The following is a 50,832-nucleotide window of genomic DNA, read 5'->3' on the forward strand; positions in this document are numbered from 1 at the left end:
TTGTGATTTTTTCGATGGATTTAAAAGTGGCTTCAGTTCTAAAACTGAAAAAGTAGAAAATCAGGACAAATAATAAAATTTTTATAGATGTTTTGAGGCCAAAAGATGACTTATTCAATGTCATCTTTTGGCCTTTTTTCTAGTGAAATTTAAAGTAAACTTCTATGTATTAGTTTACTTTCAAAATGTTATCCCATAAAAAAAGAACCTTACTTGTAAGGTAAGATTCTTTTTTATCTATTAACTTTTTTTATTTTACTTACAAAAAGACTAATAATACCGATAGCTATCAATGAATAACCAATTGGTAGTAAATAAAACGGTTCTACAAGAGTGCCATCTGCTGCGATTTTAGATCCGATCGTATTAAAGCTAACTAAACATCCGATTCCTAAGATAAATGGTATGAAAGATAAAATATATTTTTTCATTTTAGACCTCCGTCTTTAAGTTTATTCACCATATAATAAGTGCTGTATAGTCAGTATTATAATCCCTTTGTATTAATTAGTACTATTCAATTACATGACAAAAAGCTTACAAATTCGTAAGGTATGGACAGGGAATTCTAAGCGTACGAAATGTTGATGCTATCCAATTATGTGTATTTGTTTTTTCATTAGGTGGTTGTGATTTTTCGGAAGGATTTGAAAGTAGAAAATCAGGAGAAAAAATAAAGTCCTTTTAGCTTTTTTCTATTGAAATTAAAAGTGAATTTCTATGTAAAAGATGTGTCGTTTTATTAAAAAGTCTAAATTAAATCAATTAAATGCGATAAAATTTAGTCAAAAATAATGAAATTCTAAGAACAATAAGGTACACTAGTCAATGGTTTTGGTTTAAAATCGATTGATGTTGATATATACGGGGGAAAGATTAATGAACAACAATGCAATAAATGAGCCAGTTGAAGAAGTAGATAAAAAAAGAGTAAGATCAAGCAAACGTTTTCCAAATTGGAAGCTTATCGCAGCGGGTGGTGGTATAATTACACTTCTCATTGGGGGAATGAGTTATTATCAGGCAACCCACTTCAATTCAAATGTTACGATTAATGGCACAAAAGTCGATGGTATGACTGCTAATCAGGCAATACAGAAATTAAAAACATCTGGACTAGAAAACAAAGTCTATGTCGGGCAACAACAAATTTTAGATGAAGAAGATACGAAAACGGAACTTACGGAAAAAGATTTGCCTCAAGTTAAGAAACTATTAAAAAGCCAGTGGACATTTTTCCCTTCCTCAAAGGAAACAAATTATTCACTGCTACCAGAAAAGGCGGATCAATATCGTAGCGAAACGTTGAAAAAACTTGTAGAAGAAAAGCTCGTCTCTATGAATAAAAAGTTAAAAGCGCCTCAAGATGCTATGGCGAAGCTCGAGCAAGGAAAATTGGTTGTCTCGAAAAGTGTTGATGGGAAACAGTATGACGTTGCTAGTATATTGAAAGATTACGAAAAACAGAAGTATAAAAGCGAAATTCATCTGAAGTCTACATACATACAGCCTATTAAAGAAGACAATCCGATTATCAAAAAAGAAGAGAAAGCACTACAGGATCTTCTTCAACAGTCCGTTGATTATAAGGTACAGAATGAAGTGTATCCATTAAAAGCGAAAGATTTAATTCAAAATGCCTCTATGTCAAAGGATATGAAAGTTACAATCGATGCGAGTGGCATTAAGGATAAGATTGCTGAAATTAATAATGCTAAATCAACATTAAATAAAGATTTCGCATTTAAAACTCATTCTGGTTCGGTCATTTCAGTAAAAGGACAGGGCTATGGCTGGGCACTAGATGTTGAAAAAGAAACAAAGCAAGTTGGGCAAGCCTTTGAAAAAGGCGAAAAATCGCTTTCTGCTTCTAATATTCACGGAAATGGCTGGAATAAGGAAGGCATCGGTTATGAGACAACATCGAATAATGGCATCGGAGACACGTATGCGGAAGTTTCAATTGCAGAGCAACAAATTTGGATTTACAAGGACGGAAATTTAGCAGTGACAACAAATGTAGTTACTGGGAAACATAGCACGGGTGAAGATACATCACCAGGTGTGTGGTACATCCTTTATAAACGAACACCATACACACTCAAAGGTAGTGCAGTAGGTAAAGCTGATTATGCTGTTAAAGTAGATTATTGGGCTCCGTTCACAAATGGTGGCCAAGGATTCCACGATGCCGGCTGGCGAACAAACTGGGCAAATAATGCCTATTTAACCGGCGGATCTGGAGGGTGTGTTAACCTTCCTCCTAGTGTTGCAAAAACTGTGTATGATAATTTAAGTACGTATGAACCAGTTATTGTGTACTAGTAAATAGCAACCTCGTGTGAAGCGATATATGTATCAAGAACTTAAATTTATAAAAGAAGCAGTGAAATAATTATACATAGTGAAAAAGGATCTGATAGGAATATCAGATCCTTTTTTCATTCGTAACATAGAATACTTGCTTACCGTATCTGCTTAACTAGGATTTAGAAACTGTTTCGTTTTCAGATACTACAATCTTATCTCGTCATCTTCTTTATTTTGGGAGAATAGAAATTTCTTAAGTTACATGTTTTATGCAACTAACAAATGATGATGTTCACTACTACTTTCATTTCTGTTATAACAAATTCTACAATAGATAGTAGAACGTATATTTGGTATAATCGAAACATACTACTTGAAACGATGTACATAATTTATGAAATTCATGTAATGAGATAAGGAATTCATGATAATAACTAAATAAAAAAGTTCCAGTACATATAGAATTCAGTTTATGTTATACAAATCCATTGTTAGAAAGGAAAAGATGTAATGAATCAAATTTCATTTGAAGATTTATTTGAAGAAGAAAAAGAAAAGGTGGAGGTAGCTGAGATACCAGTACCTTTATCGCCATTGCAAAAAGATATTTTGGAGTTAATTAATTCTGAAGAAATAAGTGCACTTGAGCTATGCGAACAATTAATACGATCCGGTAAAATACCAGATGAAAGATTTACAACGGATAAGCCAAAAGCATATGGACAAGTATGCTTAATATTAGAAGGTTTTGTTAAGGAAGGGAAGCTTACTTTTATCAAAAATGATGAGAAAAGAGATAGGGTATATAAAATGAAAGAAGAAGTATAAGTTGTACAGAGGGAACCTTTGAACTTTTGATCCCGTTAGTTCATTAATGTCCACAAAAAAGGTGTCAATCTTTCCTAGATTGACACCTTTCTACTTTTAACATCTTACATATTTACGTTTGAAGCCAAGTCTTCCTCTATCAAGTTCTTTCTGAATACTTTCAGAAGCATTTAGCAAACTGCTTTTTTTATTATCACGTTTTACTTCAACTATACCAACTTCTTTTGCAGTCTCGACAGCTTTTTCGTGTAGTGGTACATACGAAATTGCAACAGTGTTTAAAAAATTATTCATAGCAGATTTTGTTCGTTCTGGAGAATCATGAATTGTATTTTTCACAATTTCAAGCATATCGGAAATTTTGCTTTCGGAAAATTCATTGTCTTTGCGATTCCCTAAAAGCCAGCAGTAGCAACTCCAGCCAGCTGACATCCTAAGCTCGTCACCGCTCGCAATCCATTTATCAGCAACATCTTGTGCAATGTCTGATTCTGATAAAGTTACTGCCACCACATAATCGGATAGCATATAAAAATACGCCCCGTCTATCCAGCGATCAAAATCAGATTCGTTCATAGCCTTTGGATCTGCAATAATACCTGCAAAGTACATAGCATCGTAGTTACCTGTGGAATAAAGTTCCTCAGCTAAATCTTGATTTAATTTTATTTTCTTAGCAATCGGTTTCATAGCACCTGTAGCAACTCCAAAAACTGGCTCGTGCGCACCGTTAGATATGTATATTTTTTTCGTTCTTTCCTTACCGAGGGCTTCAAGCTCTTGCATAACTGTTTTAAAATCCATAGTTGTGCACTTCCTTCCTTAATATAAAAACCATTTTAATTGTAATGATCTAGTGTGCATTTTTACCGAGTCTTCCATACTTCTCAAATTTCATACTAATCGTATGTGAGCGGGATGTCTACTTTCTATCATTCCTTGGCAATTTAGTTAGTCATTTTGAAAGTCTAACTATCTATAATTGTGAGGATGCGGGGAGAAAAAATACAGATGCATGGCTTTCTACATAGATTTTTGAAGTGAGGGAATTCAATGTAGCGAGATTTTAAGAGGATTAATAAATCCAGTAAATATATTTTTGTATATTGTAAGAAGAGTGTAGGAGACATATGTAATTAAAAACTAAGATCTAACTTTTTATTTTAAAACCACTATATAAGCCCCTTCCAAGCCCCTTATAAGCACCTACCAAGTAATAAATCATTAAACAAAAACAAAACAAAAACAACTACAAGAACAAAAAAGCGCGAAAAAATAAAACCGTCGTTGTAGTAGTTAAAAATTTTGGAATTCAAATGCCAAAACCATTCCCTTATTCCTATTTTTATATTGAAGGATTGAATTTTGCTTTTTTAAGAATAAAAGGAGGAGGGGGAACAGATGGCGGTATACCGTAATGTGCGGGTGAACTTTTGGCAAGATGAATTCATATTAGATTTAACGCCAGAGGAGCGTTATTTTTATATATATTTGTTAACTGGTACGAAAACGAAGCAATGTGGAATTTACATATTACCGAAGCGTTTGGCAGAGCTTGAAACAGGTTACAGTATGGAAACTGTTGAGAAGTTGTTGAACCGCTTTGTTGAATACGGAAAGATTTTATATGATATGGAAACGAAAGAGTTATATATTACAAATTGGCTACGCTATAATCCTATCTTAAATACGAATATAGAAAAGTGTGTGTTACGTGAATTAAAGGCTGTGAAAAGTAAAGCATTCATACATATGTTTTTACGTAAATGTCTTGAAGAAGGATGGAAGATTCCGTTGTTACTGCAGCATTTTGGTATGCCAACAGAAGAGGTGAATAGTAGTTCAGAAACAGTTATTGAAGAGGAGGAAGATGTAGAAAAGGTAGAAGAGACTACTTCCTATAGCGAAGTTTACAAGTTTTATGAACAACATATTAGTAGTTTATCCCCATATATCGTGAAGGGATTAAAGGGATGGATGAAAAGAGTTTCAGGAAGTGCAGTACTAGAGGCACTTAAAGTTGCGTTTGAACATAATAAGCGAACGTTCGCTTATGTGAAGGGAATTTTGAGGAATTGGTGTAAGGAAGGACGAGTAAACTTCAGTAAAGGAAAGGAAATAGTGCGTAAGAGAGCGGTGTTCGGTTTGTATGATCCATAGCATGAGAAAGTAAGGGTTTTTCAACTTTTCTAAAAGGTTCTTTCACAATAGAAGCGAATAGTTTCAGGAAGGAGGGGTTATATGTGGAGGTCGTCATAAAGAAAAAACGAAGTAAAGGAAAAAGAATTTTTATTTGGTCTAGTAGTATCGTTCTTTTGTTGGTTATCTGCACTGCAATTTTTTTGAACATATATACGCTGAGATCTATGCCAAAGATAGATGGAACGATAAAGATAGAGGATTTACAACATGCTGTTACGGTGAAGCGAGATAGTAAAGGTGTACCGCATATTAAAGCGGAAAATGCACATGATTTATATTTTTCGCAAGGATATGTACAAGCGCAAGATCGTTTGTTTCAAATGGATTTAAGTAGAAGACAAGCTTCTGGGACATTAAGTGAAGTAGTTGGAGAAGCAGCTGTTGATAGAGATAAGTTGTTTCGAACGCTCGGTTTACGTCGCGCAGCAGAAGCGTCTGTTAGTCAATATGATGGGGAAGCGAAATACGCTTTGCAGTCATTTGCTGATGGGGTGAACGCTTTTATACGTGAGGCGAAAGCGGAAAAGAGACTGCCAGTTGAGTTTACTCTATTAGGTTATGAACCTGCTGAATGGTCAATGGTGGATTCTTTAACGATTGGAAAGTATATGGCGTTTGATTTAGGAGGACATTGGCACGGACAGGCGTTTCGTTATTGGGCGCTGAAAAATCTTCCGAAAGAGCAAGCGAATGAACTATTTCCAACATATCCGAAAGATGCACCTAGATTACTAGCTGAACTGCAAAATACAAATGTGAATATAGTGCAAAGCTTTTCAAAAACAATCATTCCACCTGAGTTTAACGGGAGTAATAACTGGGTTGTGAGCGGTGAGAAGAGTGCTTCTGGTAAGCCGATTTTAGCAGATGATCCTCATTTATCTCTTGCGACACCTTCTATATGGTATCAAACGAGACTTGACATGAAAGATTTACATGTGAGTGGCGTTATTTTCGCTGGAGTGCCAGGTATTATATTAGGACACAATGACAAAATAGCATGGGGCGTTACGAATACAGGTCCTGATGTGCAAGATTTATATATTGAAAAGAGAAATCCTACTAATGAAAATGAATTTTTGTATAACGATAAATGGGAAAAGGCTACTGTTGTTGATGAATCTATTAAAGTAAAAGGCGGGAAAACAATTCCTTATAACGTTACGGTTACGAGGCATGGTCCAGTCATTTCAGAGTTTGCGGATAAGGGGAAGGAGAAAACGAAAACAGTATTTGCTTTAAAGTGGACTGCTTTGGAGTCGTCAGCTGAGTTAAAGGCTGTATTAAATATGAATAAAGCAAAAGACTGGAATGAATTTGAAACTGCACTCCAAGATTTTCATACACCAACTCAAAACTTTGTATTTGCATCAAATGATGGCACAATTGCGTATAAAGCAAATGGAAATATACCAGTGCGTAAAAAAGGAGATGGTAGTTTGCCAGTTCCAGGGTGGACAGATGAATATGAATGGGAAGGGTATATACCATTTGATCAGCTTCCAAAAGTAATCAATCCGAAAGAAGGGTTTATTTCAACTGCGAACAATAAAATTGTTGATGATGATTATCCGTACCATATTAGTAATACGTGGGCGCAGCCATATAGGCAAATGCGTATTCAAGAGTTTTTGCAAGAGAAGGATAAGTATACGGTGAAAGATTTAGAAGATTTACAGATGGATCAAAAAAATTTATACGGGAAAGAGTTTGCGCCTATATTTTTAAAGGAGTTAAATAAAACAGCTTTAAATGAAGTAGAGAAAGAAGGCGTAAAACAATTAACAAAGTGGAACTTTTACGACAGTAAAGACGAAGCGGCGCCATTAATTTTTCATTTGTTAATGAAGGAGATTTCAAATACGTTATTTTCAAAAGAAATACCGAAAGATGTAATGGAGCTGTTTGAAGGGAAACAACAAGTTGTCGATGAATTAATTCGTAAGCAAGTAAATGGTGAAAATAGTGCTTGGTTTACGAAGTACGGAGGCTTCACAGAAGTTGTGCATACATCGTACGAGAATGTCATGAAGAAATTACAGAAGGAATATGGACCCGATGTTGCGGAGTGGAAGTGGGGCGATTACCATCAACTTGCTTTTACACATCCAATTTCGAGATCATCTAGTATGTTAGCATTACTCGCATTTAATCGTGAGAAACCAGTTCCAATTGGCGGAAGTCAAGTTACTGTTCAAGCAGCGAATTACGATGATAACGGTATTGTAAATCACGGGGCCTCGTGGCGATTTGTCATTGATACGAAAGATATGTCAAACGGTTATCATATCGTAGGACCAGGACAGTCAGGACATTTTAGAAGTGATTGGTATCATGATCAAATAGAGGATTGGGTAAATGGCACGTATCATACGACTACACTTAATACGGCGGGGATAGAAGGGAAAGTGTTAACTTTACAGCCGAAATAATGTTAGAAGGGACTCTTACTATATGTAAGGGTCTCTTTTTATTTACTTTACTATTTTTAGAGAATTTGTATGAATTAGTAATGAATGAAGGTGAACAACATTTTTATGGATGAAAACTCCATTGTTTTTTCTGGAATATATGTGAAACGTTGTATAGAATAAGCAAGAATGCCAAAAAATATAGGGGGAAAGTTGTGAAGAAAAATAAGAGTTTAATAATTTTTTTAGGGGTGTTTATCATGTTGTTTTCTTTTTGTTTCCAAGGAAAGGTACAGGCAGATGTAAATACTGTTCAATCTGGAAAAATAAAAGCAGGAAACGTAACGGTATGGGAAGTTGGAAATGTGGCGAAAGTGTTAGCGGATGTAGAGCGCTTAAATTTAAATACCGTAAATGTACCGATTCAAGTGGATATTCCGAATGTCACTTCTACTAATATGGTAATTAATCAGGCACAAAAGAAACAGGCTATTATTTTAATTCAAGAATTATTAAAGCGTAATATTCAAGTTATAGTGGAGCCGTTCCCATTTATTCAACGAGGAAATGTAGGAGAGACAGAATGGAATCCAAGTAATATTAATGATTTCTTCTGGAATTGGAAAACGGTTGTTCTACAAGATATTTTTAATTCCATTACTAGTAAATACAATGTGTATGGATTAAAGATTGCTTCTAACTTCGTTAATATGGAATATGCAGAAGGATACTGGAGCGATACGATTGACTTTGTTCGTAAGCAGTATAAAGGAAATGTTTTGTATCAAATGAATTGGTGGTTAACGGCAAGCTTTGATCCTTCTTATGAGGCGAAGTTTGTAGAGAAAATAAATCGTCCATATTTGAAAAAGGTGGATATTGTTAGTATCGATAGTTGGTTTGAAGTTTCAGGAAATAGAAATCCATCGTACGAAGAGGTGAAGCACAGTTTATTTGCCACGACAGTTTATAATCGTGGGCAAAATATTGTTCAGCAATTGGAACAATTACATAAAGCAACCGGAAAGCCAGTTTACTTTGGTGGATTCAACGTTCCAGCGCGTGAACTTGGACTGCAAAATCCGTGGAATCCAGACGTTTCAAATGTGTTTTCAAAAGATGTGCAATTAAATGGATGGCGTGCTTACCGAGATGTATTAGAACCAAAGCCGTATTTTAAAGGTTTTTCCATTTGGTTTATTGGCTCTAATGATAGTATGCATGCGTATCAAATACATAGTAAAGAGGCAGAGGCAGTTATTAACGGTTGGTACCGAAAATAAATTTTTGAAAATAGGCAAGTTTTTAAGTATAGTACATATATTTTTAGTGAAAGGCCTTTCACCATCTTATCACCTAGGGGGCAATCATAATGAAATTTTTGTCTTACCTTACAGTAATTTTGGTGATTCTTGGCGGTTTGAATTGGTTGTTTGTGGCGTTAGATTATAATGTAGTTGAGAAATGGTTTGGTTCTATGCCGGCGCTTGTGGACACCATTTATTGGCTCTTTGGTCTTGCTGCTATTTATCAAATTTTTGATCGGTTTTTTACGAGTAAGTAGCTATTATAATTTATTACTAGAGTGTTAAGTACGATTATGTACTTAACACTTTTTTACATGTTTATAAAAAAATGGTTGCGTTTGCGAGCGGTTCCATTGCGTCTTACGCCTTAATAATAGAAAAGAAATTGACCATGTAGCGTATTGTGAGTTATAATTCAGAAAGTTTAAAAATTAATAATAATGAGAAATAGGGAGGTTACCTGGGTGATGGAGAGAGTATACAATTTTTCAGCAGGACCATCAATACTCCCTTTGCCAGTTTTAGAGAAAGTGCAAAAGGAGCTTGTAAATTATAACGGGACAGGCATGTCTATTATGGAAATGAGTCATCGATCTTCTTATTTCCAAAGTATTATTGATGAAGCGAGCAGCTTACTTCGTGAATTAATGAACATTCCTGATGAGTATGAAGTATTATTTTTACAAGGCGGTGCTTCATTACAATTTTCTATGATACCGTTAAATTTAATGAATACGTACAAAAAAGCTGGGTACGTACTAACTGGCTCATGGTCTAAAAAGGCGCTGCAAGAAGCCGAAAAAGTAGGGGAAGTACAAGTGATTGCTTCTTCTGAGCAAGAGAAGTTTACTACGATTCCTAAATTAGATGGTTTACTAAATGATGTAAAACTAGATTATGTACATATTACAACAAACAACACGATTGAGGGGACGAAATATGTGGACATTCCACATTTAGAAAGAGTGCCGCTTGTTGCGGATATGTCCTCAAATATTTTATCAGAACAATATGATGTTTCGCAGTTTGGTCTCATATATGCGGGAGCGCAAAAGAATTTAGGACCAGCGGGCTTAACGATTGCTATTATAAAAAAAGATTTAATTGGCGATGCAGATCGCTCTTGTCCGACAATGTTAAACTATGAAACTTACAGTAAAAATAACTCCTTATATAATACACCGCCATCCTTTAGTATTTACGTTACGAAACTTGTACTAGAGTGGTTAAAAGAGCAAGGCGGAGTATCTGCGATTGAAGAACAAAATAGAATGAAATCGTCACTTCTCTATCATTTTTTAGATGAATCTAAATTGTTTACTTCACCAGTTGATCCTACGTATCGATCACTTATGAACATTCCGTTTACAACACCGTCAGAAGAGCTTAACAATCAGTTTTTACAAAAAGCGAAGGAACGCGGTTTCGTTACGCTAAAAGGACATCGCTCAGTCGGCGGAATGCGCGCTAGTATTTACAATGCGATGCCAGCACACGGCGTACAGCAATTAGTAAATTATATGAAAGAATTTGAGCTTGAGAATAGATAGGGAGATGGGAATATGTTTCGTGTTCAAACGTTAAATCAAATTGCGGAAAAAGGTTTGCAAGTTCTTGGCGGAGAACGTTATGAAGTAGGGGATAGCATTGACCACCCAGACGGTATTTTACTTCGCAGCTATTCTTTACATCAAGAAGAGTTTTCAAAAGATTTAAAGGCGATTGCAAGAGCTGGTGCTGGTGTAAATAATATTCCTGTAGATCGATGTACAGAAAAGGGAATTGTAGTATTTAACACGCCAGGGGCAAATGCAAATGCAGTAAAAGAACTTATTATCGCGAGCCTTATTATGTCTTCCCGTAACATTATTAATGGAGTAAGCTGGACGAAAAATTTAGAGGGTGAGGAAGTACCTCAGCTTGTTGAATCAGGGAAAAAACAATTTGTTGGATCAGAAATTGCCGGGAAGCGTCTAGGGGTTATCGGCCTTGGCGCAATCGGTGCTTTAGTTGCAAATGACGCGTTAGCGTTAGGAATGGACGTTGTCGGATACGATCCTTACATTTCAGTTGAAACAGCGTGGCGTCTTTCTACACATGTACAAAGGGCGTTTAGCCTAGATGAAATTTTTGCAACGTGTGATTATATTACACTTCATATTCCTCTTACGAACCAAACGAAGGGGATCATTGGGGAACACGCTATAGAGACGATGAAAAAAGGAATGCGTCTATTCAATTTCTCTAGAGGAGAACTTGTAGATGAAAAGGTCCTTCAAAAAGCGTTAGAAGAAGAGATTATTGCACATTACGTAACGGACTTCCCAAATGAAAATGTTATAAAGATGAAAAATGTAACAGCGACGCCTCACCTTGGTGCATCTACGTCGGAATCTGAAGAAAATTGTGCGGTCATGGCAGCCCGTCAATTACGTGAATATTTAGAGACAGGAAATATTCGTAATTCAGTAAACTATCCAAACGTAGAACTGCCGTATATCGGTAAGAAACGAATTACAATTATGCATCAAAATGTACCGAACATGGTAGGACAAATTTCAGGATGTTTAGCTGAACATCATATTAATATTGCAGATATGATTAATCGTAGTAAACATTCTTGGGCGTATACAATGATTGATATCGATAACGGAATTGATGATATAATTAAAGAGAATATTGTGGAAAATATAAGCAAAATTACAGGTGTTGTAGCCGTTCGAATGATTGTGTAAAGGAGAGAGGAACTTGGCAAAAATCCGACCGTTTCGGGCCATTCGTCCAGTAGAAGGTAAAGCATTGCAAGTTGCAGCTTTACCGTATGACGTATTAAATAGTGAAGAAGCAAGAGAAGTTGTAAAAGGAAATCCATATTCTTTCTTACACGTTGATAAAGCAGAAATTGATTTAGATCCGGCGCTTTCACCATACGATGATCGCGTATATGAAAAAGCGGGTGAAAATTTAAATCGATTTATACAAGAAGAAGTATTCATTCAAGATGAAGAGCCAGCTCTATATATTTATGAACTGACTATGCAAGGAAGAACGCAGTCAGGTCTTGTTGTTTGTACATCGATTGACGAGTATGAAGATGACACAATTAAAAAACATGAAAGAACGCGTCATGAAAAAGAATTAGATCGTATTCGTCACGTTGATGTGTGTGACGCAAATACGGGGCCTATCTTTTTAACGTACCGTACAAAAGATGAAGTGAAGCGTTTAATTGCAAGTTGGAAAGAAGAACATGCGCCAATTTATAAATTTACAGCAGAAGACGGTGTAGAGCATGTTGCTTGGAAGGTTGCAGATGAAGATGTAATTGCGACTTTAGTAAACGCATTTGAAGACATTCCTAACTTGTACATTGCAGATGGACATCACCGCTCCGCATCAGCTGCAAAAGTAGGGCTTATGCGAAGAGAACAATATCCGAATTACACAGGAGAAGAGGAGTTTAACTTCTTCTTATCCGTTTTATTCCCTCATGATGAACTATCCATTTGGGACTATAACCGAGTGGTGAAAGATTTAAATGGTTTATCAGAGGAACAGTTTTTAAAGCAAATTGAACAATATTTTTATGTGGAAGAAGCAAATGTTTCTCCGTATAAACCAAATGAACCAAAATCATTTGGCATGTATATAAACGAGAAGTGGTATAAGCTTACTGTGAAAGAGGAAACGTTTGATGCGAACGATCTTGTGAGAGGTTTGGATGTATCTATCTTGCAAGATCATTTATTAAGCCAAGTACTTGAAATACATGATCCGCGATCTGATTCCCGTATTGATTTTGTCGGCGGAATCCGCGGACTAGAAGAACTAGAACGTCTTGTGAACAGCGGTGCATATAAAGCTGCATTCGCATTATATCCAACGTCAATGGAAGATTTATTAGCAATCGCAGATGCCGGGGAAGTAATGCCACCCAAATCAACGTGGTTCGAACCGAAACTGCGCAGTGGATTGTTTGTTCATTCGTTAAAGTAAATAGACTTCGTTAGTTTTGAAAAACCGAACTGATTTTTAGTTTCGGTTTTTCTTATGTAAGAAAGGAAATTGAGGAGGGGTATCGATGAAATTGCAAGTAGGCGAAAGAATTACTTTTGAGCGAACGTTTACAAAAGAGGATGTTGCGTTATTTACAGAGGTGTCTAAAGATGAAGGAGTTCATCATGTTACGCCAGATGAGCAAGGGCGATTTGTCGTACAAGGCCTGTTAACATCAACGCTGCCTACAAAAGTTGGTGGTGATTATAACGTATTAGCCCGCAAGATGGATTTTGAATTTTTGCGCCCTGTTTTTAGCGGTGATACGATTCGTTGCGATGTAACAATTGAACAATTTGAACCTGATGAAAAAAATCGCATGAAAATTATTACGACGTTTACATGTATGAATCAAGTTGAAAAGGAAGTATTGAAGGGGAGTTTTTCGGGGATTATTCTTTAATTATTAGGTAGGGAGATCAAATGAAAAAGATGGAATAAGCAAATAAAAAGGCCTTTTCATATAGGGCCTTTTTATTTTGTGTTTTTTTAGAATAAGGGATTTTCGATTAGAATATGATGTTAACACTGGAGTGAATGTGAAAAAAACACAATATCGAAAGAGGTGTTTAAAGATGGAACAAGATGAGGTTTATGTAAGAGCTAAAAAAAGAGTGGAGAATTTAAAAGCGTTTTATATTCATTTGACGGTTTATATACTAGTTAACTTAATGCTTTTTTTTATAAATATAAGCTCTGATGCAAGTAAATTATGGTTCTTATATCCACTTGGAGGTTGGGGGATAGGTATTGTTATACACGGTTTGACAACACTTCCATTAGGGATATTCGGAAAAGAGTGGGAAGAGCGAAAGATTAAAGAGTATATGGATAAAGATAAGTAAATCTTTTTCTGGAATTTATGAATGTAAAATACAATGGCAATAATCCTTTAGAACATAGCATGTTTATAAGAAAATCAACTTAAATCCGCTGGTGAGGAATCCATTTTGATCATTCTATTTTCAAAATAAGACTGAGGATGGGGTATTGTTCTACTCCGTTTAGAAAAATGGGATACAAAGCAGTAAGATGTGAAGTCTATTCTATGACTTCGCATTTTTTTGTTCAAACTTTGTGTGAGTCAGTTTATGTACAGATATAGAATAAAGTTTAATTAAAAATTTATATTAAAATAAAAGAGACCACTGTTCGATTTAAATGTTCCACGATATAATGGTGAGAGCTTATACTTGAAGAAATATTTACATAAGAAGTGAGGTACTATATGAAGAAAAGAACGACAGACATTATTTTTATTATTATTGGTGCATTCCTTTTTGCATTAGGTGTGAATTTGTTTGTTATCCCGAACGAGTTTGGTGAAGGCGGGGTAACGGGTATCACGATTATTACCTACTATTTATTTGAGTGGTCACCAGGCTTAGTCAACTTAATTCTAAATGCGATTTTGTTAATAGCTGGCTATAAATTTTTGAATAAGATAACAACAATTTATACGATTATTGCTGTAGTTACTAATTCGCTATTTCTTCATTTGACAGAAGGATGGTATATTACTTCGGATGAAATGCTAGTAAATGCCATCTTTGGAGGAGTATTTATCGGGTGCGGTATTGGTCTCATCATTCGTGTTGGAGGAACAACTGCAGGTACTACCATTTTAGCAAGAATGACGCATAAGTATTTAGGCTGGAGCATTAGCTATGGTCTATTGTTCTTCGATTTAATCGTTGCTTTTTCATCTTATTTCATCATTGGTGCAGAAAAGCTGATGCTGACAATTATTATGCTATATGTAGGAACGAAAGTAATGGAATTTGTAATTGAAGGTTTGAATCCGAAAAAGGCTATTACGATTATTTCTGATAACCCGAATGAAATTGCCAAAAAGGTGACTACCTTAATGGACAGAGGGGTTACTGTGTACTCAGGTCATGGCTATTACACGAAAACTCCGAAGGAAATTCTTTATATTGTTATTAATAAGCAAGAAGTAGTGAAGCTAAAGCGGATTGTTCAAACTACGGATCCTGCTGCTTTCATCGCTATACACGATGTTCGTGATGTATTCGGAGAAGGATTTGTTGATATTACTAAGGCTTAATAAGAGTTAGCAATTGTTTTTGATTAAAATAATCTTAATACTAAAATGTGAGAATCTATTTTGAATAATCTTTTTTCAAAATAGATTCTTTTTATTTATCAACTTGTATTCCAAACAACTGTTTCATAACATTTTGTTTTTCTTTTCCTTGCAAAAAATCCAATTGTTTTTTAAGGTAAGAATGTAGAAGGATGAACGAGAGAGGGTTTAATGAAGATGATACATATTTTATTAGCTGATGATGATAAGCATATTAGAGAGTTATTACATTACCATTTACAAAAAGAAGGGTTTAAAGTTTTTGAGGCTGAAGATGGAAAGGTAGCGCAAGGCATTTTAGAGAAGGAAAATATTCACCTTGCGATAGTAGACATTATGATGCCGTTTGTGGATGGCTATACGTTATGTGAGGAAATCCGGAAGTATCATGATATACCTGTTATTTTATTAACTGCGAAAGATCAGTTAGTCGATAAAGAAAAAGGGTTCATTTCTGGTACGGACGATTATATTGTAAAACCATTTGAACCAGCTGAAGTGATTTTCCGTATGAAAGCTTTACTGCGCCGTTATCAAATGCTGAGTGCTGACATTATTACACTCCACGGAACGACAATTGATCGTAAAGGTATTGAAGTAAAGTGTAATGGTCAAACGATTTTACTACCGCTGAAGGAATTTGAGTTATTATCGCAACTGGCTAGTTATCCCGGAAGAACATTTTCAAGAGAAGAATTAATTGAGTTAGTGTGGGGAATGGACTTTGAAGGAGACGAACGAACAGTCGATGTTCATGTTAAACGTCTTAGAGATCGTTTCTCAAAACGAACAGACGATTTTCAAATTACAACGGTGCGTGGACTCGGTTATAAGTTGGAGTTGAAATAAAATGAAGTCACTATATTCTAGATTTGTATTTATGACGGTCGGGATTATGCTACTTAGTAGTATAATCGGCTTTTTATTAACAAATGTGTACTATCAAGTAAAGCTAAAACCGTATAACAGTGAAAAGATTTTAACGTATGCTGAGGAAGTAAAATCATTATATGAAAAGCAAAGTGAAGAGAATAAAGAGGCATACTTACAGTCTATTGCGAAATTGGGATATGAAATTTATATTGTCGATGACCAAAAGAATGGAAGGCGTATCGGCAATGCGTTTCGTAAGACGTCTATTAGCGATGATACCGTTCATAAAGTATTGCAAGGGGAAACGTTTAATGGCGTTTCCACATATCCGACCCGCCTATTTATTACAGGTTTCTTCGATAATGAATTAATTAATAGTGTCGGTGTACCAGTACAACACGGGGATAAGCAGTACGCTTTATTTATTCGTCCTGACATTCAGAACCAATTTGGCGAGATGCGAATTTTCTTAGCGGTATTACTTGTGTTTATCGTGCTATTAAGTATCGTTTTTATAGCAATTGCAGCAGGTTATATCGTTCGTCCTATTCGTAAATTTACGAAGGCTACGCAAAAAATTGCGAGTGGTGAATATGATATTGAATTAGACGTAAAACGAAAAGATGAAATTGGTACGCTAGCTTCGAGCTTCCAGAAGATGACGAAAAGTATAAAAGAATTGGATGAAATGAGACAAGAATTCGTTTCGAACGTTTCACATGAATTTCAATCGCCACTTTCTTCTATACAAGGTTTTTCGAAAACATTGCAAACAGAAAAGATGAATGAAGAAGAAAGAAACCATTACTTACGAATTATTGAGGGCGAAAGTAAGCGAATGTCTAGTTTATGTAAACAGTTACTTACGCTCGCTTCTTTAGATAAAGAAGAAAAAGTATTACAGATAAAAGAGTTCAATTTACAAAAGCAAATTAAAGACGTCATTTTTATGCTCGAATGGAAGTGGCGTGAAAAAGATATCGCTGTTGAATTTGATGTGCCAGACATAACAATACAAGGTGATGAAAACTTACTGCATCAAGTGTGGAGTAATATTTTTACAAATAGTATTAAGTTCTCAAACGATGCTGGGACAATTGAATTTGTTGTGGAAGAGTTAGAGTCTAGCGTTATGATCTCTATATCCGACAACGGAATTGGCATGGGAAAAGAAGAAATGGAACGTATTTTTGATCGTTTTTACAAAGTAGATACGGCAAGAGCAAGAAACGTGGAAGGTAGCGGATTAGGATTATCAATCGTACAGAAAATCGTTGAACTGCATAACGGAACCGTTTCAGTATATAGCACGAAAGGGGAAGGGACGACTGTTCGGGTTGAGCTTCCTAAATAAATGAAAAAAGACAATTTATACTTTGTAAAATTACAGACATGTGAAAGTACATCACTTATATATAGTGGTGTACTTTTTGCTTATAAAACCTCTTGAATGTCCTCATTTACTACTACAACATTAAGTGGGGGAAGTTTTGGTAATTAAAATCTCAAAAACCAAGTAAGTAGAAAAGTAAGAGAGGGATGCTTTGCTACTTACTAATATTTTCTATAGAAGTAATTTTGTCAAAAATAAAAATGGGTAATGTTAAGGCCTGTATCGGTTAAACTAAAATACACATAAAAAGAAACCAGGTAGTAGTGAGTATCAAAAATATTATGGAAAAGTAGATATTAGGAACCAAAAATTTTGCATGATCTTTATTTTTTTTCAATGCCATAGTTGAAAAGATAATGGCGCTAATTAATGGGATCATTAGGGCATAAACCATATATGTAAGATCGCGTCCGGTATCTAAATATGGTTCGCCAGGGTGAATATAAATAAGTTCATAATGATAAGCAAAATATACATATAAAGCTATGCAAAATATAATATTTGCTCCAATTGCGATACATGAATTTTTTAACACTTTCATCTGTCTACTCCTTTAAGTAATCCTTTCCTAATATTATAATAAATAAGAACATTTCACATCATAATGTTATGCAGAATACAAAGAAAAAAATATTTAGTCGAGATACAAGTAATTTGGGATTAGAGGTTGTATTGTATTTTTATTATTATATTTCAGTGTAACAATACGCCGTGGTGAATGTTCTGGTGAAACTAAGAAGAGATATCTCCAGCCAGGGGTAGGAATGTATAAACATAGAGTTGTAGAAAAAAGGGTGGATTCCTCACGAAAGTAGGGATCTGCTTTTTTGCTACCAATAATAGAACGTTATATTAACTACATGCAAATATCCTATTCATCCCAATTTGTCCTTGTTGGTGGTACAATTAGCGTAATGGAAGGATATTATGGAGTTTATTGTATTTTATGTAACACCGTTTCTTATAATTGGTACTTCAATATTTGTATTTATTACGGCTATGTCACTAACTCAAAACATTTGGTATGAGTTAAATCTATTATTCGTAATAGCTGGTTTAGGGATAAATATACTTGCTATTCCAGTGGCAATTTTTATAGGTGGGATGGCAACAGACTCACCAGACAGTACTAGACTTGATTTTTGTAAAGGATTTCTCTTCATTCAGGGAATACCGCTTATTATACTACTTCTAACTTTGGTTTGGTGGTTTATTCGTCGGAACAAGAAAAAAGTTCACATGTAGAATTTAAAAATGACTTTAGCTAACGATAATTATGTAAATGAGCTAGTGGTGGTAGATATGGTAAGGGTTTGTAATAAACTACGAAAAAGTAGAAAAGTATACTTTTCTACCTTAGATAAGGATATATTCCCCTTTAGGTTCATGATAAAAAAGAAGTACCCCTAATTAGAACAAGGGATACTTCTTTTTATATTTCGGTCAGTAATTTGAATTTCATTTTCTGCTCTGCAGTTAATTCATTTTCTACATAATGATTTATAAGGGGTACCGCCACACATCCATCAACTTAAGAATCTTCACTACCCCCAAGTAAAAAAACGTTATTCTTTCTAAAAAACTAACTAGAAAGGATAACGTTTTTTATGAATCTTTCTATTCAAAATAAATTACAACTATTTTTTGAAGAACTGTGCTGTCACGTAACTTCTTCTCTGTTAGAAAAACTTGCAAACAGGAAAAGAAACAACTATGAAATTGATTCTTTTCTATGATTAATGACAATATTTTTCTGAAAATTTAATTTATATAGAATATTTTATTTTAAGTTTGTTATAATTTGTATTGTAATACAAATATTTCATAAGGGGGTTGTTAGTATGAGTAATGTTTTAGCAAAATTATTTGGGGGAAAAAATAGGTTGTTGGTCCACAATACTATGAAGCGTTTCCTTCTAATAAATTCGTTATGAAAACCGATTCATTAAGCTAATCATCAGTAGAGAATCTCTACTGATGGTAGCTTCACTTTATAGGAAAGGTTAGACTTACATGAAAAAAATTTCTGCACAAACATATTTAACGATACCGTTCCATCTATTCTTATCGTTTATTATCATTATATTTATCGGCACATTACCACACTTATTTATTGGAATGAAGATCGACTTTAACAATTACCTGCACACACTTATGGACGTCACCTCCAAATTAATAGGATGGGATCCATTAACTTACACGAAATTGGCAAAACCACTATTTCCACAAATTCTAATTCAATATGGAAACACCATTATTATCTTTTTATCTGCTCTTTTTATTTCCATATTAGTTTCTTTTATGACTGTTTATGCCTTGCTGCTACTCCCTGTAAAAAAAAGAGAAAGAATAAAATCATTTTTTTTACTATTAGAAGCAATTCCCGATATTTTTATCATTTTGTGTCTCCAACTACTTGTCGTTTGGATTTATAAACAGACAAACTTTTTAATCGCAGGCATAGCTGGTACAAAAGACAACTCAATCTTACTATTTCCGGTTATTTGCTTAAGTCTGCCAACTATTCTTATGTTTAACAAGCTACTATTGCTGCGTTTTGAAAATGAATTACAAAAAGATTATACCTTGCTAGCACGTGCTAAAGGATTTGACACGTTTTATATTCTCAAGCGGCACGTTCTAAGAAATGTCTTTTTAAGTACTCTCTACTTCTCAAAAACAAATATTTGGTATATGTTATCTAATTTATACATTATTGAATACTTACTCAATGTTCAAGGTATTTTCACATTTTTAAAAACGTATAACACCGAATTAGAACCCGCACCTGAAATATTTTGTATTACATTGTTTTTAATTTACATTCCTATCTTTATTGTCTTTAAACTTTTCGATATTTTCATACCTGATGAGCTGAAAGGAGAATCTTAACATGTGGGCCCATTTAAAAAGAGATAAGTATTTCATAATTTGTATATCCTTTTTGCTTCTATTAATCATAGTAAGTATCGGAAATTCTATATTTTTTGATGGGGAAATTCGCCAAACATCCATTCTATATGATGAAAGTGGTAATGTACAAGCCGCACCATTCCCTCCTTCTTTCACTTTCCTGTTAGGTACGGATATGAAGGGATTTGATTTATTACAACGAGTAGTAGATGGAGCGAAATGGAGCATTGGTATATCGTTATTGATAGCATTTCTACGAACATTTATTGGGCTATCAATTGGATTATTCTTCGCTTTTTATGTAAGAAAAAGCTTTAAAACACTTGAAGCTCTCTTTGATTGTTTTACAGTTGTTCCAATGACCCTCATTGGTTACTTTATTCTCGATACAGTACTGCGTTTTCAACATGGGGATCCAGTTCCCTCTTTCTTTGAACGAGCATCATTTGAAATTATAGTTTTAGTCATTCTCGCTTTACCCGTTCTTATATTTTATTTTGCAAAGGAAACAAAAAAGATACTGAATGAAGAATTTATAGAAGCTGCTACACTATTAGGAGGAAGCAAATTTCATCTCGCTATAAAACACATATTTCCAAATATATTTCCTGTTCTAATCATTGTCATGATGCAACAATTTGTACAAACTTTAATCATTTTCTCCCATTTTGGTATTTTAGAATTATTTTTTGGTGGTACAATTCTTTTCTACGGAAATGAGGTTGAGTCAGTTAGCAATGAATGGTCAGGTTTAATTGGTCTCTATTTTCGTTCCCTCTCTGTTCACCCTTGGATTCCAATGGTTCCTATTACATTTTTCATCCTGACTATTATTACAGCACATATTATGCTACAAAGGATACAATTAGCATTTGAAAAACGACACATGAAACAAATACCGCAAGAACCAATAGAACAAATCAATACTCCTAATTTTGCACAGCAACTCCCCGCTAATTCATTTACACTCTATGATGGCAAATAGCAAAGAAAGGATTAGGTATATTCAGAGGTATATCTAACCTTTTCTTATAAGGGGGACCGCTACATCACTATCAAGCTAATAAAACAAAATTGCTCTAAAATGAAAAAATACGCTATTCTTTTTGTAGATATATACAGAAAGGATGGCATTTTTTATGAATCTTTCGATTCAAGATGAACTCCAATTATTTGCTGAGGGATTATATCAATATTTTACTCCTTCATTCTTAGAAGGGTTTACTAGAGTGTTAGATTTGGTTCAAAGAAAGCGTAAGTGTTCAGGAGACGACTCTTAGCCACTATCCGTGTTTGGGTGAGTCGACGGATAGCGAGTGATTCTTTAGTTATAGACTGTGTAGTCAACTACATGCAGCCACAGGAACTCTTATTAGTCCAGAAGGACTAAATAAACGGTTTAATAAAAAAGCTGTTTGCTTTTTAAAACATGTTTTCTCTGCATTATTAAAAAATAAAGTTTGTAAAACCTCAGTGATTTCCAGTTCTTCACTAACCCATTTTCAACTGCTTCGCATTTTAGATGCAACGATTTTTCAAGTACCAAAACACTTAGCTATTGTGTATCCTGGTTCGGGTGGTTGTGCACAAACAGCAGGTATAAAGATTCAATTAGAATATGATTTACATAATGGACAGTTTTTAAATTTTCAAGTTGAGCCAGGGAAGAATAATGATAAAACCTTTGGGACAAAATGTTTAGCGACATTACGGCCTGGCGACCTATGTATTCGAGATTTAGGTTATTATTCACTGGACGATTTAGATCAAATGGATCAACGTGAGGTATATTATATATCACGGCTGAAATTAAATAGTATGGTGTATATCAAAATGAGTTTCCTGAATATTTTCGAAATGGGGCAGTAAAAAACAGTCTCAGTACATCAAAGTTGATTTAGAACACATTATGAATACCTTAAAATCAGGACAGGTCTATGAAATAACAGATGCTTATATTGGAAAGGATAAAAAACTATTTACACGTGTTATTATATATCGATTAACTGAAAAGCACCTTTGAGAACGTAAGAAAAAACAAGTATATACGGAAAGTAAAAAGGGTATTACGTACTCAGAAAAGAGTAAACGATTAGCTGGTATGAACATTTATGTTACCAATACACCTTTGGAGTGGGTTCCGATGGAACAAATACATGATTTTTATTCCCTCCGTTGGCAGATTGAAGTTATCTTTAAAACTTGGAAGTCCCTATTTCAAATTCACGATTGGTACAATATCAAACGAGAGCGATTAGAGTGCCACATTTATGGAAAACGCATTGCTATTTTTCTATGTTCTTCTACTATATTTAAGATGAGACAATTAATTTTACAAAAGAAGAAAAGAGAATTAAGCGAATATAAAGCCATTGGAATGATCAAAGATCATTTACACATCTTGTATCAAGCGATACAATAAAACACCCAAAAAATAACAAAGATTTTAATCAGCCTGTTCCACCTTCTACAAAAGCATGGACAGAAATCGCACAGATATGAGAAGAAGACTGTCTTTGATATTATCGGTGTTGTCTATGAGTATAATGGATTGAGAAAACAAAAGAAAATTGCATAATTAAAAAAGTGAAATCCGTTAGGGTTTATTTGGTATGCCCATTTTTAAGAATATACTTCTATTTTAAGAATGTTTTAACCCAGCTGAACGAAAGTTCAGTTTGTTTACACTCTTAAGTTGATGGGCATGGGGTACCGCCAGCATTTTGGAAAAAAACCACGCCAAGACTAAAAATGGATCCTTCGAAAAGGGAATTCATAAAAAAACAGGTATTTTTGTATATTTTTTTACGAAAGATAAAAAATATATGTATTTGATAAGATTATGAAATCATAAATATTACGAACTGGAGGGTATTAAATGCAACTTTCAAAGCACTTATTCTCTCTTCTTTTAATAGCGATTTTATTTTTAAATTCACTTTGTTTAACGGAAACATTAGCTAGTGAATCTGAAATTGTTACAATAGATAAGGTTAGATATCTCTTCCTAAAACAGATGGAACTTTAACTGTTAGTATTATAGCTAAAAATGCCAAAAGGATTAAATTTTTTTTAATTCCGACAGGAACAGCAACTTATAATCAAAGAAAATTAATTGGGAGTTCTGAGAGGGAAAATGGTGAGTTTGTATTTAGATGGAATTTTAAAGAGGACCAAAATATTTTTCATCATTTCGCAGTGGAAGCAATAAATTCAAAAAATCAAATAGCTACCACAGGTGTATTATTCAATGTTACAAATGAATAAAAAAATGAAACAATTATATTTTTAACCCCGTCCTATATTTAGAACGGGGTTATGTTTGTTTGAGCTTTTTAAATTAAATAATTTTATCATAATTACACATTACGGATTAGATAATATTTTCTTTCCGCTATAAAGCAGTACCTTTCATCCGTTCGTCCTTAAAACGTAGCTCAAAAGTATCCGCTGTAATTTCATCAGCTTTCGGCAATGCCCGTAATTTCGGATGAAGCAGCCATACGAGAGAAATGAATAAGATTCCGATGCTAGCGAGTGCGAAAATGAGCTGGCTACTAAATACATTTGCAGTGTATCCGCCAATTAAAGAACCAAACGGCATAGCGATTGTGCCCATACTTCGCATGACAGAGTTGATGCGTCCAAGATACTGGTTTGGAATTACAATTTGACTAATTGTCGCAAATAATATGTTGGTCGCACCAATTGGTATCCAAGCTAGGCCGAATAAAAAAATGGATAACCATTGAAACGGTACAACCGTAGAGAGAAACCAAAAGAAAGCACCAGCCGCAAAGCTAATAATGGAGACGCGGCCAACATGACGTTTACCAACCCATGAACTGAATAATGCTCCAATTAAACTGCCGGCCGATATAGCGGCTAAAAAGAAACCATATAATTTCACACCTCCTAAAGAATCAGCGAAAGAAGGGAGTATTGCCATCGTCATACCGATAGAAAAATTGGCAACAACTGAACCGATTAAGAAGACGCCCATTAATGAACGAAAGACGATTGAAAACCCTTCTTTTAAATCAGAGAAATATTGCTTAGTTGAAAGTACTGTGTTTGCTTCGGTTTGCTTTGGCATTTTCAATGAAAAGAACAAAAGGGCGGTAATCGCAAATGTAAAAGAGTCGATTACATATAAAGTAATGGCGCCAAATAGTGCTACTAATATTCCAGAAAGAGTCGTGCAAATTAAATCAATGCCTTGATACGCAAATGAGAAGAGTGAGTTCCCTTTTAATAATTGTGTTTTATGCAGTAGAAGTGGTAAAGCTTTTGATTGTGCGGGATAAGCGAATTGTTCGATAAAAGCTACGATGGGCATAATGATGAGTAGTAGTTGAACTGTTAGTAGGTCGAAGTAGTGTGTAATTGGAATGATTAAAATAAGAATGCATTGCAAAACTTGTGTGATGACGAGGGTGTTTTTTATCGGCCATCTATCAACAAATGGACCAGTAAGAAATTGAAGTGCGGAAGGTAATAATGTAAGGAAACCAGCTAATCCAGAATAAAAAGGATTACCACTTAATTTGTATACGAGCCACATCGCTGCTACATAATACAAACTATCTCCTATGTTTGTAAAAATTCTCCCTAAAAATAATAAGAGGAAATTCCGGTTTTTTAATACGTCCATTTAATCTACTCCTTTATAATAAAGTGAAACTTTAATCAGTGGGGTTTTGTTCATCCCCACTGATTATTAGTTGAACCAATCGGGCGTTTACGGGCAGTTAATCTCCCACCTAACTTCTTTGCTCCAACTGAATTTTGAGGTGGGAGTCTTACTGCCCGTTAATGCGGGATAAATTTATTCGGTAAAATAAAATTGACCGTTGATGTAAAAAAAATCGTATTACGATTTTTCTTCTTTTTTCACAAAGCGCTGCATTGCTCGTTCGTCGATTTGTAGTGCAGTAGTAGCAATGTAATAAGCTTTACTATTCGGATCTTTATCTGCGTCTTTTGTGATCTCGTCTAATTCGTACATCAATTCATGAAACTTTTTCACCCACACTTGAAATTGTTCTGGCGTAGCATCAAACTCCCAGCTGGATGAAACGTAATTCCATTCAGCTGGGTCTTCACTTGCTTTTCGTAATGTAAAAGCTTCTTCAGGAGCAGCGAGAATATGGCTTTTCGTTGTTTCCGTCATTTGTAAAAAGATTTGGCGTCCCGATTCACTTAATATCTCTAGATGAGGTAATAGTTCTGCGGCAGGGGTGAAGCCTTTCGCGACAGATTGATAAAATTTTTGAACGATGCCATTTTTCTCTTCTGTATAGACGATTTCTATAAGATGATTCTTCTCTAATTCTTTTAAATGATAATGAATTTTAGCCCTTGAAATGCCGAATTTCTCAGATAGTAGTTGCCCTGTATAAGGACGTTCTAATAGACGCATCATCATTTCGGCGCGTAGTGGGTCGCTTAATGCTTTTAGTTGGCTATAGGTAGTTAAGGTTAACATGGGCTTCAACATGATCAACTCCTTGAATTAAATTACTCGGTCAATATTATTTGACTGAATTGTATCAAGGATTCTATTTGTTTTCAATACTTTCAGAAAATTTAATCTTTATTTTTTGATCTTCTGTTCATATTCCGTTCATATTTCTTTTTTATGATAAGTGCATAGAAAGTAAGAGAAAGGAGCGAGCGAAATGTTTTTAGCTCTGCGTGAATTAAAACAATCAAAATTAAGATACGGATTAATCGGACTTATTATGGTGTTATTATCATTTTTAGTCCTTGTGATTTCAGGATTAGCAAACGGATTATCATATGATAATGCTTCATCGATTCAAAATATGGAGGCAAATAAATTTGTATTAGCGGATGATGCGGAAAATAAATTACTTCGTTCACAAATTAAGCAAGACGATGTAGATAACGTAGTAAATCAAGTAGGCGAGAAAGAGGCCGTTCCGTTTCGTGTGAAAAATTCAACTTATGAAAAGAAAGGTAGTTCGAAAAAAGTTGATGTCGCTATTTTCTCAAGTGAACGCGATTCATTTTTAGAACCGAAAATCGTAGAAGGTGAGAAGTTAGGTACAGCAAACAACGAAATGGTTGCTGATGAATCGATTAAAGAAAAAGGAATCGATCTTGGGGATACAATTATTGATCCTGTTTCAAAGAAAGAATTTAAAATCGTTGGATTTACGAAAAATCAAATGTTTAGCCATACACCAGTCGTTTATGTAAATGAAGACGTATGGGGCGCTATTTCACAACCAAACCAAAAAGATTATAGTGCAATTGCACTGAATACAGATAAAGACATTAAAAATGCACATGTTATCGACAAAAAAGAAGTATTACAAAGTATTCCAGGATTTAAAGAAGAACAAGGGACATTAACGATGATTATTGCGTTCTTACTTGTTATCGCTGCGTTACTAATTGGTGTATTCTTCTACGTAATTACATTACAAAAAACACAGCAATTAGGTGTATTAAAAGCAATCGGTACGAAAAATTCTTATTTAGCAAATAGCTTAGTCGTACAGGCGTTATTCTTATCAGTTGTGGCGATGATCATCAGCATTGTTCTTGTACAAGGGTTAGAACAAATTTTACCAGCAGGTATGCCGTTCTTATTAACAGCGCCGATGATTCTACAATATGGAGTAATCTTTATCGTAATTAGTATTTTTGGAACACTTATTTCGTTATATCAAGTATTAAAAGTTGATGCATTAGAAGCAATTGGAGGCGGGATGTAATGACTTCATTATTAAAATTAGACAATGTAAGTAAAGTGTACGGAGAAGGGAATACTGAAGTAACAGCCCTTCATCCGATATCGCTTGATGTGAAAGCTGGAGAATTTATCGGAATCGTTGGTCCTTCTGGATCAGGGAAAAGTACGTTATTATCAATCGCGGGTGCTTTACTATCACCATCAAAAGGGGATATTTACATTCGTGAGCAAAATATTACGAAGTTATCAGAAAAGGAAATGACAGACATTCGTTTGAAAAAAATCGGTTTCATTTTCCAATTCGCAAATCTTGTTCCATACTTAAATGTAAAAGAACAATTGCTTTATATTGCAAAGCTTAAAAAAGATAACAAACAAGAGTCTGAAAAGCGTGCGGATCACTTATTAGCAGCATTTGGATTAGGAGAAAGAAAAAATCATTATCCAAATCAACTATCTGGTGGGGAAAAACAAAGGGTTGCAATCGCTCGTGCGTTCATGAACAATCCAGATTTAATATTAGCGGATGAACCGACTGCAAGCTTAGATTCAAAACGTGCACGTGAAGTTGTGGAAATGATGAAACGTGAAGTGAAAGAAAGTCAAAAAGCAGCAATTATGATTACACATGATGAAAGAATGCTTGATGTATGTGATCGTATATTGACGCTTAGAGATGGGCAGTTAATACAAAATTAAACAATGAAAAAGGACAACAGTACATATAAACGCTGTTGTCCTTTTTATTAATAATGTAAGAGAGTTATAATAGCATTATTTTGAGAATAACGTTTTAATTTTATTGCGTGTTACTAATAAAAGTCCACCTAGAATAGATAACATTCCTAAAGCCATATTACTTGATTGCTCACTACCAGCGTTAGGAAGTTCTCTAGCAGTGTTTTTGGTCGGAACGGTAGTATTGTTAGTATCCGCTGTCGTTGGTTTAGGTTGTGTAGGTTGTGATACTTCATTAAGCTTGTTATCTACATTTTGCTGCGTTGTATGTAACTCAGCTAATTTGTCATCAATTTTTTTCTCAGTATGTTTAAAATCGTTTATTTTAATGTCTAAGTCTAGCTTTTTCTGTGTTAAATCATCTGAAACAGTTTGTTTCGATTGCTTAATTTCATTCAATTTATTTTCTAAATCTTGTCTAGCTTTTTGTAACTCAGCAAGTTTGTTTTGCACATCTTGTTTAGCTAGTTCTAAGTTAGATGAAAGACTATCTAAATTTCCTTTAATTTTCTTCAGTTCTTCTAACGTATTACCAGTATTCGGCTTATTCTCTTTTAGCTCAGCAAGTTTATCCTCAGCAGTTTGTTTCGCTTTCTTTAACTCAGCTAATGTTTCATCTACATGTTTTTTAACTTCCTTCAGTTCATTAACCTTTACATCGATATTTTCTTTATGTTGCTTAATTTCATTCACTTTTTCATCGACAGTTTGTTTATGTTCTTTAATCTCATTAACCTTTGTATCGATAGTTTGCTTATGCTCTTTCATTTCAGCGATTTTCTCATCTGCGATTTGTTTGTCTTGCTGAAGTTTTGCATCTAACTCTTGTTTATGTTGTTTTATTTCGGCGATTTTTTCATCTGCAACTTGTTTATGTTCATGTAGTTCGTTCGCTTTTTCATCGACAGTTTGCTTAACTTGGTTAAGTTCATGTAACGTTTGATCCACGTGTTCTTTGTGCTGCTGTAATTTCGCATCTAACTCTTGTTTATGTTGCTTAATTTCAGCTAATCGATCTCCTCCAGTACTGGGCTGAGTAGTAGCATCGTTTACTTCCGCATGGGCCGAGTTTGCACCTGCAATCATTGCTAAAGCTAGTGTAGACGCAGCGATTGTTTGTTTTGTTTTCATATTTTTGTACCTCTTTCCTATGAATGAATTCTATTGTGTAAAATTGAGCATATAAAAGCAGATTACAATATCATTATATACCATGCTCGGAGCTTAGAGGAAGTATTTGCATAATAATCTGTGATTATGTAATTCTTATAGTCTCTTATTTTTGGATAGGGGACAAATCTTCAGCAAGATGAACAATTTCTTCGATAGTAGAGTTTACCTCTTTATTATTGCGAATAACAAACAAATGATCAGCCTCGTTTTCTACAGGATCTATGACATCTTCGTGAAGTGATTCAGCCTGTTGCCGATTAAGAACTTCTTTGAAATTAGAATAGCTACCTCTAAAAATATTTGTACTTCGCTTACTATGAGCCACTCTTTCATAAAGTACATCATCTGTGATGTCAAAGTGAACGAATATACGTACATATTCATTTTGTGGAAATAATTTGTTTAGTAAATATAACCTGCCGCTTTTACTGCGATTGGAGTTGCAAATAATAAGGTGTAAATTTGTATGTTCTTTTGCATAATCAACAATGAATTTCGAAAGACCGTGCTTAAATGTATTAGGGCCTTCAGTTGGCTGTAATTTTTCATAATGTGTGTTAATAAATTCTGCTTGGTTATCTTGATCCATAACGAAAGAGTGGGGTAACTCTTTTTCTAATGCTTTTGCAAATGTTGTTTTTCCACTGTGGGTTTTTCCTACTGTAATAATGACTAATCGTTTCATATTGGCCTCCATATATATTGTTATAATCCGGGATATTCTGTGTGAATCGACAATTTTCCTGCCAGAGAATATACAAAGTGTTGGAGTGTTAGTGGCTTTGAAATTTCACGAAAAAACTTATTTATTCCCTAATGTGAAAATGAAGGAGTGTGATGTCGTCCTAACTCAAATGAACTAAAAAATATTCTGTTTAGAAAGGAGGCGGCAATACTATCGTATATTGATATGTATTTAGAAGGAAATTTATTTTCGTTTATTTCTCTCGAGGTGAAGCATAAGGAATAATTATTTGAAGCTATAAAAATCCTTGAAGTATGGAAATGTCCCTAGCGAAAAGGAGATTTAGAGCAAATATTAATAATAGCTGTTAAAAAAAGGTGGGAAATATGTACCTTTTATAATCTACGTTAAAGAAATTGGAAAATTCATGGAAAAGTGTTATGGTTTATTTAGGAGCTACACATTATTTATGTTTAGTAAAAAAGGGGGATAAAAGTGGGAGCTGAAATTTTTAATGGCAGGCATATAGCCAATAGTAAGGATAAAGAATTTGTTGTTTTTATTATTGGTATGCGTATTAATCACTTATTGAAATTTTGGAAGTGGATACCAGTTTTTAATGCGATGGGACCTATGATTAAAGAATTGTATCAAAACCCACAATGGGGTTTCTTACATACAGAATTCGTATTTAGTTGGAGAAAAGTGATCTTAATTCAATACTGGAAGGGATTCGGCGAATTAGTAGACTATGCTCACGGAAAAAACCATTCAAATGCTTGGAAATCATACAATAATAAGATTAAAGATAATGGAAGTGTAGGTGTTTTTCACGAAACTTATCAAATAGAAAAAGGTGCTTCGGAAGCGATCTATGTTAATATGCCAAAAACAGGTTTATCTAGAGCTACCGAACACATACCAGTATCTCAAGATACTAATACTGCTCAAAAAAGAATGAGTTAATAATTCGGAATATTCAATATGTAATTTTAATTTTCCTGCAGGAGAATATCTAAAGTGTCGGCGTGTTAGTAGGTTGAAAACTTGACAAAAAAACTTATTTATGCTATAATTTACCAATATGAAAATAACGTGTATAATAGGGTTCTCCTGGCCAGGGGAACCCTATTTTTTTTGGAAATGAAGGAGTGTATGCGCATGAAAAAAGGTGAAGCAAGTATAACGTCGCTAGTATCAGCTTTCGGAAGGGCATATCATAGTGAGTTTGATAGTCCTAAAATTTTTGATGATTATGTAGCTAGAGAATTTATTTTGCCAAAAGAACGTCATGATATTGAAACGAACATGGTTCAAGGGATACATTTTTTCAATAAAGACATTGCAGAACAGTTTCAAGATCATCCAAAAGAAATATTAAAATGGATTACACAAGTGCAGTTATCACCAACACCTTTAGCACGTGCAGCATATTGTGAAAAAGTATTACTACATGAAATGACACTAGGAGCAAAACAATACGTCATACTTGGTGCTGGCTTAGACACGTTCAGCTTTAGACACAAAGAATTAGAAAATAAAATAGAGATATTTGAAGTGGATCATCCTTCTACACAACAGCTTAAGAAGGAAAGAATAAAAGAAGCAGAACTTGAAGTTCCAAATAACCTTCAGTTTATTTCGATGGATTTTACGAAAGGATTTTCCTATGAACAGTTGTGCAATGAAGGATTTGAAAATAAAAAAACGTTCTTTAGTCTGTTAGGTGTTTCGTACTATTTAACGAAAGAGGAGCTTGCTAGTTTAATAGAATGTTTATTCAAGATGCTTCCAGAGGGGAGTTCTATCGTTTTTGATTATCCTGATGAAAACCTATTTACGGAAAAAGGACTGTCCAATCGAGTTGAAAACATGGTGAAAATGGCTGCGATAGGCGGAGAACCGATGAAGTCATGTTATTCTTATCGCGAAATGGAAGCATTGTTAGAGAAGGCGGGTTTACTCATTTATGAGCACTTATCACCAGAGGATATTCATACATTATATTTTGAAGGACGAAACGATTATTTAGAAGCTTTTGAGACGGTGCAGTATATTCATGCGGTGAAGAAGTAGATAATTATTATTGTGAATTTTCAGGGGAAACAATGGGGATTTCTTAAGAAAGAAGAGATTTTGTCTTTTTATTGTACACACGAATCAGTTTACTTTAATAGTTAGATTAAAATAAACTATGATATGATTAGTATTGGATTTCTTAATAAGGGGGTTTTAAAATGACGCCAGAACAAATTGTTAGAAAATTTTTTGATGAAGTACGTTCGGGGAATAATCCTGATTATTCAAATCAACTAATGGCAGAAAAAGTATTGGCACATCAAATTGTATCTGAAGAAGAACAAACAGTTTGCAGAACACCTGAAGATTATGCTGAACATGTAAGAGAGATGATTGAAGTATACGGTAATTTTTCTTTAGAAATTCAAGAATTATTAGTACAAGGAAGTAAAGTATATGTACGTTGGAAACAAGTAGGTATGCATGTAGGAGAAATCGATGGATATCAACCTACAGGACTTCCAATCATTCAAATAGCAAGTGCGGTGTATAGAGTAGAAGATGGAAAAATTGCAGAGTATTGGATTCAAATTGATAGGTCGGGAATTCAAAACCAATTAGAGCGCAATAAAAATATTCAATAGTTAATTTTTAAAGCTATAAGTAGGCATGGGGAGAAATCTCTGTGTCTCTTTTTTTATGAAAAACAAGGAATTTAAATGTAGTGATGGAAAATATAATTATAAATATATTGCTGTATAATATATCATTCAAATATAAGAGTCATTTACATTACCGCTTAAAGCTCCACCAATTTAATTTTATATGAATCACTGTTTTGTGGAAACTAAAGGAAAGGAGAAATAGAAGATGTTGGAATTACAAGGAAAATATAATGAAGCGAAAGTGTTTACTACTAACGTAGAAGAAACAGCAGCAGGTCAAATTATTGATCTTTGTAACCAAGAATTCGTAAAGGATAGCAAGATTCGTATTATGCCAGATACACATGCTGGGGCAGGCTGTACGATTGGAACGACGATGACGATTCAAGATAAAATCGTGCCTAATTTAGTGGGGGTGGATATTGGTTGTGTGGATAAAGATACAGAGTTTTTATCCAAGCAAGGATGGGTTAAAATTTCTAAATATAATGGTGAAGAGGTTGCGACATATGACATTAAAAACGATCGTACCTATTTTGAAAAGCCTATTATGTTTATTAAGAAAGAAGAAACTGAATTTTATCATTTGAAGACCAAATATGGTATTGATCAAATGCTTTCTAAGGAGCATACAGTTTTAGTGGAGAAGGGTTCACACCATAGGCCGAAATCTAGAGGTGAACGCTATACTTTGACAGCAGAAGAATTATTTAACAAGCATTCAGAACTAAAACTTGGTTTTCGTGATAATTTTATTACTGAAATACCAGACTTAGAGATTTCGACACAACTCCCATTAACGGATGCACAAGTTAGAGTACAGGTGATGGTTATGGCAGACGGTCGATTAGAAAATAAGACCACATGTGTCATTAAATTAAAGAAAGAGCGTAAAATTTCAAGAATTAAAAAGCTCTTAGAGGCCGCTAACATTATGTACTCTCAGAAAACATACGACGATGTTATTCATTTTCGCTTCCAGCCGCCAATGATGGAGAAGAGAATGGATAAATTATATGAAGCATCCTTATCTCAATTGGCTGTTATTTGTGATGAAGTAAAACATTGGGATTATGCAGTGGAGCAAGGAGCATATTGTAGCATTTATAAAGAAGATGCAGATTTTATACAATATGCTTTTGCAACACAAGGAATTCGTACATCTATTAATCATGACAAGAGAGAAGGCAAAGAGTCGTATCGTTGTTTAGTGGCAAAATCAAAGCCTAGAGTACAAATAGCAGGAACACCAAAGACAGAAATTCAAACTGTTTCTTCTGAAGATGGATTTAAATACTGTTTTACTACTCATACTGGATATTGGATTATGAGACGAAATGGATGTATTGCTATTACAGGTAATTGTGGCATGGAAGTTGTTATGATTGATAAGAAAAAAGAAGAAATCAACTTCGATCATTTAGACGAAACAATTCGTAAATTTGTCCCAAGTGGTTTTCGTATTCGAGATAAGGAACATCGATTTTCAAAAATGATTGATTTTGATAGTGTAAGAGCCCCGTTTACATTGCAACGTGCTCAAAAGAGTATTGGTACACTTGGGGGAGGAAATCATTTTGTCGAATTGAATGAGGATAACAAAGGGAATGTATACATTGTCATTCATAGCGGTTCTCGTAATTTAGGTAAACAGGTAGCAGAGTATTATCAAAACCTTGCTTACGAGCAACTTATTAATGTTAAATCTATTAAAGAGGAAATTATTGAGCGTTTCACAAGAGAAGGCAGACAACAAGAAATACAGGAAGCTATACGAGGGATTAAGAAGCCGACAATTCGTAAAGAGTTAGCTTATTTAGAAGGTCAAGGATTCAAAGATTACATGAATGATATGAAAATTGCTCAACAATATGCGGAGTTAAATCGTAAAGCAATGATGGATGAAATTGTCACTAGAATGGATTGGAAAGTAACAGATCAATTTACTACAATTCATAACTACATTGATTTGGAAAATATGATTCTACGAAAAGGTGCTATTTCAGCTCAGAAAGATGAACGAGTAATCATTCCAATTAATATGAGAGACGGTTCACTTATTGCATTTGGTAAAGGAAATCCAGATTGGAACTTTTCTGGCCCTCATGGAGCAGGACGTATTATGAGCCGTAAGAAAGCGAAAGAAGTACTTAACTTAGAGGATTTCCAAAATACAATGACAGCGGTTTGGACTACATCTGTTGCAGAAAGCACTTTAGATGAAGCCCCAATGGTATATAAGCCAATGGATGAAATTGTTGAGAATACAAAGGACACAATCGATATTAAACATATTATTAAACCGGTTTACAATTTTAAAGCGAACTAAAAGGGGAGTAACGTTTATAAGATATAATGTTGAAACATATTGAGTATGTTGCTATTTGAAGGAAGATGGATTGTGAAAAATAATGTAAATGTTTATATAGGGGTAATAGCGCATCGCTATCAAGTTAAGAAATACAAATACCCCAAAAATAAAAAAATTGACATCTTCATGTGAAAATGTACAATTTTTTTGTTTTGGGGTGTTATAAAATTCTCAAGTTGATGGATATGGGGTGGGCCCCCTTTTAGCAAAACCGGAGTGGGAATGATGAGTATAAATAGTTTTGTGGGATTGATAAAGAACGAATTATTAAAAGAGGTAAGCATAAGAAGTGAGGATGAATTTGAGCCTGTAGTAGTTAAAGGTATTCCTAGACTTTGGAAGTGTTTAGGGACAGGTAATTATGCCGCAGTATTTATGCACAAAGAATACAAAGAGTGGGTAGTGAAAGTTTACGTGCGAGAAGGAGAAGGAATTGAAAAAGAGTCAGAAGTATACAGAAGAATCGGAAATCATCCTTCTTATTCGAAGCTTATATATAAAGGAGAAAATTTCATAGTATTGAAACGTTTAAAAGAAATTACCTTATACGATGCTATTCATAAGGGGAATAAAATTCCTAAGCAGGTAATTCTTGATATCAATGAAGCTTTAGAGTATGCAAGGGAACAAGGATTAACTCCTTGTGATGTTCACGGGAAAAATGTGATGATGGAAAACGGAAGAGGATATGTAGTCGATGTATCTGATTTCTTAAAAACAAAAGAAGATAGTAAGTGGAGAGACCTAGAAAAGGCATATTTTACATTTTACTTGCCTTTCATTTATAAATTGCCTTTCCCTGTTAAAATACCGTATTTCATGTTAAACATTGTTAGACGTTTATATAGAAAATATAAGAAGCTTAAACAGAAGTTCAAATTGTAAAAGGATCACATTGTACTTTAGTGTAGCTGCAATACCTACGTTTTGGAATTTATACATTGTATTTCTAATGGTTTATTTTATATCTATCGTTTGGATGAAAAGAGAGGTGCTTGAAGAGAGTAGTTCTCTTTTGGTTTTTTATTAAGTTTTTGAAACGGCAATGAAAGGGTGAAGGGTGTAATGAAGCGAGAATTATCTAAATTAGCAGACGTGCTAGTCAATCATTCTACTAAAGTGCAACCTGGTGACCAAGTATTAATTCAAAGTGTTACTGAAATAGATCCTATGGTAGTTCGTGAAATTATTAAGGCTGTGGAAAAAGCAGGGGGATATGCACATGTATCAATGCGTGACGTTTCTGTTACAAGGCAATTAATTTTGTCTGGATCTGAAGAACAATTTAAGTTATTTGCAGATTGGGAGTGTTACCGTTTAAGTAAGATGCAAGTATATATTAATCTTCGTAGTCCTAGAAATGCATACGAATTAGCGGATGTACCAGCAGAGAAAATGAAGTTATATCAAAAGATATTTGGAAAGGCTCATAGCGAAGCTGTATATAAAACGAGATGGGTGACAACTCGAATTCCGAATGCTGCTTCAGCGCAAGAAGCGAATATGAGTACCGAGGCTTATGAAAAATTTTATTATGATATTTGTACGTTAGATTACAATAAAATGTCCAAAGCAATGGATCCGTTAAAAGAATTAATGGAAAAGACAAAACAAGTGAAAATCATTGGGAATGGTACGGATTTGAATTTTTCCATTGAAGGAATCGGTGTTTTAAAGGGAGATGGCACAGATAATATACCTGATGGTGAAATATATACAGCACCTGTTAAAAATTCAGTGAATGGGATAGTAGCATTCAATACAGTATCTGTTCAACAAGGTTATGCGTTTCAAAATATAAAGTTACATATTAAGAACGGGAAAATAATAGAGACATATGCAAATGATACAGAGCGAATAAATCGTATTCTTGATACGGACGAGGGAGCTAGATATATCGGAGAGTTTGCGCTGGGTTTTAACCCATACATACTACATCCGATGAATAATACGTTATTTGATGAAAAAATAAATGGTAGTTTTCATTTAGCGATTGGAGATTCGTTGCAAGGTGCAGATAATGGGAATACATCAGCGATACATTGGGATTTAGTAAACATTCAAAGGCCAGAGTATGGCGGTGGTGAAATTTGGTTTGATGATGTACTGATTAGGGAAGATGGATGTTTTATTTTACCAGAGCTGTTAGGATTAAATGAAGAGAATTTAAAAAGGTAAAGTGCTTTTTGAAAGTTGTGTAAAGGAGACTAAAACCTTAGGACAGGGGCAATATAGGAGGAAGTTAAAATGGGAAAGAATGAAATGTTTCAGGATTTTAATTTTAAATTAGTGGTAATTGAAGCTTTATTAGATAAAGAGCCATTATTTCTAAAAGAATTGAAAGACTTAATAGATAAGTATACGAATAATTTCGAATGGTATTCAGGAGCTGGACCAATTGTTGAAATCAGAGATTTTTTAGAAGAGTTAACTTTGGAAATAAGTGATTTGGAAAAGATTGAATCCCTTTGCTTTGATGGTGGGAATGAAATTTATCATATTTTAAAGCCTGATTGGGATGGTGAAGACAGTTTATTTGATGTAGTATCTGTTGAAGGATTTCAAAATCTAAAAAACTTAAACACAGTGGAATATATTTCAATGTGTTATCCAAAAGTGTTAGAACCATTAAAACAAGCTGGAATAGAAATTGAGGATTAATGAGAAGCAAGTTATGTACTAATGGAGGTGATTTTTCTTATTGAAGGATCGCTTTTTCTTATGCAACTACCAGAGCAGAATGGAGGATATTATGATAACAATCGATATAGATGGTGAAGCCTATTGGAGTAAAACTGTTGATTTAGGCGTTTTAGGTAAATTCAATAGTATTTTTATAGATTTAGAATGAAGAGAATTTAAAATGGTAAAGTACTTTATTGAAATTGTGTAAAGGAAATTAAAACACAACATATTAAACGAAGTGATTTATCGTATAATTTTATATTCAGTTAATATTAGTAGGTTAATAGAAAAATTAGTGTTAATTGCTAAATGAGGCGTGTAAAAAAGCCAAAATCTCTTAAAAAACACTTAAATTTTTACTGCATCAATCTTTACAATCCCACCTTATAATGTGAATTGGACAAGCATCTAAGAGAAAGCAGAACATGTCAGTTTGAACATTCTATTATTAGTGGGAGAATTTGTATGAAAAAGGCAGTTGCTTCATTAGCTGTTATAGCGGCGTTATTACCGACGTTTTCAGCACATGCAGAAGTAAAAGAGCAAGTTCGAAAGTCAGCTACAACTTTTAATGTTATTAGTGACATTCAAGGAGATTTAGGGGATTTTGATCATGTGTTAAAAGATATGAACAAAGTGACGCCACTTTCCAGAGCGCTTATTATGAATGGGGATATAACGTCAACTGGACAGCAGTCACAATATGATGATGTTAAGCGTGTGTTAAACAAAAATAAGCTCCCGGGAAATGTATGGTCAACTGTTGGAAATCATGAATTTTATGCTGGTAAATGGACGGCTGATGGGAAACTCTCTCAAAATACATGGCCAAATGGTGTAACTGAGGAAACGCTATTTAACCGCTATCTGAAATTTAGTGGGCAAGAAAAGGTATATCATAAAAAAGAATTAGACGGTTATCCGCTGCTATTTTTAGGAACAGAAAAATATATGAGATACCACGATTCAAAAATGTCGGACGAAGTATATATGAGTGATGAACAATTAGGTTGGTTAAAACAAAATTTAGAAGAGTACAGCCAAAAAGATAAAAATAAACCAATTTTCATTTTCTCTCATCACGTTTTACCTGATACTGTGTCTGGATCAAAACAATCACCATATTTACAAGATTATTTAAACGTTGATAAATTGTACGATATATTAAAAGACTATCCGCAGGTCGTTTTCTTTACGAGTCATACGCATTGGGATTTAAACATACCGGACTGGGCTGGTAAAAAGAAAATTGCAGGCGGAGATGAAAAAGGATTTACAGTTGTCAATACTGGCGGAATTGAAACAGGCTGGATGTCAGCTGGACCAAATGGCGGAGAGAAAACGGCTCCGGATGGATATTCATTTAAACAAGGACTACAAATAAAAGCGTACGGTAACGACGTAATCGTAACGGCTTACGATTACAAACGTGATAAGGATATAAAGAAATTATTAATTAGCGATTCGAAAGTCGCACAAATGGCACCAAATGTAACAGCAGATGATAGTAAAAACGTAATCGTCGGTGCGACAGAATACATGGAGTACACAATTGAAGGAACGAATGAGTGGCATACGTATAATCCAGGAAATCCTCCGAAATTTGATGGGGACAAAATCGTTTACGTCCGTCATAAAGGAGAAATGAATTTACAGCCGGGATTAACGCAGCTGCTTCGTTTTTCGGTAAATAAGTAATTGGAAGAGGGCCTACTTTTTAATAAGTAGGACTTTTTTGTCGGAAAGTCAATATAAATTTCATGTACCGTACTGAAATTGAAATTCAATACATTTTTAATCCAGAAAGATGACTTCATCATTTTTACATGTAATAATAGTATCGTTACATATATTGTGAAAGAAGTACAAAAGGAGCGTTACAATGAATTTAGCTAAATTCCCGAGAAAAAAATATACAGAATCATATACACCAATTGAAAAGTTAAACAATTTTTCTGAAGCACTTGGTGGACCAACTATTTATTTTAAACGAGATGATTTACTTGGTTTAACAGCTGGTGGTAATAAGACGAGAAAGTTAGAGTTTTTAGTTGCGGATGCACAGGCAAAGGGTGCGGATACGTTAATTACAGCAGGCGGTATTCAGTCTAACCATTGCCGCTTAACTCTTGCAGCTGCGGTAAAGGAAAAGATGAAATGTATCCTTGTATTAGAAGAAGGGCTTGAACAAGAAGAGAAGCGAGACTTTAACGGTAACTATTTCTTATACCACTTATTAGGTGCTGAAAACGTAATTGTTGTACCGAACGGAGCAGATCTTATGGAAGAGATGCAAAAAGTAGCGAAAGAAGTAAGTGGAAAAGGGAATACACCATATGTAATACCAGTTGGTGGGTCAAATCCTACTGGCGCAATGGGATACGTTGCTTGTGCACAAGAAATTATGGCGCAATCATTTGAGCAAGGAATTGATTTCAGTTCAGTCGTTTGCGTAAGCGGTAGCGCTGGTATGCACGCTGGTTTAATTACTGGTTTTTCTGGAACACAAAGTAACATCCCTGTAATCGGAATTAACGTAAGTAGAGGAAAAGCGGAGCAAGAAGAGAAAGTAGCAAAACTTGTAGATGAAACTTCAGCTCACGTTGGTATTCCAAACTTTATCGCGCGCGACGCTGTTACATGCTTCGATGAATATGTAGGTCCAGGTTACGCATTACCAACACCAGAAATGGTAGAAGCCGTTCAGTTACTTGCGAAAACGGAAGGTATTTTACTTGATCCAGTGTATACAGGTAAAGCAGTAGCGGGATTAATTGACTTAATTAAAAAAGGTAAATTTAATAAAGAAGATAACATTTTATTCGTACATTCAGGTGGTTCACCAGCTTTATATGCGAATACGTCTTTATTTGCGTAAGTGTGAAAAGCATTGGGTATCCAATGCTTTTTTGTTATATAATGGAATTATTAGGGAGGAAGAGGGGAGATTATATGAGTTCAAATTTGAAATGGATCATATACACAATACTCAGTATTTCTATCTTATTAATTTCATTTGTGGCTTATGGGGTGTATTCGTATTTTACATCGTGAAAAGAGATGAGATTCAATTTATTTTTCAGTTTGAAAATCCGAAAATAGAGGCGAAAACTCTAATAAGGATAAAGTGGAAATAATAGCGGGAGATAATCAATACGCTCAATTAACAGAAAAAAACAGATTCACTTTGTTTAAAGTTGTTACCGATGAAAAATTTTCAAAAATATATGGTACGTAACATTTTGTGCTACCTCCGAGAAAATAAATATATACGACAAATTATGACAAAGACATACATATACTTTTGTTATACTAGAAAAGTTATTAATTTGTAATGTATATATAGGGGGATTTTTTAATGTTAAAGAAATTATTATTATTTGTACTGATGAGCTTGTGTGTAATTGCTTTAAGTGCTTGTAAAGGTGATGAAGAAAAATTAAAAGCAACAACAGATGAGCAAAAAGTGGATGAAGATAAAAAAGTAGTAGAGGAAGAAAAAGCTAAGCAAGAAGANNGAAGAGCAACAAAGAGCAGAAGAAGAGAAGCGTAAGCAAGAAGAACAGCAAAGAGTAGAGGAAGAAAAACGTAAACAAGAAGCGCAGAAGGCTCAGCAACAGCAGTCTATGCAACAAGCGAGCACACAAAAACAAGAAAAAGCAACACAAGCAACAGGTGGGAAACCAACAAGATCACAAATTTCAGTTGGTTCACATGTAGTTATTCAATTGGATAATGACTATAGTAAAACTGTAAGCGGTGTTGTGAAAGATATTTTAACAAATAGTGAAACACATACGTACGGAATTAAAGTTCGATTACAAGATGGGCAAATTGGCCGTGTTCAAAGTGTTAGTTAATGAAAAAAAGATTAGCAAAATGCTAATCTTTTTTATTCATTCAAATTTGGATTTACAAAGATGGTAAATTAGTAGTCACAACAAATGTAGTAACTAGTAAATATAGCACGGGTGAAGATACATCACCATTACTTGTTTTGTTTTTTTGCTCTTGCAAACTTCCAAAAAGCTACAAGTAGTATGAAAAGCGGTATTCCCTGAATGAAGAGAAATCCTCCCAAAAAATAAAGTGCACGACTAAGTTAATAGATTTTGTTAGATTACGATAATCTTTTTTGTAATAGAATAGATTCATTACCGTTGCAGACCTATGTATTCATTCATAACCTAACAGTAAAAGGGGGGATGATTAAAGGTATGGCGTTTAATGATGAATTAATTTGTCAACAGTTTGCAAGAATTATCGGTGGCCAAGAAGGGTTCGCCGGTGGAAAATGCGTGGCAACAATAAATCGGGATGAAATACAAGCAACTATCTTAGGGAAACGTTTTAGAGTAACAACTTCCTTCTCATTCGAATCAAGAGATAATAAAACTGGACGGGCATTATGTCTAGGCCGGGTGGCGCTCTTACAAAAAGAAGTCAATGGATTTGTTGCTACAATTATTAAACAAGGAATAATCGTTTCGTCTATACACAATGAGTGGTTATGCGATGATCCAAATTTAATTTACGTTAATATCGAAGACGTTGATGATCCGCTCATTTTCGCAAGGAAAGTTAGAAGAGCGTTATGCAATTAACCAGTTTCTGTAGTTAAATGAGTGATTATGTTAATTAGAATATTTTAGAGTGTTAGATGTTATATTTGGAAAATAAATTTAAGTGAATAGTTTTATAACATAATAGAGGGCATTCCATATTTGGAATGTCTTTTCTTGATGTTATTGTTACTAATGTGGTTTGTTAAATTATTTCACTTGATTATATGCTACTTATCTCGCAACAACAAGAACTGAGTGAGGTATTCTTAGAGGGGGATGAGCTCCCGATTGTGGAAACCTTCAGGCATCTATTAGCTGGTTAGTTGAAGAAGAATTTGTTTCGTAACCCTTAAGTTAGTATTTAGTATGATACATAAAAATTAAATTCTCCTCCTGCAAGTTGCTAAACTTAAGCCAAATAACTATACCATCTCTAGCAAAATAATTAACATATCCTATGCAAGAAAGTTTAGGTAGCTAATAGCATATGTTTTATTGAAAGGATGTGATTGAATTATGGAACGGCCGAACTGGGGAATTGGAGGATTAGTATTCGTTGGCTGCATGTTTCTTGGTGGAGGGGTGGGTTCTATGTTAGGAAGTACCCAAACTGGATGGCTAATAGGAATGGGTGCTGGATTTCTTGGGATGGCTTTAACTAGACTGATTAGAAAATAATATAACGGAGATTCTTCTTCCAGTAAATAAGGAAATATGCATGTAAGTAATTACTTACATACGAGCTCTATAATATGTAGTAATTGTACTTATAAAAAACCACTCTCTAACAAAGTGGTTCTTTTTGTTTTCTGCTCTGTTAAATTCCAATTGTATCGAAAATAGATGTATGATCTTTGAGATAGGACTTAAGAAAAAGTAAGAATAGAAAAGAGAATGGAAAAAATGAAGGTAGAGTGTAACAAAATTGTAACTTCTATGCTGGTATTGAATGATGAAGGTAGCGGAAGTGCTCGATGCGCAGGAAATCTATATTGGCAGTAGTTTTCACTTCTTTGGTGGCATGGAAGAAAGAGGCTTGGATACATGAGGCCTCTTTTTGCATCATTAGTAACCACCCCTTATTAATTATATTTTTATTGTACAATTTTATTATCATTATGATAAGTTAACTTGTCTTCAAGGTACATAGTAATACAATTTGTATAGATATAAAATTTTCATTCTAGGGGTAATTAAGAATCTTAGCTTGATGGGCATGTGGCAGTAGATCGAAAACGTTCTATTATTGAAGCTGCAACAAATTCTTTTTCAACGTTTGGTTATAAGGCAACAACAATGGACCAAGTTGCAAAGTTAGCGAATGTTGGGAAGGGAACGATTTATACGTTTTTCAAAAATAAAGAAGAATTGTTTGGTGAAATCATTTTTAATTTGATTACAGAAATGAAGCAAGTAGCAGAAATGACTATCGATTCAAATGAACCATTTTTTGAAAACGTACATTGTACTTTATATAGTATTTTAGAGTTTCGAAAAGATCATCAACTTATGATTAAGCTTATTCAAGAAGAGCGAGATATGGGAACAAAAGAAGTGCAAGATGTGATGAAGCAACTGGATGCTACAATTATTACGTTTGTTAAATCGCGTCTTGAAGATGCCATTGCTAAAGGTGAAATTATGGAATGTGATCCAGAAATTACAGCATTTATTATGGTTCGTTTGTATGTATCTCTTATTTTTGATTGGGAAAAACATCATGAACCGTTAGAAAAAGAGCATATCGCTAAACTTTTTGAATTATATTTATTAAAAGGATTGTCAAAATGAGATAATCCCCTTATTATTATAAAATGTGACCGATTGAACAATTCAGTCATGTGTCAGTGAAGGGGAAATTGTAAGAAAATAGAAACATATACGAGAAGATGAATTAGTCGCTATTTTCTTCTTTTTTTACAAAAAAATGACTAAATGAACAATATGGTCAATTATTTAAAAGGAGGAGTAAACAATGCGAGGATTGAAACTGCTTGGAAAAGAGTTTGCTACCATTATCAAAAGTAAAAAAATCTTAATTCCAATTATTGCAGTCTTATTTATTCCAGTATTGTACGCTGGTATGTTTTTATGGGCGTTTTGGGATCCATATGACCAATTAGATGATTTACCAGTTGCAATTGTAAATCTTGATGAAGGTGTAGTGTACAATGGAAAACCGATTGAAGCCGGTAAAGAACTTGTTGATAATTTGAAAGAAAAAGAGGGAGAGGGCTTCAAATGGGAGTTTGTCAGCGAGAAAACAGCAAAAAAAGGAATGGATGATCGCAAATACTACATGACGATTCGCATTCCAAAAGATTTCTCGAAAAATACAACAACATTGATGGATGCAAACCCAAAAAAATCAGAACTAGAGTACATTCCAAATGAAAGCTTAAACTTCTTATCTTCACAAATTGGTGGATCAGCTATTGAAAAAATTAAAGGAGAAGTCTCAGCTGCAGTAACAAAAACATATGCTGAGACAATGTTCGATTCATTACAAGATGTTTCTAAAGGCTTTGCGGATGCGAGTGAAGGCGCTGGTAAGATTTATGATGGTACAGGGAAATTAAAAGACGGTTCTGGGAAAGTAACAGATGGATTGAATAAGATAAATAGTAAGACTGGTGAAATGCAAACTGGTGTTGGAAAACTATTAAATGGATCTCAGCAAATCGAGGGCGGCTTAGGAAAATCAGTAACTGGTTCCCAGCAAATTACGGGAGGTTTAGAAAAATCAGCAACTGGCTCCCAGCAGATTACGGGAGGTTTAGGCCAATTTGTCGATCCAAAAGGAGAGTTCCAAAGCGGTTTAGGACAATTATCAGGCGGTTCTAAACAGTTAGCAGATGGGCTTGTTCAATTTCAAGAAGGACAAGGAAAGTTAGCTGGTGGAGCAAAAGAAATTCAAAAAGGTATTAATGATTTACATGGTGGTTTAGAAAAGTCATCAGCTGGCGTTCAAGAAATGCAAAAGAAATTGCCAGAGTTAACAAAGGGAACTGAAGATCTTAGTGCAGGTGCTTCTGAGTTAGCGCAGGGTGCAACAAAGTGGCAGCAAAAAGCAAATGAGTTAAGTGGTGGCGCTGATAAAACAGCAAAAGGCGCTCAAGACGTTGCGAACGGTTTAGTTGCTTTAAATGAACAAATCAAAAATCTACCTGATGGTGAAGCGAAACAAAAATTACAAGCAACTGTTCAACAATTAGAAGCAGGTAGCAAAGGTGTGGCAGCAGGTACAGAACAAGTTTCACAAGGTGTGAAAGGACTTGCTGGAAAAACAGATGAAATTCAAGGCGGTGCTACAAAGCTTGCCGGTGGCGCAAATGCGATTCATGCTGGTCAGGTAGCGCTTCAAAATGGTGTTGATCAATTACAAAATGGTCAACAGCAACTTGTTGCTGGTGCCGGTAAATTAGCAGAAGGTCAACAGTCATTTGTAACGAATTTCCAAGTGTTTGGTGAGAAACTAGGAGAAGCATCAAAAGGTGCAAGTGGTTTAAATAGCGGTTTAAATCAACTGTCTAGTAAAGCAACAGAAGGTCTAGGTCAGTTATATGCAGGCTCAAATCAATTAACAGGTGGCTTAGGTCAGTTATATACAGGCTCAAATCAATTAACAGGCGGCTTAGGTCAGTTATATACAGGCTCAAACCAATTAGCAGGTGGTTTAGGTGAATTATCTTCTGGTTCAAAACAAATGGCAGACGGCATCAGCCAGTTAGCAGACGGTTCTGGCAAAGTAACAAATGGTCTTGGCGAAGCAAATGATGGTTCAAAAGAACTAGCAACAAAACTTGGCGAAGGTGCTGAGAAAACAAGTGAAACAAAAGGTGACGAGAACAAATATGACATGTTCGCGAGTCCTGTGAAAGTGGAAACTGAGAAAGTAACAGAGGTTCCAAACTACGGAACAGGCTTTACGCCGTACTTCTTATCTCTTGGTTTATTCGTTGGGGCATTGTTATTATCTATCGTGTTCCCGTTACGCGAAACAGTTGGTATACCGAAATCAGGATTTAGCTGGTTTATTAGTAAGTTTGGTGTACTACTTGCCGTTGGTGTGATGCAAGCACTTGTGGCAGACGCAGTGTTACTGTTTTGGTTAGGTGTTGAAGTACAAAGTGTTCCATACTTCATATTGTTTAGTATTATTACAAGCTTATCGTTTATTGCGATAGTTCAATTTTTAGTAACAGCTTTCAGCGATGCAGGACGTTTTATTGCAATCCTGACATTGATTATACAATTAACAACAAGTGCGGGTACATTCCCACTTGAGTTAATTCCGAAACCGCTGCAAATCTTTAACGCATGGTTCCCGATGACATATTCTGTATCAGGATTTAAAGCAGTGATTTCAAGCGGAGACTTCAGTTATATGTGGAAAAACGCAGGTATTTTAATGATCTTTATTGTTCTGTTATCACTTGGAACAATTGGTACATTAACTTGGATGCATAAGCGGCAATATGGAAAGCTTGCTGATGGAACTAAATAATATAAATAAGACGAACAGTCCTTTACTTGATTTTTCTAGTCAAGTAAAGGACTTTTTTATATGTGAGGAAAAAGTATGACGATTACCTTCACGGCAGATTTACGACTTCCATTCCAATAATTAAAACTCCAAATATGTAAGCATAGAAACAATCTTTTAATTTTTTTCTTATAGGGGTTACCATACATGCCCATCAAGCTAAGATTTTGAAGTACCCCAAAACGATAAAAAGGATAAATATGCAAAAAATTTTCGTTCTGGGGGTATTATGATATCTTAACTTGATGGGTGCACGGTTAGTCCCCTTTTATAAACTCATTATTTACCAGACAGGTCTTAACCTCGATGATGTTTTACCCTCATTTGCTTCATAAACTAACTTTGTTAAATCTTCCTTGAGCATTTGCATTCTTTCATCGCCTATGTTTTCAATCCAACGTTGTTCAATTTCAGTTAGTATCTTCTCTTTTGCTCGCACTACTAGCCAACCTTTTTCGGTCAAAACAATAATTTTCCCTCTCTTATCAGTTGGATGAGCTTTGCGCATTACATAACCACTTTTCTCAAGATAATCCACCATTTTACTCACAGCTTGCTTTGTAATTCCTAAATATTCGGCTAGTTCTATACCTGTCGCTCCATTAGGAGTGATGCATTTAAACATAAAACCGTGTACAGGTCTAATATCTCCAAATCCCAATTCACTCAATTTGTCATGTAGTTCATTGATTGATGCGCTAAAGGATAATGACAAAAGTGACGTAAGGTCCAATTCACTAAATACTGGATGACTCATACATAAAACCTCCTTAAATAAAGTCAATACGGTTGACTATATCTGATTTCTATTGTACTATATGACATATAGTCAATCAAGTTTACTATAATTAGTTATAAGAGAAATAAGGGATTCAACGAAACGAAAATTAATAAATTATGGAGGTTTCTCATGGCTAACATCGTGAAAATTAGAGGAAGTGTGTTTGCCCCGTATGCTTGGTTAGAACCTATTAAAGATCCTACAACAGGAAAACTTTTTGAATATACTGGTGATGCACGTGAATTTACACCTTATGCTGTAAACACAATGCGGTCGAGATTAGAGCAAGAAGTGATTATTGATTTTTATAAAAAAGAAATTTTTTCACATGCAAATGCTTGTATCGTAACTGTGAAAATTACAAATCCAGATGGTTCTATCGAGTATAAAAAAGGGAGAACAAGCACAGAAAATATTGTATGCACGAATGTTGTGTGGGGTACTGATGAAGTCTCTTTTAAAATGAGTGCAAGTGCCAGCAATCCTTTAAATACAGCAGCACCTGCAGCTGACTATGTATTAACTATACACGTTAACAAAAGTGGGGTTGCACAAATTGAAGGTGCACATGATGGGTTCCCCTGCTATGAATTTTATAAACAAACAGATTTTGGTCCATTTGAATTAATATATACACATGATTTCAGAAAAACTGGTGACACTCCGGCAGCGCTAGCTGGGGAAATGGAATACAGTTTTAAAACGACAATCTAGATATAAATACTGAATAGAAGTTTACAAGCAGCAAAATTATTTATACGAAAGAAATTGGATCTGTTTTGCTCAATGTGTCAATATTATTACCCAAAATAAAATTAAGAGTTGCAGAGGTGTGTCTCATGACTAATATCGTTAAAGTTAGAGCAAGTGTATTTATTCCAATGTCTTGGACTGAACCTAAGAAGGATACTCAAACAGGAAACGTGATTCAATTCGAAGGTGACTCACGTGAATTTACACCACATGCTGTAAACACTATGCGTTCCAGAATTGAACAAGAAGTGATTATTGATTTTTATAAAAGAGAAATTTTCACATATGCGAATACCGGCATAACAACAGAAAGAATCACAATTCCTGATGGTTCCGTTAATAAGAGAACAGGAAAAGCTAGTACGGAAAATATTTTGTGCACTGATGTTGTATGGAAGTCAAATGACGTCAAATTTAAAATGAGTGCAAGTGCTAGCAACCCATTAAATGTATATGCACCTCCTGTTGACTACCTATTAACTGTACATGTCCAAAAAGATGGTACTGTCGATATTGAAGGTGCACATGATGGCTTCCCTTGTTTTGAATTTTATAAGCAAGTAAATTTTGGTCTGTTTGAGAAAATTCATACACATGACTTCAGAGAAACTGGTGATACAGCTGAAGCTCTAGGTGGAGACATGGAGTATAGTTTTAAAAAGATATTATAAAGAACAATATACTACCCTTTTTATTAGATAAATATATAACAACGTCAAAGAGTGAGTAACAGGAGGAAAAGAGAATGACAACAGTTTTATTTGTAAAAGCAAACAATCGTCCAGCAAATCAATCAGTTAGCGTAAAATTATATTATGCTTTTTTAGCAAGTTATAAAGAATCTCATCCAAATGAGACGGTAGTAGAGGTTGATTTATACAACGAGGAATTGCCATATGTAGGAGTAGATATGATTAACGGCACATTTAAGTCTAGTAGAGGATTGGATTTAACAGCAGAAGAAGCAAAAGCAGTAGCTGTTGCAGATAAATATTTAGATCAATTCCTTGCAGCTGATAAAGTTGTTTTTGGTTTCCCATTATGGAATTTAACAATCCCAGCTGTATTACACACATATATTGATTACTTAAATCGCGCGGGAAAAACATTTAAATATACGTCAGAAGGTCCAGTAGGTCTTATTGGAAATAAAAAAATTGCATTATTAAACGCAAGTGGCGGTGTATATTCTGAAGGACCAAAAGCCCCAATGGAAATGGCTGTTAAATATGTAGCAAGTATGATGGGCTTCTTCGGTGCAAAAGATATAGAAAAAATAGTAATTGAAGGTCACAACCAATTCCCAGATAAAGCAGAAGAAATTATTGCTGTAGGGCTTGAAAAAGCGATTAAAGTAGCAAGTAAGTTCTAATTAACAAAACACTTGTCACTCTATATGGCAGTATCAACACTTTTATAGCGGGTGGTACTGCTTTTTTATTTGCTTAGCTCGCATCAATTGGGCAGTAAGGTCCAAATTGATGCGAGCTTTCCATTCTCAACTTATTAAACGAAAGAAAGCAGGATTACATTACAATGGAACGTTTATGGACAAAAAACTATATAATGCTGACCATTACAGCATTATTATTATTTAGTGGTTTTTATTTACTAATGCCAACACTACCTATGTTTATAAAACAATTAGGTGGAAGTGAATCTCAAGTTGGATTTATTATTGGAGTGTTTACAATATCGGCGGTCATTTTACGTCCTATTGTTGGCGGATTAATGGATCGATATGGCAGGCGAGTATTTATAATAAGCGGACTACTATTTTTTGCAATTACCATGTATTTTTACGATTGGGTAGCAGGAGTTATATTCTTAGTGGTATTACGTATCCTCCATGGAATGAGCTGGGCAATTGCTACAACTTCGATTGGGACGGCTGTGACTGATGTGATTCCACCATCTCGTCGCGGAGAAGGAATGGGATGGTATGGACTTGCCATGACTTTAGGTATGGCTTTAGGACCAATATTAGGTCTTTGGGTAGCAAAATCATTTTCATTTCATTATCTATTTCTCCTATGCACAGTCTTATCACTTATTGCATTCATTCTTTCACTTGGTACAAAAATTCCAGCGGTTAAACATACATCAAAACAACCAATATCATTTTTTGAAAAAACAGTCTTACCAATCGCTATTGTGACATTTTTCTTATCTCTTACTTTTGGTGGCATTACAACATTTTTACCACTTTTTGCGGCGAAAATTCAAGTGAATGCTGGTACTTTTTTCTTAGTTTATGCTGTCACGCTTATAGTAATTAGACCAATTGCAGGGAAAATATCCGATAAGCGTGGAGAAGGGATCATTATTGTTCCTGCGCTTTTTATAATGATAATTGCACTACTCGTCCTAGCAATGACAAAAGGGATTGTTGGACTCGTTATAACAGCTATTTTGTATGGAATTGGATTTGGAACAGCACAACCAGCTCTTCAAGTAGCAACGATACGATTAGCTTCAACAGAGAAAAGAGGAGTAGCGAACGCTACATTCTTTACTGCTTTTGATTTAGGGATTGGTTTAGGCTCTATGCTTCTAGGATTTGTTTCACAACTCATGGGATATCAAATGCTATTTATTATTTGTGCTGTATCTGGGTTTATTAGTCTGTTAACTTTTATTTTGTTTGTAAAAAAGACATTAAAATAATTTTTGAAATTATGGAAAAAGCGCTATTCTTTTTGTAGAATCATAGGAAAGGATGGCGTT

Annotated in this window: 46 protein-coding genes and 3 pseudogenes; 40 read left to right on the forward strand and 9 right to left on the reverse strand. The window is 34.6% G+C overall.

The window, feature by feature from the left end; translation table 11 throughout:
- Window positions 1-233: 233 nt before the first annotated feature.
- Window positions 234-431 (reverse strand): DUF3955 domain-containing protein, encoded by a 198-nt coding sequence (locus tag COI75_RS04635; RefSeq protein ID WP_000759974.1) that lies wholly within the window; start codon window positions 429-431, stop codon window positions 234-236.
- Between the two features lie 448 nt (window positions 432-879).
- On the opposite strand from COI75_RS04635, the gene COI75_RS04640 reads away from it, so the two are divergent.
- Together COI75_RS04640 and COI75_RS04645 are read left to right on the forward strand one after the other, a co-directional pair.
- Window positions 880-2,325, forward strand: a complete 1,446-nt coding sequence (locus COI75_RS04640; protein WP_001062025.1) for a L,D-transpeptidase family protein — start codon at window positions 880-882, stop codon at window positions 2,323-2,325.
- A 495-nt stretch (window positions 2,326-2,820) separates the two neighbouring features.
- Entirely contained in the window at window positions 2,821-3,138 is a 318-nt protein-coding gene (locus COI75_RS04645) for a DUF3895 domain-containing protein (RefSeq protein ID WP_001071906.1), read from the forward strand.
- 96 nt (window positions 3,139-3,234) lie between these two features.
- On the opposite strand, the gene COI75_RS04650 is transcribed toward COI75_RS04645, so the two are convergent.
- Complete coding sequence (locus COI75_RS04650) at window positions 3,235-3,942, reverse strand: DNA alkylation repair protein (protein WP_000346311.1); 708 nt, start codon at window positions 3,940-3,942, stop codon at window positions 3,235-3,237.
- Between the two features lie 597 nt (window positions 3,943-4,539).
- Here COI75_RS04650 and COI75_RS04655 point away from each other — a divergent pair.
- The 12 genes from COI75_RS04655 (at window position 4,540) to COI75_RS04710 (ending at window position 17,448) form a co-directional block, all read left to right on the forward strand.
- Window positions 4,540-5,298: a DnaD domain-containing protein gene (locus tag COI75_RS04655; RefSeq protein WP_000312129.1), complete on the forward strand. Its 759-nt coding sequence runs from the start codon at window positions 4,540-4,542 to the stop codon at window positions 5,296-5,298.
- Window positions 5,299-5,381: 83 nt separating this feature from the next.
- Complete coding sequence (locus tag COI75_RS04660) at window positions 5,382-7,772, forward strand: penicillin acylase family protein (RefSeq protein ID WP_000454335.1); 2,391 nt, start codon at window positions 5,382-5,384, stop codon at window positions 7,770-7,772.
- Window positions 7,773-7,966: 194 nt separating this feature from the next.
- The gene (locus tag COI75_RS04665; RefSeq protein WP_000739748.1) at window positions 7,967-9,034 is read left to right on the forward strand and encodes a glycoside hydrolase family 113; all 1,068 of its coding nucleotides are present in this window, start codon (window positions 7,967-7,969) and stop codon (window positions 9,032-9,034) included.
- 89 nt (window positions 9,035-9,123) lie between these two features.
- Window positions 9,124-9,315 (forward strand): DUF378 domain-containing protein, encoded by a 192-nt coding sequence (locus COI75_RS04670; RefSeq protein WP_000670799.1) that lies wholly within the window; start codon window positions 9,124-9,126, stop codon window positions 9,313-9,315.
- A gap of 210 nt (window positions 9,316-9,525) precedes the next feature.
- Window positions 9,526-10,608, forward strand: coding sequence for a 3-phosphoserine/phosphohydroxythreonine transaminase (gene serC / locus COI75_RS04675; protein ID WP_002095509.1), 1,083 nt, complete (start codon window positions 9,526-9,528; stop codon window positions 10,606-10,608).
- 12 nt (window positions 10,609-10,620) lie between these two features.
- Window positions 10,621-11,793 carry a 3-phosphoglycerate dehydrogenase family protein gene (locus COI75_RS04680; protein ID WP_000490245.1) on the forward strand — a complete coding sequence of 391 codons (1,173 nt, stop codon included), beginning with the start codon at window positions 10,621-10,623 and terminating at the stop codon, window positions 11,791-11,793.
- A 13-nt stretch (window positions 11,794-11,806) separates the two neighbouring features.
- The gene (locus COI75_RS04685; protein ID WP_001063089.1) at window positions 11,807-13,054 is read left to right on the forward strand and encodes a DUF1015 domain-containing protein; all 1,248 of its coding nucleotides are present in this window, start codon (window positions 11,807-11,809) and stop codon (window positions 13,052-13,054) included.
- Between the two features lie 85 nt (window positions 13,055-13,139).
- A complete protein-coding gene (locus COI75_RS04690) occupies window positions 13,140-13,517 on the forward strand; it encodes a hypothetical protein (RefSeq protein ID WP_000776368.1) in 378 nt (125 codons plus the stop codon).
- A gap of 172 nt (window positions 13,518-13,689) precedes the next feature.
- Window positions 13,690-13,959: a 2TM domain-containing protein gene (locus COI75_RS04695; RefSeq protein ID WP_000434264.1), complete on the forward strand. Its 270-nt coding sequence runs from the start codon at window positions 13,690-13,692 to the stop codon at window positions 13,957-13,959.
- Between the two features lie 383 nt (window positions 13,960-14,342).
- A complete protein-coding gene (locus COI75_RS04700; protein WP_000747491.1) occupies window positions 14,343-15,182 on the forward strand; it encodes a YitT family protein in 840 nt (279 codons plus the stop codon).
- Between the two features lie 210 nt (window positions 15,183-15,392).
- On the forward strand, window positions 15,393-16,070 hold the full coding sequence (locus COI75_RS04705; RefSeq protein ID WP_002095510.1) for a response regulator transcription factor: 678 nt from the start codon (window positions 15,393-15,395) through the stop codon (window positions 16,068-16,070).
- A gap of 1 nt (window position 16,071) precedes the next feature.
- Window positions 16,072-17,448 carry a sensor histidine kinase gene (locus COI75_RS04710; RefSeq protein ID WP_000839536.1) on the forward strand — a complete coding sequence of 459 codons (1,377 nt, stop codon included), beginning with the start codon at window positions 16,072-16,074 and terminating at the stop codon, window positions 17,446-17,448.
- A gap of 265 nt (window positions 17,449-17,713) precedes the next feature.
- Here the strand turns inward: COI75_RS04710 and COI75_RS04715 are convergent, their stop codons facing one another.
- Window positions 17,714-18,028 (reverse strand): hypothetical protein, encoded by a 315-nt coding sequence (locus tag COI75_RS04715; protein ID WP_000866210.1) that lies wholly within the window; start codon window positions 18,026-18,028, stop codon window positions 17,714-17,716.
- A gap of 386 nt (window positions 18,029-18,414) precedes the next feature.
- Here COI75_RS04715 and COI75_RS04720 point away from each other — a divergent pair, with 386 nt between their 5' ends.
- From COI75_RS04720 to COI75_RS26785, 5 genes and pseudogenes are all read left to right on the forward strand, one after another.
- On the forward strand, window positions 18,415-18,732 hold the full coding sequence (locus tag COI75_RS04720; RefSeq protein ID WP_000394435.1) for a hypothetical protein: 318 nt from the start codon (window positions 18,415-18,417) through the stop codon (window positions 18,730-18,732).
- Between the two features lie 768 nt (window positions 18,733-19,500).
- Window positions 19,501-20,379 carry an ABC transporter permease subunit gene (locus COI75_RS04725; protein ID WP_000723895.1) on the forward strand — a complete coding sequence of 293 codons (879 nt, stop codon included), beginning with the start codon at window positions 19,501-19,503 and terminating at the stop codon, window positions 20,377-20,379.
- 1 nt (window position 20,380) lies between these two features.
- On the forward strand, window positions 20,381-21,385 hold the full coding sequence (locus COI75_RS04730) for an ABC transporter permease (protein ID WP_000263305.1): 1,005 nt from the start codon (window positions 20,381-20,383) through the stop codon (window positions 21,383-21,385).
- Window positions 21,386-21,539: 154 nt separating this feature from the next.
- Window positions 21,540-22,978, forward strand: a pseudogene (locus COI75_RS04735) (IS4 family transposase).
- A 300-nt stretch (window positions 22,979-23,278) separates the two neighbouring features.
- Window positions 23,279-23,428 carry a hypothetical protein gene (locus COI75_RS26785; protein ID WP_001177197.1) on the forward strand — a complete coding sequence of 50 codons (150 nt, stop codon included), beginning with the start codon at window positions 23,279-23,281 and terminating at the stop codon, window positions 23,426-23,428.
- A 366-nt stretch (window positions 23,429-23,794) separates the two neighbouring features.
- Here COI75_RS26785 and COI75_RS04740 read toward each other — a convergent pair whose 3' ends face one another.
- Window positions 23,795-25,054, reverse strand: coding sequence for an MFS transporter (locus COI75_RS04740; RefSeq protein WP_000382817.1), 1,260 nt, complete (start codon window positions 25,052-25,054; stop codon window positions 23,795-23,797).
- Between the two features lie 219 nt (window positions 25,055-25,273).
- Window positions 25,274-25,897, reverse strand: a complete 624-nt coding sequence (locus tag COI75_RS04745) for an ArsR/SmtB family transcription factor (protein WP_033657147.1) — start codon at window positions 25,895-25,897, stop codon at window positions 25,274-25,276.
- A gap of 184 nt (window positions 25,898-26,081) precedes the next feature.
- Between COI75_RS04745 and COI75_RS04750 the strand changes: the two genes are divergently transcribed.
- Both COI75_RS04750 and COI75_RS04755 read left to right on the forward strand, forming a co-directional pair.
- A complete protein-coding gene (locus COI75_RS04750; RefSeq protein WP_000477783.1) occupies window positions 26,082-27,146 on the forward strand; it encodes an ABC transporter permease in 1,065 nt (354 codons plus the stop codon).
- Window positions 27,146-27,823: an ABC transporter ATP-binding protein gene (locus COI75_RS04755; protein WP_000202615.1), complete on the forward strand. Its 678-nt coding sequence runs from the start codon at window positions 27,146-27,148 to the stop codon at window positions 27,821-27,823. Before COI75_RS04750 ends, COI75_RS04755 begins: the two co-directional genes overlap by 1 nt.
- A 75-nt stretch (window positions 27,824-27,898) precedes the next feature.
- Here the strand turns inward: COI75_RS04755 and COI75_RS04760 are convergent, their stop codons facing one another.
- On the reverse strand, window positions 27,899-28,993 hold the full coding sequence (locus COI75_RS04760) for an LPXTG cell wall anchor domain-containing protein (protein ID WP_000851010.1): 1,095 nt from the start codon (window positions 28,991-28,993) through the stop codon (window positions 27,899-27,901).
- A gap of 145 nt (window positions 28,994-29,138) precedes the next feature.
- Entirely contained in the window at window positions 29,139-29,732 is a 594-nt protein-coding gene (locus tag COI75_RS04765) for an AAA family ATPase (RefSeq protein WP_141535082.1), read from the reverse strand.
- Window positions 29,733-30,215: 483 nt separating this feature from the next.
- Between COI75_RS04765 and COI75_RS04770 the strand changes: the two genes are divergently transcribed.
- The 13 genes and pseudogenes from COI75_RS04770 to COI75_RS26790 all read left to right on the forward strand — a co-directional run bounded on the left by COI75_RS04770 (window position 30,216) and on the right by COI75_RS26790 (window position 42,703).
- Window positions 30,216-30,686 carry a DUF4188 domain-containing protein gene (locus COI75_RS04770; protein WP_000500606.1) on the forward strand — a complete coding sequence of 157 codons (471 nt, stop codon included), beginning with the start codon at window positions 30,216-30,218 and terminating at the stop codon, window positions 30,684-30,686.
- Between the two features lie 195 nt (window positions 30,687-30,881).
- The gene (locus tag COI75_RS04775; RefSeq protein WP_000715174.1) at window positions 30,882-31,796 is read left to right on the forward strand and encodes a class I SAM-dependent methyltransferase; all 915 of its coding nucleotides are present in this window, start codon (window positions 30,882-30,884) and stop codon (window positions 31,794-31,796) included.
- Between the two features lie 161 nt (window positions 31,797-31,957).
- Entirely contained in the window at window positions 31,958-32,383 is a 426-nt protein-coding gene (locus COI75_RS04780; RefSeq protein WP_000187181.1) for an ester cyclase, read from the forward strand.
- A gap of 226 nt (window positions 32,384-32,609) precedes the next feature.
- Window positions 32,610-32,834, forward strand: a pseudogene (locus COI75_RS27585) (RtcB family protein); the annotation flags it as partial.
- Window positions 32,835-33,773: 939 nt separating this feature from the next.
- Window positions 33,774-34,733: an RNA-splicing ligase RtcB gene (locus COI75_RS27590; protein ID WP_033657994.1), complete on the forward strand. Its 960-nt coding sequence runs from the start codon at window positions 33,774-33,776 to the stop codon at window positions 34,731-34,733.
- 267 nt (window positions 34,734-35,000) lie between these two features.
- Entirely contained in the window at window positions 35,001-35,660 is a 660-nt protein-coding gene (locus COI75_RS04790) for a hypothetical protein (RefSeq protein WP_000026527.1), read from the forward strand.
- A gap of 180 nt (window positions 35,661-35,840) precedes the next feature.
- A complete protein-coding gene (locus COI75_RS04800; RefSeq protein WP_000817941.1) occupies window positions 35,841-36,953 on the forward strand; it encodes an aminopeptidase in 1,113 nt (370 codons plus the stop codon).
- Window positions 36,954-37,022: 69 nt separating this feature from the next.
- The gene (locus COI75_RS04805) at window positions 37,023-37,436 is read left to right on the forward strand and encodes a DUF6892 domain-containing protein (RefSeq protein WP_000517611.1); all 414 of its coding nucleotides are present in this window, start codon (window positions 37,023-37,025) and stop codon (window positions 37,434-37,436) included.
- Window positions 37,437-37,925: 489 nt separating this feature from the next.
- Window positions 37,926-39,158 carry a DUF4073 domain-containing protein gene (locus tag COI75_RS04810; RefSeq protein ID WP_000710414.1) on the forward strand — a complete coding sequence of 411 codons (1,233 nt, stop codon included), beginning with the start codon at window positions 37,926-37,928 and terminating at the stop codon, window positions 39,156-39,158.
- Window positions 39,159-39,342: 184 nt separating this feature from the next.
- Window positions 39,343-40,338, forward strand: a complete 996-nt coding sequence (locus tag COI75_RS04815) for a D-cysteine desulfhydrase (RefSeq protein ID WP_001046597.1) — start codon at window positions 39,343-39,345, stop codon at window positions 40,336-40,338.
- A 480-nt stretch (window positions 40,339-40,818) separates the two neighbouring features.
- Window positions 40,819-41,320: pseudogene (locus tag COI75_RS04825) on the forward strand (YwbE family protein).
- Window positions 41,321-41,677: 357 nt separating this feature from the next.
- A complete protein-coding gene (locus tag COI75_RS04830; RefSeq protein WP_002095524.1) occupies window positions 41,678-42,064 on the forward strand; it encodes a DUF1259 domain-containing protein in 387 nt (128 codons plus the stop codon).
- Window positions 42,065-42,541: 477 nt separating this feature from the next.
- A complete protein-coding gene (locus COI75_RS26790) occupies window positions 42,542-42,703 on the forward strand; it encodes a hypothetical protein (RefSeq protein WP_000441013.1) in 162 nt (53 codons plus the stop codon).
- A 256-nt stretch (window positions 42,704-42,959) separates the two neighbouring features.
- Here COI75_RS26790 and COI75_RS27210 read toward each other — a convergent pair whose 3' ends face one another.
- On the reverse strand, window positions 42,960-43,091 hold the full coding sequence (locus COI75_RS27210) for a hypothetical protein (RefSeq protein ID WP_255265668.1): 132 nt from the start codon (window positions 43,089-43,091) through the stop codon (window positions 42,960-42,962).
- A 152-nt stretch (window positions 43,092-43,243) separates the two neighbouring features.
- Between COI75_RS27210 and COI75_RS04835 the strand changes: the two genes are divergently transcribed.
- Together COI75_RS04835 and COI75_RS04840 are read left to right on the forward strand one after the other, a co-directional pair.
- Window positions 43,244-43,816, forward strand: coding sequence for a TetR/AcrR family transcriptional regulator (locus COI75_RS04835; RefSeq protein ID WP_000257540.1), 573 nt, complete (start codon window positions 43,244-43,246; stop codon window positions 43,814-43,816).
- Window positions 43,817-44,000: 184 nt separating this feature from the next.
- A complete protein-coding gene (locus tag COI75_RS04840) occupies window positions 44,001-46,532 on the forward strand; it encodes a YhgE/Pip domain-containing protein (protein ID WP_001214645.1) in 2,532 nt (843 codons plus the stop codon).
- A gap of 322 nt (window positions 46,533-46,854) precedes the next feature.
- Here COI75_RS04840 and COI75_RS04845 read toward each other — a convergent pair whose 3' ends face one another.
- A complete protein-coding gene (locus tag COI75_RS04845; RefSeq protein ID WP_000019316.1) occupies window positions 46,855-47,328 on the reverse strand; it encodes a MarR family winged helix-turn-helix transcriptional regulator in 474 nt (157 codons plus the stop codon).
- A gap of 153 nt (window positions 47,329-47,481) precedes the next feature.
- Between COI75_RS04845 and COI75_RS04850 the strand changes: the two genes are divergently transcribed.
- The 4 genes from COI75_RS04850 (at window position 47,482) to COI75_RS04865 (ending at window position 50,772) form a co-directional block, all read left to right on the forward strand.
- Window positions 47,482-48,066 (forward strand): DUF3238 domain-containing protein, encoded by a 585-nt coding sequence (locus COI75_RS04850; RefSeq protein WP_006097469.1) that lies wholly within the window; start codon window positions 47,482-47,484, stop codon window positions 48,064-48,066.
- Window positions 48,067-48,191: 125 nt separating this feature from the next.
- On the forward strand, window positions 48,192-48,776 hold the full coding sequence (locus COI75_RS04855; protein ID WP_000182106.1) for a DUF3238 domain-containing protein: 585 nt from the start codon (window positions 48,192-48,194) through the stop codon (window positions 48,774-48,776).
- 74 nt (window positions 48,777-48,850) lie between these two features.
- Window positions 48,851-49,477, forward strand: coding sequence for an FMN-dependent NADH-azoreductase (locus COI75_RS04860; RefSeq protein ID WP_000214305.1), 627 nt, complete (start codon window positions 48,851-48,853; stop codon window positions 49,475-49,477).
- A 164-nt stretch (window positions 49,478-49,641) separates the two neighbouring features.
- Entirely contained in the window at window positions 49,642-50,772 is a 1,131-nt protein-coding gene (locus COI75_RS04865; RefSeq protein WP_000440638.1) for an MFS transporter, read from the forward strand.
- Window positions 50,773-50,832 lie beyond the last annotated feature (60 nt).

The sequence above is a fragment of the Bacillus cereus genome, assembly GCF_002564555.1.
In the GTDB taxonomy this organism is placed as follows: Bacteria; Bacillota; Bacilli; order Bacillales; family Bacillaceae_G; genus Bacillus_A; species Bacillus_A cereus_K.

Excerpts from the sequence above, each read along its gene's own strand:
- COI75_RS04740 (WP_000382817.1), bottom strand. The coding sequence starts at position 25,054 with ATGGACGTATTAAAAAACCGGAATTTCCTCTTATTATTTTTAGGGAGA.
- COI75_RS04725 (WP_000723895.1), top strand. The coding sequence starts at position 19,501 with ATGAAAAAAATTTCTGCACAAACATATTTAACGATACCGTTCCATCTA.
- COI75_RS04780 (WP_000187181.1), top strand. The coding sequence starts at position 31,958 with ATGACGCCAGAACAAATTGTTAGAAAATTTTTTGATGAAGTACGTTCG.
- COI75_RS04720 (WP_000394435.1), top strand. The coding sequence starts at position 18,415 with ATGGAGTTTATTGTATTTTATGTAACACCGTTTCTTATAATTGGTACT.
- COI75_RS04840 (WP_001214645.1), top strand. The coding sequence starts at position 44,001 with ATGCGAGGATTGAAACTGCTTGGAAAAGAGTTTGCTACCATTATCAAA.
- serC (WP_002095509.1), top strand. The coding sequence starts at position 9,526 with ATGGAGAGAGTATACAATTTTTCAGCAGGACCATCAATACTCCCTTTG.
- COI75_RS04760 (WP_000851010.1), bottom strand. The coding sequence starts at position 28,993 with ATGAAAACAAAACAAACAATCGCTGCGTCTACACTAGCTTTAGCAATG.
- COI75_RS04755 (WP_000202615.1), top strand. The coding sequence starts at position 27,146 with ATGACTTCATTATTAAAATTAGACAATGTAAGTAAAGTGTACGGAGAA.
- COI75_RS04800 (WP_000817941.1), top strand. The coding sequence starts at position 35,841 with ATGAAGCGAGAATTATCTAAATTAGCAGACGTGCTAGTCAATCATTCT.
- COI75_RS27210 (WP_255265668.1), bottom strand. The coding sequence starts at position 43,091 with ATGATGCAAAAAGAGGCCTCATGTATCCAAGCCTCTTTCTTCCATGCC.
- COI75_RS27590 (WP_033657994.1), top strand. The coding sequence starts at position 33,774 with ATGGAAGTTGTTATGATTGATAAGAAAAAAGAAGAAATCAACTTCGAT.
- COI75_RS04850 (WP_006097469.1), top strand. The coding sequence starts at position 47,482 with ATGGCTAACATCGTGAAAATTAGAGGAAGTGTGTTTGCCCCGTATGCT.
- COI75_RS04815 (WP_001046597.1), top strand. The coding sequence starts at position 39,343 with ATGAATTTAGCTAAATTCCCGAGAAAAAAATATACAGAATCATATACA.
- COI75_RS04680 (WP_000490245.1), top strand. The coding sequence starts at position 10,621 with ATGTTTCGTGTTCAAACGTTAAATCAAATTGCGGAAAAAGGTTTGCAA.
- COI75_RS04695 (WP_000434264.1), top strand. The coding sequence starts at position 13,690 with ATGGAACAAGATGAGGTTTATGTAAGAGCTAAAAAAAGAGTGGAGAAT.
- COI75_RS04830 (WP_002095524.1), top strand. The coding sequence starts at position 41,678 with ATGGCGTTTAATGATGAATTAATTTGTCAACAGTTTGCAAGAATTATC.
- COI75_RS04775 (WP_000715174.1), top strand. The coding sequence starts at position 30,882 with ATGAAAAAAGGTGAAGCAAGTATAACGTCGCTAGTATCAGCTTTCGGA.
- COI75_RS04810 (WP_000710414.1), top strand. The coding sequence starts at position 37,926 with ATGAAAAAGGCAGTTGCTTCATTAGCTGTTATAGCGGCGTTATTACCG.
- COI75_RS04670 (WP_000670799.1), top strand. The coding sequence starts at position 9,124 with ATGAAATTTTTGTCTTACCTTACAGTAATTTTGGTGATTCTTGGCGGT.
- COI75_RS04650 (WP_000346311.1), bottom strand. The coding sequence starts at position 3,942 with ATGGATTTTAAAACAGTTATGCAAGAGCTTGAAGCCCTCGGTAAGGAA.
- COI75_RS04855 (WP_000182106.1), top strand. The coding sequence starts at position 48,192 with ATGACTAATATCGTTAAAGTTAGAGCAAGTGTATTTATTCCAATGTCT.
- COI75_RS26785 (WP_001177197.1), top strand. The coding sequence starts at position 23,279 with ATGCAACTTTCAAAGCACTTATTCTCTCTTCTTTTAATAGCGATTTTA.
- COI75_RS04845 (WP_000019316.1), bottom strand. The coding sequence starts at position 47,328 with ATGAGTCATCCAGTATTTAGTGAATTGGACCTTACGTCACTTTTGTCA.
- COI75_RS26790 (WP_000441013.1), top strand. The coding sequence starts at position 42,542 with ATGGAACGGCCGAACTGGGGAATTGGAGGATTAGTATTCGTTGGCTGC.
- COI75_RS04635 (WP_000759974.1), bottom strand. The coding sequence starts at position 431 with ATGAAAAAATATATTTTATCTTTCATACCATTTATCTTAGGAATCGGA.
- COI75_RS04765 (WP_141535082.1), bottom strand. The coding sequence starts at position 29,732 with ATGGAGGCCAATATGAAACGATTAGTCATTATTACAGTAGGAAAAACC.
- COI75_RS04750 (WP_000477783.1), top strand. The coding sequence starts at position 26,082 with ATGTTTTTAGCTCTGCGTGAATTAAAACAATCAAAATTAAGATACGGA.
- COI75_RS04715 (WP_000866210.1), bottom strand. The coding sequence starts at position 18,028 with ATGAAAGTGTTAAAAAATTCATGTATCGCAATTGGAGCAAATATTATA.
- COI75_RS04860 (WP_000214305.1), top strand. The coding sequence starts at position 48,851 with ATGACAACAGTTTTATTTGTAAAAGCAAACAATCGTCCAGCAAATCAA.
- COI75_RS04640 (WP_001062025.1), top strand. The coding sequence starts at position 880 with ATGAACAACAATGCAATAAATGAGCCAGTTGAAGAAGTAGATAAAAAA.
- COI75_RS04690 (WP_000776368.1), top strand. The coding sequence starts at position 13,140 with ATGAAATTGCAAGTAGGCGAAAGAATTACTTTTGAGCGAACGTTTACA.
- COI75_RS04710 (WP_000839536.1), top strand. The coding sequence starts at position 16,072 with ATGAAGTCACTATATTCTAGATTTGTATTTATGACGGTCGGGATTATG.
- COI75_RS04730 (WP_000263305.1), top strand. The coding sequence starts at position 20,381 with ATGTGGGCCCATTTAAAAAGAGATAAGTATTTCATAATTTGTATATCC.
- COI75_RS04865 (WP_000440638.1), top strand. The coding sequence starts at position 49,642 with ATGGAACGTTTATGGACAAAAAACTATATAATGCTGACCATTACAGCA.
- COI75_RS04805 (WP_000517611.1), top strand. The coding sequence starts at position 37,023 with ATGGGAAAGAATGAAATGTTTCAGGATTTTAATTTTAAATTAGTGGTA.
- COI75_RS04705 (WP_002095510.1), top strand. The coding sequence starts at position 15,393 with ATGAAGATGATACATATTTTATTAGCTGATGATGATAAGCATATTAGA.
- COI75_RS04655 (WP_000312129.1), top strand. The coding sequence starts at position 4,540 with ATGGCGGTATACCGTAATGTGCGGGTGAACTTTTGGCAAGATGAATTC.
- COI75_RS04645 (WP_001071906.1), top strand. The coding sequence starts at position 2,821 with ATGAATCAAATTTCATTTGAAGATTTATTTGAAGAAGAAAAAGAAAAG.
- COI75_RS04790 (WP_000026527.1), top strand. The coding sequence starts at position 35,001 with ATGAGTATAAATAGTTTTGTGGGATTGATAAAGAACGAATTATTAAAA.
- COI75_RS04700 (WP_000747491.1), top strand. The coding sequence starts at position 14,343 with ATGAAGAAAAGAACGACAGACATTATTTTTATTATTATTGGTGCATTC.